This is a genomic window from Clostridium sp. AF27-2AA (assembly GCF_003478505.1).
GTDB lineage: Bacteria > Bacillota > Clostridia > Lachnospirales > Lachnospiraceae > Brotaphodocola.
Genome location: NZ_QUFI01000001.1, coordinates 152,407 through 210,077, shown reverse-complemented (window position 1 = coordinate 210,077; position 57,671 = coordinate 152,407). Strand labels below are relative to the sequence as shown.

46 protein-coding genes, 1 tRNA gene, 2 other RNA genes and 2 pseudogenes (1 of these 51 running past the window's edge) are annotated in these 57,671 nt (G+C 50.1%); 10 read left to right on the top strand and 41 right to left on the bottom strand.

Annotated features, from left to right (window positions below; translation table 11 throughout):
• The 6 genes and pseudogenes from DWY84_RS01060 to yqeC form a co-directional block, all read right to left on the bottom strand.
• Positions 1–245, bottom strand: partial view of a sulfide/dihydroorotate dehydrogenase-like FAD/NAD-binding protein gene (locus tag DWY84_RS01060; RefSeq protein WP_118530056.1) — the 5' end (the start) only. The gene continues 640 nt to the left of window position 1, outside the view; only the first 245 of its 885 coding nucleotides appear in the window; its start codon is at positions 243–245; its stop codon lies off the left edge, out of view.
• A gap of 138 nt (positions 246–383) precedes the next feature.
• Positions 384–872, bottom strand: a complete 489-nt coding sequence (locus DWY84_RS01055) for a dihydrofolate reductase (RefSeq protein ID WP_118530054.1) — start codon at positions 870–872, stop codon at positions 384–386.
• Complete coding sequence (locus tag DWY84_RS01050) at positions 873–1,502, bottom strand: hypothetical protein (protein ID WP_118530052.1); 630 nt, start codon at positions 1,500–1,502, stop codon at positions 873–875.
• Positions 1,503–1,575: 73 nt separating this feature from the next.
• Complete coding sequence (locus DWY84_RS18020) at positions 1,576–2,160, bottom strand: nucleotidyltransferase family protein (RefSeq protein ID WP_347560739.1); 585 nt, start codon at positions 2,158–2,160, stop codon at positions 1,576–1,578.
• A 27-nt stretch (positions 2,161–2,187) separates the two neighbouring features.
• Positions 2,188–2,958 (bottom strand): annotated as a pseudogene (yqeB, locus tag DWY84_RS18015) (selenium-dependent molybdenum cofactor biosynthesis protein YqeB); the annotation flags it as partial.
• Between the two features lie 160 nt (positions 2,959–3,118).
• Positions 3,119–4,009, bottom strand: a complete 891-nt coding sequence (gene yqeC, locus DWY84_RS01040; protein ID WP_118530050.1) for a selenium cofactor biosynthesis protein YqeC — start codon at positions 4,007–4,009, stop codon at positions 3,119–3,121.
• Between the two features lie 264 nt (positions 4,010–4,273).
• Between yqeC and DWY84_RS18010 the strand changes: the two genes are divergently transcribed.
• A complete protein-coding gene (locus tag DWY84_RS18010; RefSeq protein WP_347560735.1) occupies positions 4,274–4,759 on the top strand; it encodes a hypothetical protein in 486 nt (161 codons plus the stop codon).
• A 72-nt stretch (positions 4,760–4,831) separates the two neighbouring features.
• Here DWY84_RS18010 and DWY84_RS01030 read toward each other — a convergent pair whose 3' ends face one another.
• From DWY84_RS01030 to addB, 6 genes are all read right to left on the bottom strand, one after another.
• Positions 4,832–6,211, bottom strand: coding sequence for an MATE family efflux transporter (locus DWY84_RS01030; RefSeq protein ID WP_207665113.1), 1,380 nt, complete (start codon positions 6,209–6,211; stop codon positions 4,832–4,834).
• 33 nt (positions 6,212–6,244) lie between these two features.
• Positions 6,245–6,496 (bottom strand): DUF4321 domain-containing protein, encoded by a 252-nt coding sequence (locus DWY84_RS01025; RefSeq protein ID WP_118530046.1) that lies wholly within the window; start codon positions 6,494–6,496, stop codon positions 6,245–6,247.
• A gap of 23 nt (positions 6,497–6,519) precedes the next feature.
• Positions 6,520–6,711: a DUF6472 family protein gene (locus DWY84_RS01020; protein ID WP_118530044.1), complete on the bottom strand. Its 192-nt coding sequence runs from the start codon at positions 6,709–6,711 to the stop codon at positions 6,520–6,522.
• Positions 6,712–6,717: 6 nt separating this feature from the next.
• Positions 6,718–6,984, bottom strand: coding sequence for a hypothetical protein (locus DWY84_RS01015; RefSeq protein ID WP_118530042.1), 267 nt, complete (start codon positions 6,982–6,984; stop codon positions 6,718–6,720).
• Between the two features lie 112 nt (positions 6,985–7,096).
• Complete coding sequence (gene addA, locus DWY84_RS01010; protein ID WP_118530040.1) at positions 7,097–10,813, bottom strand: helicase-exonuclease AddAB subunit AddA; 3,717 nt, start codon at positions 10,811–10,813, stop codon at positions 7,097–7,099.
• Positions 10,795–14,283: a helicase-exonuclease AddAB subunit AddB gene (gene addB / locus DWY84_RS01005; protein WP_118530038.1), complete on the bottom strand. Its 3,489-nt coding sequence runs from the start codon at positions 14,281–14,283 to the stop codon at positions 10,795–10,797. The genes addA and addB overlap by 19 nt, the downstream gene beginning before the upstream one ends.
• Before the next feature lie 112 nt (positions 14,284–14,395).
• Here addB and DWY84_RS01000 point away from each other — a divergent pair, with 112 nt between their 5' ends.
• Positions 14,396–14,833, top strand: a complete 438-nt coding sequence (locus DWY84_RS01000) for a hypothetical protein (protein WP_118530036.1) — start codon at positions 14,396–14,398, stop codon at positions 14,831–14,833.
• 50 nt (positions 14,834–14,883) lie between these two features.
• Here the strand turns inward: DWY84_RS01000 and ftsH are convergent, their stop codons facing one another.
• A complete protein-coding gene (ftsH, locus tag DWY84_RS00995; RefSeq protein ID WP_118530034.1) occupies positions 14,884–16,857 on the bottom strand; it encodes an ATP-dependent zinc metalloprotease FtsH in 1,974 nt (657 codons plus the stop codon).
• 199 nt (positions 16,858–17,056) lie between these two features.
• On the opposite strand from ftsH, the gene DWY84_RS00990 reads away from it, so the two are divergent.
• The 3 genes from DWY84_RS00990 (at position 17,057) to DWY84_RS00980 (ending at position 20,044) form a co-directional block, all read left to right on the top strand.
• Positions 17,057–18,670 (top strand): CTP synthase, encoded by a 1,614-nt coding sequence (locus tag DWY84_RS00990; RefSeq protein ID WP_118530032.1) that lies wholly within the window; start codon positions 17,057–17,059, stop codon positions 18,668–18,670.
• A gap of 186 nt (positions 18,671–18,856) precedes the next feature.
• A complete protein-coding gene (locus DWY84_RS00985; protein WP_118530030.1) occupies positions 18,857–19,648 on the top strand; it encodes an N-acetylmuramoyl-L-alanine amidase family protein in 792 nt (263 codons plus the stop codon).
• 141 nt (positions 19,649–19,789) lie between these two features.
• Positions 19,790–20,044 carry a hypothetical protein gene (locus DWY84_RS00980; protein WP_118530028.1) on the top strand — a complete coding sequence of 85 codons (255 nt, stop codon included), beginning with the start codon at positions 19,790–19,792 and terminating at the stop codon, positions 20,042–20,044.
• A gap of 13 nt (positions 20,045–20,057) precedes the next feature.
• On the opposite strand, the gene DWY84_RS00975 is transcribed toward DWY84_RS00980, so the two are convergent.
• The 8 genes from DWY84_RS00975 to ssrS form a co-directional block, all read right to left on the bottom strand.
• Positions 20,058–20,603 carry a DUF5662 family protein gene (locus DWY84_RS00975; RefSeq protein WP_118530026.1) on the bottom strand — a complete coding sequence of 182 codons (546 nt, stop codon included), beginning with the start codon at positions 20,601–20,603 and terminating at the stop codon, positions 20,058–20,060.
• 42 nt (positions 20,604–20,645) lie between these two features.
• Positions 20,646–21,527 carry an Hsp33 family molecular chaperone HslO gene (hslO, locus tag DWY84_RS00970; RefSeq protein WP_118530024.1) on the bottom strand — a complete coding sequence of 294 codons (882 nt, stop codon included), beginning with the start codon at positions 21,525–21,527 and terminating at the stop codon, positions 20,646–20,648.
• A gap of 21 nt (positions 21,528–21,548) precedes the next feature.
• Positions 21,549–22,301 (bottom strand): class I SAM-dependent methyltransferase, encoded by a 753-nt coding sequence (locus DWY84_RS00965; protein ID WP_182434890.1) that lies wholly within the window; start codon positions 22,299–22,301, stop codon positions 21,549–21,551.
• 84 nt (positions 22,302–22,385) lie between these two features.
• Positions 22,386–22,898, bottom strand: a complete 513-nt coding sequence (locus tag DWY84_RS00960; RefSeq protein ID WP_118530022.1) for an SEC-C metal-binding domain-containing protein — start codon at positions 22,896–22,898, stop codon at positions 22,386–22,388.
• 114 nt (positions 22,899–23,012) lie between these two features.
• Positions 23,013–24,230 (bottom strand): 6-phosphofructokinase, encoded by a 1,218-nt coding sequence (locus DWY84_RS00955; protein ID WP_118530273.1) that lies wholly within the window; start codon positions 24,228–24,230, stop codon positions 23,013–23,015.
• A 463-nt stretch (positions 24,231–24,693) separates the two neighbouring features.
• On the bottom strand, positions 24,694–26,955 hold the full coding sequence (locus DWY84_RS00950; RefSeq protein WP_118530020.1) for a SpoIID/LytB domain-containing protein: 2,262 nt from the start codon (positions 26,953–26,955) through the stop codon (positions 24,694–24,696).
• Positions 26,956–26,963: 8 nt separating this feature from the next.
• Positions 26,964–28,199, bottom strand: coding sequence for an AI-2E family transporter (locus DWY84_RS00945; RefSeq protein WP_118530018.1), 1,236 nt, complete (start codon positions 28,197–28,199; stop codon positions 26,964–26,966).
• A 220-nt stretch (positions 28,200–28,419) separates the two neighbouring features.
• A non-coding RNA gene (ssrS, locus tag DWY84_RS00940) (6S RNA) lies at positions 28,420–28,597 on the bottom strand.
• Positions 28,598–28,770: 173 nt separating this feature from the next.
• On the opposite strand from ssrS, the gene DWY84_RS00935 reads away from it, so the two are divergent.
• Positions 28,771–29,706 carry a radical SAM protein gene (locus tag DWY84_RS00935; protein WP_118530016.1) on the top strand — a complete coding sequence of 312 codons (936 nt, stop codon included), beginning with the start codon at positions 28,771–28,773 and terminating at the stop codon, positions 29,704–29,706.
• A 673-nt stretch (positions 29,707–30,379) separates the two neighbouring features.
• On the opposite strand, the gene DWY84_RS00925 is transcribed toward DWY84_RS00935, so the two are convergent.
• The 4 genes from DWY84_RS00925 to DWY84_RS00910 form a co-directional block, all read right to left on the bottom strand.
• On the bottom strand, positions 30,380–31,162 hold the full coding sequence (locus DWY84_RS00925; RefSeq protein WP_118530012.1) for an N-acetylmuramoyl-L-alanine amidase: 783 nt from the start codon (positions 31,160–31,162) through the stop codon (positions 30,380–30,382).
• Between the two features lie 81 nt (positions 31,163–31,243).
• Positions 31,244–31,681, bottom strand: a complete 438-nt coding sequence (locus DWY84_RS00920; protein WP_118530010.1) for an Lrp/AsnC family transcriptional regulator — start codon at positions 31,679–31,681, stop codon at positions 31,244–31,246.
• Positions 31,682–31,859: 178 nt separating this feature from the next.
• Positions 31,860–32,777, bottom strand: a complete 918-nt coding sequence (locus DWY84_RS00915; protein WP_118530008.1) for a type II CAAX endopeptidase family protein — start codon at positions 32,775–32,777, stop codon at positions 31,860–31,862.
• A gap of 3 nt (positions 32,778–32,780) precedes the next feature.
• A complete protein-coding gene (locus DWY84_RS00910; protein ID WP_118530006.1) occupies positions 32,781–34,883 on the bottom strand; it encodes an elongation factor G in 2,103 nt (700 codons plus the stop codon).
• A gap of 258 nt (positions 34,884–35,141) precedes the next feature.
• On the opposite strand from DWY84_RS00910, the gene DWY84_RS00905 reads away from it, so the two are divergent.
• The 3 genes from DWY84_RS00905 to DWY84_RS00895 all read left to right on the top strand — a co-directional run bounded on the left by DWY84_RS00905 (position 35,142) and on the right by DWY84_RS00895 (position 39,400).
• Entirely contained in the window at positions 35,142–36,242 is a 1,101-nt protein-coding gene (locus DWY84_RS00905; protein WP_118530004.1) for a prephenate dehydrogenase, read from the top strand.
• 56 nt (positions 36,243–36,298) lie between these two features.
• Positions 36,299–37,573 carry a 3-phosphoshikimate 1-carboxyvinyltransferase gene (aroA, locus tag DWY84_RS00900; RefSeq protein ID WP_118530002.1) on the top strand — a complete coding sequence of 425 codons (1,275 nt, stop codon included), beginning with the start codon at positions 36,299–36,301 and terminating at the stop codon, positions 37,571–37,573.
• A 174-nt stretch (positions 37,574–37,747) separates the two neighbouring features.
• Positions 37,748–39,400: a GDSL-type esterase/lipase family protein gene (locus tag DWY84_RS00895; RefSeq protein WP_118530000.1), complete on the top strand. Its 1,653-nt coding sequence runs from the start codon at positions 37,748–37,750 to the stop codon at positions 39,398–39,400.
• A 109-nt stretch (positions 39,401–39,509) separates the two neighbouring features.
• On the opposite strand, the gene DWY84_RS00890 is transcribed toward DWY84_RS00895, so the two are convergent.
• From DWY84_RS00890 to DWY84_RS00865, 6 genes are all read right to left on the bottom strand, one after another.
• Positions 39,510–40,247, bottom strand: a complete 738-nt coding sequence (locus tag DWY84_RS00890; protein WP_118529998.1) for a YebC/PmpR family DNA-binding transcriptional regulator — start codon at positions 40,245–40,247, stop codon at positions 39,510–39,512.
• A gap of 65 nt (positions 40,248–40,312) precedes the next feature.
• Positions 40,313–41,257, bottom strand: a complete 945-nt coding sequence (locus DWY84_RS00885) for a hemolysin family protein (RefSeq protein WP_347560734.1) — start codon at positions 41,255–41,257, stop codon at positions 40,313–40,315.
• Positions 41,258–41,370: 113 nt separating this feature from the next.
• Positions 41,371–41,718 (bottom strand): type II toxin-antitoxin system PemK/MazF family toxin, encoded by a 348-nt coding sequence (locus DWY84_RS00880; RefSeq protein ID WP_118529994.1) that lies wholly within the window; start codon positions 41,716–41,718, stop codon positions 41,371–41,373.
• A gap of 88 nt (positions 41,719–41,806) precedes the next feature.
• Positions 41,807–42,976, bottom strand: a complete 1,170-nt coding sequence (alr, locus tag DWY84_RS00875) for an alanine racemase (RefSeq protein WP_118529992.1) — start codon at positions 42,974–42,976, stop codon at positions 41,807–41,809.
• A gap of 40 nt (positions 42,977–43,016) precedes the next feature.
• Complete coding sequence (locus DWY84_RS00870) at positions 43,017–44,537, bottom strand: NAD(P)H-hydrate dehydratase (RefSeq protein ID WP_118529990.1); 1,521 nt, start codon at positions 44,535–44,537, stop codon at positions 43,017–43,019.
• 125 nt (positions 44,538–44,662) lie between these two features.
• Positions 44,663–45,334: a redox-sensing transcriptional repressor Rex gene (locus tag DWY84_RS00865; protein WP_118529988.1), complete on the bottom strand. Its 672-nt coding sequence runs from the start codon at positions 45,332–45,334 to the stop codon at positions 44,663–44,665.
• A 177-nt stretch (positions 45,335–45,511) separates the two neighbouring features.
• Between DWY84_RS00865 and DWY84_RS00860 the strand changes: the two genes are divergently transcribed.
• Positions 45,512–47,488 carry an ABC-F family ATP-binding cassette domain-containing protein gene (locus DWY84_RS00860; RefSeq protein ID WP_118529986.1) on the top strand — a complete coding sequence of 659 codons (1,977 nt, stop codon included), beginning with the start codon at positions 45,512–45,514 and terminating at the stop codon, positions 47,486–47,488.
• Between the two features lie 25 nt (positions 47,489–47,513).
• On the opposite strand, the pseudogene DWY84_RS00855 reads toward DWY84_RS00860, so the two are convergent.
• The 10 genes and pseudogenes from DWY84_RS00855 to DWY84_RS00810 all read right to left on the bottom strand — a co-directional run bounded on the left by DWY84_RS00855 (position 47,514) and on the right by DWY84_RS00810 (position 57,493).
• A pseudogene (locus tag DWY84_RS00855) lies at positions 47,514–48,673 on the bottom strand (PLP-dependent aspartate aminotransferase family protein).
• Between the two features lie 71 nt (positions 48,674–48,744).
• Positions 48,745–49,587 carry a hypothetical protein gene (locus DWY84_RS00850; protein ID WP_118529985.1) on the bottom strand — a complete coding sequence of 281 codons (843 nt, stop codon included), beginning with the start codon at positions 49,585–49,587 and terminating at the stop codon, positions 48,745–48,747.
• An 81-nt stretch (positions 49,588–49,668) separates the two neighbouring features.
• An RNA gene (rnpB, locus tag DWY84_RS00845) (RNase P RNA component class A) lies at positions 49,669–50,015 on the bottom strand.
• Positions 50,016–50,055: 40 nt separating this feature from the next.
• Positions 50,056–51,711: a nucleoside kinase gene (locus DWY84_RS00840; RefSeq protein WP_118529983.1), complete on the bottom strand. Its 1,656-nt coding sequence runs from the start codon at positions 51,709–51,711 to the stop codon at positions 50,056–50,058.
• 46 nt (positions 51,712–51,757) lie between these two features.
• Positions 51,758–52,555, bottom strand: coding sequence for a Nif3-like dinuclear metal center hexameric protein (locus DWY84_RS00835; RefSeq protein ID WP_118529981.1), 798 nt, complete (start codon positions 52,553–52,555; stop codon positions 51,758–51,760).
• Positions 52,533–53,240, bottom strand: coding sequence for a class I SAM-dependent methyltransferase (locus DWY84_RS00830; protein ID WP_118529979.1), 708 nt, complete (start codon positions 53,238–53,240; stop codon positions 52,533–52,535). Before DWY84_RS00830 ends, DWY84_RS00835 begins: the two co-directional genes overlap by 23 nt.
• Before the next feature lie 38 nt (positions 53,241–53,278).
• On the bottom strand, positions 53,279–54,397 hold the full coding sequence (gene rpoD / locus DWY84_RS00825; protein ID WP_118529977.1) for an RNA polymerase sigma factor RpoD: 1,119 nt from the start codon (positions 54,395–54,397) through the stop codon (positions 53,279–53,281).
• 61 nt (positions 54,398–54,458) lie between these two features.
• Positions 54,459–56,234, bottom strand: a complete 1,776-nt coding sequence (dnaG, locus tag DWY84_RS00820; protein ID WP_118529975.1) for a DNA primase — start codon at positions 56,232–56,234, stop codon at positions 54,459–54,461.
• Between the two features lie 27 nt (positions 56,235–56,261).
• Positions 56,262–57,272 (bottom strand): deoxyguanosinetriphosphate triphosphohydrolase, encoded by a 1,011-nt coding sequence (locus DWY84_RS00815; RefSeq protein WP_118529973.1) that lies wholly within the window; start codon positions 57,270–57,272, stop codon positions 56,262–56,264.
• Positions 57,273–57,409: 137 nt separating this feature from the next.
• Positions 57,410–57,493, bottom strand: a tRNA-Leu gene (locus tag DWY84_RS00810).
• Between the last annotated feature and the right edge of the window lie 178 nt (positions 57,494–57,671).

Below are 57,671 nucleotides of genomic sequence, written 5' to 3'. Positions count from 1 at the left end.
AATGCGTCACCTGCCTGTAACTCAGACATCTTTAAGGTAGATGCGCCTACAATCTGGAACACGATGGTTACGGTGCCCTTCTCACGATCAAAATCACAGATAGTAAGCGGGATACGCTCTCCCTTCTCGTCCATCTTTACAATGACAAATTCACCTGGCTGGCAGGATCTTGCCACTCTCGGAGCTTCTACATCCATCAGGAAAATCTTCTCCGCAAGCTTTTCCGCTTTTAAAATCTTATACATTTCCTTCCTCCTGTTTTGCAATCTGCAAATTATGCATGCCATCAAAAAACTTTTTTAGATATGCTGAAAGTATTTTAGCACTTCTTTGTTTAAATGACAATACATTATTGTTAATAACATAACATATATTATACAGCTTTATTTCTTTTTGTACAGCCGATATTCGTAACAAAGATCAAAATATGTCTGTTCATCGCTCTCCTGGACCATTTCCCAGGCCACATCCTGGTCCAGATTCGGGAAATGGGTATCTGCCGCGTAGGCAAAATCAATCCAGGTGATCTGTGCCTCGTCACAGTAAGGCAGGAACTGCCGGTACACGCTTTCCCCTCCGATGATGTAAACATCGTCCGTATGATAAGCCTTCAGCAGCTCCATCACCTCTTCCACACTGCCGCATACAGTGGCTCCCTTAACTTTATAATCTGGGTCGGCGGAAAGCACAATGTTGGTCCGGCCATAAAGCGGCTGCGCGCCCGGCATGCCTTCCAGGGTTTTTCGTCCCATGACAATAACTTTTCCCATAGTCTCGTTCCGGAACATTTTCTGATCCTGAGGAATGGACACCAGAAGCTGCCCTTTGTTTCCGATGGCCCAGTTTTTATCTACTGCCGCAATCAGTTTCATTTAATTTTCCTCTTCCTCTGCCAGGATCAGTTCCTTTGCGTAAGGCAGACCCTTAATCCAGTCACAGAAGGTGTGCCACTCATCCAGCTTGTGGTTCTTTCTTGCGAAATAAATATTGATCAGAGTTTCATAATTTAAGGTGCAGGTGCGCATCTGGTTGTAGCTGGAAGGCAGAAGCTGGATCATATCGTACCAGTATGCCTTATCTTTGGTTTCCACATATTTTAAACGGATTTTCTCCAGCTGGTCTACGATGGTCTGCATATAGGCTTCACTCTCCGGCGTCAGATGATCATGACTGAAATCATCCAGTTCAAAGGGTTTGCTGTGAATTTTGTGCATGGTGCTGGTGGAGTTGGCTACCGTTGCCACTTTGTAAGTGTCATACTCCTTCCACCAGTACATCGGCGCGGTGATATCTGCAGACACAAATACCTGGCGGATATATTTGCGGTGGTCGCTTCCGGCCCGGCGCAGGCGTTTTGCCAGTCCAAGATCATTCGGACCAAGTACATAGTTTCCATCCTCATCGTAAAAGCTGTCCATCCGGTCCCAGCTGTTCATGGGGTTTCTGGCCCCGCGCATAGCATTTTCCAAATTCATGACACTGGTACGTTCTAATTTAATCATGTTCTATTCCTTCCTTATGGGTACATGTCAAAACAGTCGCTGTGACCTGCCCACTTCTCAGATTGGCCGCAGGTCAATCGTTCTGATTATAGCAAAGCTGGAATTTCTCGTCAACATCAGCCAGTTCCTGAGGATTTTTCGCCAAAAAGCGTGTCACTTCCTCCGGATGCGCCAGAAGAACCTTCTTTCCGCCCACGTCTCCGCTCAAAGCAAGCAGTTCATTCCGGTACTCCGGTGCAAAAACAACCGGATTTCCGTCCACACCGTCGCAGGTCACGCAGGCCATGCCTTTGTTGTTTTTCCGGAATGCCGTCACAAGCCCCTGGATGGTTTCGCGGGTCAGCCATGGCTGGTCACTGACGGAAAAGCAGACCGCGTAATGCTCCGGGATCTGGTCCAGAGCAAGATGGACGGAATGGGAAATGCCCAGAGCACTGTCGTTGTTTTTCACCGTCTCAAATCCGGCCTTTCCCAGATCTTTCAGAATCTCATCATACTGGCTCACTACGATTTTTTTCGCGAAGCAGGCCTCCGGCATGGCATTTACCTCATCTGCCACATGGCGGTACATGAGGCGGCCATCCACCTCTGTGAGGAGCTTGTTTTCTCCAAAACGGCGACTGTCCCCCGCTGCCAGAAGCACGATGGCCACCGGCATATGGGCATGAGGCAGAACGCGGTGGTTCAGGATTGCCTCCAGCACGCCTCCACCGATGGAGGATGCCTTATCGGACACGGTAAAGCAATGAGCCACATCGCAGCGCGGATCCACATCACCGGATTTCATACCGGCAGTCACCTCCACGCCATCCTGCAAAAGACCGCGCACAACACCGTCAATCTGTGCCAGAACCGGAACACCGTTCACATGGCCCACTACATCGCCTTTTTTTACCTCAGCGCCGATCTTCACGTCTCCTTTGAAAATACCGTCCACCGGAGCCTTGATCAGACGTTCCAGTCCGTATCCGCCAATCAGGCCCGGAATCCCGGTATTTGGGATAGCACTGCCCTTCCAGATACAACGTCCCAGATAATGACCGCGCTTGGTCTCTACGACGCAGTGGCAGTCTTCCCCAGCCGTAAAGCCTGGTCCAACGCCTACAACAAACGGTGCATCGGTAATCTTCGTTCCAAGATTACGTTTTGCCAGAATGGCATCCACCACCACATCCGGCTGAAATTCGTGAATACATTCTGCTTTTTCATCCACCATGATGGCAATATTGCCTTTCTGGATCTCTGTCTCCGCCACTTTTACAGAATCGCACAGAACCCCAGTCACATCTTCCACCTGCATGCGGCCCTGGTAAACCGCCGGGGAAAATGCTACTGTGCGGCGCACGGTGGTGGGCACTGCGATGTCCGTCATCAGGATCCGGAATCCCGCCCGGTGCAGGCGCAGCGCAATGCCGCTGGCCAGGTCTCCTGAGCCTTTGATCAGTACACGGCCCATGCCATCTGCTGCTTCCGTCTGCTTTATTTCAACATTTGTTTCGATATGATTCATGGTAATCCCTCTCCTTTTTCTGTCTGTATTTTTCGTTTCTGCCCTCTCAATATTCCAATTTCTGTTCTTTGTCACTGCCCAGGCATTCTTCCTGTGTCAAACTCCGTCAGCGCGTTCTTGTCGTCCGCACACATCCCGTCTGCAAATTAAGCGGCAGCATACCAGCAATTTTTTCTGCCAGTCTCTTTTCTTTTTCCGTATCTGCCTGATTTAACAGCACCCGGTAATACCGGCCATTCACACCTTTCCGGCTTCCCCGCTCATCCATCAGGATTAGTGCCATATCTTCCGCGCCAATCGCATCATCCACATTCCGGTGCAGCCAGCTTCCATGGGAAGAAAACCGGAAACAGGTATCTCTAAACTGATTTCCGGCCGCTGTCAGTCCCGCGCAGGCAATAATCAGCCCGGTCTGCGGGACCAGTACCGGTTCCGTTTCCGACGGGACCTTTAGCGGCAGACGTTTGGAACCATCCGCCTCAATGAGAATCACATCAAACTGTTTGAGCAGTTTCTGCATCACACTTTGCTCACCCAGATCCTCCGGCATGGTAAGCTTCCACGTACTGTTCGGCCCCTCTGCCTGTTTTCCGGCTGCCAGAATCCGGCCGCCATTCTTTCGGATCTCACCTGAATTTCCATCTGCATAGTCCCCGGCTTCTGCCACATTCCTGTCCGGCGAGGTATTATTCCCACTGCGCATCCATACATCTAAATCTGCCAGCTTTGGCATCACTGCCAGATCATACTGTTTCGGCTTCGCAATGTGTGTACTGGTCGTGATCAGTACCCGTGCGCCCTTTTTCGCAAGTTCTTCTGCCAGATCGTACATGGTACTGGTCTTTCCGCCTGCTCCTACAATGGAAATAATCCGCGGCAGAGCGGTCCAGTCCGCAAACCCAAGCGACTCCAGAAGGCCTTCTGTATGTTCAAAGGATTGTGTTTCCCGTTTCCAGCGCTCCGCTTTCACCGGACCCGTAATTTGTTTCTGCTCCATCCTTGTTCTTTCCCCCTCATCGTGCTATACTGTTTTCCGCAACCGGAAAACCATTTTTATATCTGCATCGTGTTTGTCACAATCATCATGAAATTATTATACCATTTTCGTTCTCTTACGGATAGGACATATGACCGGATCCTCTTTTTCTGCGGTTTCTTCCTGCTCCTGACGGAGAGCTATAAACAATGCTTTTTATATTTTATCATTGACCAGAAACATTACGACTGGTGGTATTTTCCCTTTCAGCTATGCAGCCTTCCCATGTATCTGTGCCTTCTGCTTCCGTTCTTAAAACGCGGACACAGTAAAACCGCCATCTACACCTTTTTGCAGGATTTCAATCTGCTTGGCGGGGTGGCCGCCCTCATCGTATCTGAGGGTTTTCGCGGTATCCACTGGAGCCTGACCCTGCATGGTTATCTCTGGCATCTGCTCCTGGTGCTCATTGGACTGTTTGTCTTTGCCGGAGGGCGTTCCGACTTAAGCCGGATGGGATATCTCAGGACACTCCCCGTATTCTTCTGCAGCTGCATGATTGCTTTTCTCATCAATATTCTGGCTCCGGGGCACGGGCAGGCCGATATGTTCTACATATCTCCCTACTACCCCAGCACTCAGCCGGTCTTTCATGAGATTGCGCTGGTCATTGGCATTCTTCCGGCCAATTTACTGTACCTGTTCACCATCTGCCTGGGTGCCGCCCTGCTGCATTTGCTGTTTTCTGTACTGAAAAAACATGATACCTGAACGACAAATAAGCTATAATGCAAAGAGACTGTCACAAAAGCCCCTTCTTTTGTGACAGTCTCTTTTTGCAATTTAATCCCGCGGCTTTCTGCGCGCCGCAATCCGTTTCCGGATCACGATATAGCAAATGATGTGCGCTGTAAATGTAATGATCCAGCTCACCGGGTAAGAAATATAAAGCGTTGTCAGTGTCCGGTGCATCGCGAATACAGAAAAAATCCATACCACCCGGAACAGGCAGGCGCCCGTCAGGGATACCAGCATGGGAACAACCGAATATCCCAGGCCGCGCAGACCACCTACCATGGTATCCATGATACCGCACAGGAAATAGCTTCCGTTGATAATGCGCATACGCATCATACCATAGGAAATGACCTCCGGGTCAGAGGAATAAATCTGCAGTAATTTCGGACCGATCAGCACCGCACCGCCGCCCATCACAGCACCCACCATGACCACCAGACCAAGACAGTACAAAAGAATTTTTGTCACACGGTTCATCTTTCCCGCGCCATAATTCTGGCTGGTAAAGCTGAGGGCAGTCTGGTAAACCGCGTTCATGGCATTGTATACAAAACCCTCCACATTGGCTGAAGCTGTGCTTCCTGCCATGGCAATGGAACCAAAAGAATTGATAGAAGACTGGATCAGCACGTTGGACACAGAAAAGATGGCACCCTGAAATCCCGCCGGCAGTCCGATCTTCATGATCAGCTTCACCTTGGACTCTGTCAAATGCATCTTCTCCCTGTAAAGCCGGTACGCAGAATTGGAACAAGCCAGGCAACGCACGATCAGCACCGCGGAAATGCACTCTGACACCACAGTTGCCGTTGCAACACCTGCTACACCCATGGAAAAACCGATGACAAAAACAAGGTTTAACACCACATTGACCGCACCTGCAAAGAGCAGGAAATACAGCGGTCTTCTGGTATCACCAACGGCCCGCAGAATCGCGGCACCAAAGTTGTACGTCAAAGTTGCCGGCATGCCGACAAAATAAATCTTCAGGTACAGTGCCGCCAACGGCAGCACATCATCCGGCGTTCCCATCAGGCTCAACATCGGACCGGAAAAGAACACACCCACAAAGATCAGAAGAATGCCCCCGGCCAGCGCGATCATCATGGCCGTATGGACTGTTTCTTCCAGATCCTTCCACTTCTGCGCTCCGGAATACTGGGCAACCAGGACATTCGCGCCAATGGAAAGTCCCACAAACACATTGATCATCAGATTGATGAGCGCTGTGGTAGAACCCACTGCCGCAAGGGATTCCCTGCCGGCAAAATGCCCCACCACAATGATATCTGCCGCGTTAAACAACAGCTGCAGAATACCGGAAAGAATCAGCGGAACCGCAAAAGCTACAATTTTTGGAAAAAGCGGTCCGTTGCACATATCTATTTCATAGGTTTTCCCCGTTTTTTTTGCTGTCTGCTCCATGATTCTTCTCCTATTCCCCTCCATATAAGCCGGTTACAGATAACGATAAATCAAAAGCGCAATTGCCACGCCAATAATACTGGCCATGGTAATGCGAATGGTCAGTCCAAAGGTGATGACCAGTACCCCGAGATTCAGTACGAGCGGAGTGTCTAAGCCGAAGGACTGTCCGAAATTCAGCCAGGACAGCAGGCTGATGCTTTTGGTCGCCTCCCCCAGAAAACCGCCAAACACAATTCCTGCCAGAAGCAGTAAAAGCAGAATCCAGAAATTTTTGTTTTTCATCGTTTGTTGCCCTCCATGACATCTTACATCTGTTTGCGTACGATCATGTATTCATCGCCCAGCCGGTAATAGGGACAGTCATAGAAACGGTCCTCCATAAAACGCGCCATCTCATCCTCATCAAGATTGACTTCGCAGACATAGCACTCATAATCCTCATCATACTCATAGTACATACAGCTTTCACAGCTTCCCTGCTGCTTTTTCTTTTTCATGAATCTTTATTCCTTTCGCGCAAAGGTCTTCTCCAAACGCTTTGTTACATTGCGATTACACCATAATGACAGGACGCTTCCCACACTCCATCCAAACGGCCAGGACAGCCAGACTCCGATCACACCCAGGAAAGAGGCAAACACGAAGGAAAGGACTACACGCAGAATCAGGTCGGAAAAGGTTGCCAGCATTATATAAGAACAGAAATACATGGGAATCGTAAAGCGCCACAGAAGGATTTGCGGATTTCCCTCGGTCAGGTCTTTCATCATAATAGATTATCCTCACATTCCTTAAAATCTGAGGCGACGCTTCCTGTCAGGTGTGCCGCGCCTTTAGAATGCTACCACTTTTTTAAGAATTATGCAATGCAGATTTTTCTTTTCAGCACGGAATGGCCCGCTGCATCGTCAGGGAATAGATCCATTTTTCCCGGACTTTTTTTCCGGTCAGCTGATTCAGCGCCCGTTCGTAATAATCCAGCTGGCGTTTGTAATGGTCCAGGAGAACCTGGCTGCTCCAGGTCCGGTCTGTCTTATAGTCTACCAGAATCAGTTCGCCGTCTTCCTCAAAATACGCGTCAATGATACCCTGGATCACGACCAGTTCATCACTGTCCACCGGACCAACCGCCCTCGCCGGAATCCCCATGACAAACTGCTGTTCCTTGTGAAGCCTTCCTTCTGCCTGAGCTGCTGCCATCCGGTACCCGGTTTCTGAGCAAAGGAAGTTCCAGATTACAGTACTGTCCACCATCTTAAGACTTTCCGCTGTGTACTGCTTTTCCTCCACAAACCGCTCCAGCCAGGCTTCCACATCGGACCGGCTCCGAATCTGGTCAAATGGAAGGAGTTCCAGCGCGCGGTGATATGCTGTGCCGCGGTCGGCTCCGGCACCGGAATCTGCAGGCATACCTGACATTTCCTGCGCAGATTCTGTCGCATGCCCGCCACACATCTCACAGATGCTTTCTGCTGCGTCTATTCCTAAAGCATCCGGACTTGCGTCCACCGTTTCTTCCGGCCACAAAAGCACTGACTCAAACGGCATTTCCGCCTCCCCATCATCGGTAAGCTGTCCCATTTTTTTCAGTTCTGATACCGACATCTTGCTATGCAGTGTAACGTCTGCCGCATAAGGGTACACAAAATCCAGATGTTCTTTCAGACGTTTTCCAAAGCTGCTGTCGTATTCCTGATCCAGATCCAGTTCCGTCAGAGTATCCTTCGCACTCTTCTTCTGAAGCTGACGTCCCAGTTCTTCCCCGATAAATTCCATAACCGGAATTTCTTTTACCTGAATTCGCAGGCCATTTCCGGTCTGTCCGGTACACATAAGAACCCAGTCCAGATAGGAAGCTGCTCCGGAAAGAATGGTGTAGGGAATCTGCCCGCCCGCAAGCGGGATCTGACTGTACTTTTCCAGGGTTTTCCCAAGATTACGATCCGTTCCGGTCATGATCAGCTTTTCTTTTGCACGGGTCATGGCAACATAAAGCACACGCAGCTCCTCACCAAGACTGTCCAGCTCCATCTTTCGGCGCAGTACGTTTTTCTTGATGGTAGAAGCCTTTACCCGGTGTTCTGCATCCAGATAATCTGTGGCAATGCCCAGTTCCGGGTCAATCAGCACCTTTCCGTACACATCCTGTTTGTTGAATTTCTTTCCCATTCCGGCCAGAAAAACAATGGGGAATTCCAGGCCCTTACTTTTATGGATACTCATGATCCGCACAGTGTTATCTTCCTCTCCCACTGTGGAAGCCTCGCCAAAATCGGAGTTGTACTTTTTCAGGTTCTCAATGTAACGAATGAAGTGAAACAGCCCCTTATAACTCGTCTTTTCATATTCTGCTGCCTTCTCAACCAGCATATCCAGATTGGCCCGCCTGGTCTCCCCTGCCGGCATGGCCGAGACATAATCGTAGTAACCGGTTTCCTCGTAAAGCCGATAGATCAGTTCATGAATGGGAAGATAGGAAGCCAGCAGCCGGAACCGGTCCAGCTTCTCAAAAAAGTGGTTCAGATGTTCCCAGCGCACAGCAGCCGCATAAATTCCCCGGTCCTGCCCTTTGTCAGCGCAGTTCCGGTAATCTGCCATCATTTCAGCCAGCTCCCGGTCACTCATGCCCACCACCGGAGATTTTAACACCGCCGCCAGCGGAATATCCTGCATGGGATTGTCGATCACCGCCAGCAGGCTTAAGACCGTTTCCACCTCCAGTGTATTGAAGTATCCCATGCGGGACTCCGCGTAGGCCGGAATCCCTTCATTTAACAGAATCTGCAGCAGCGTCTCCGTCCATCCGGTAGTGCTGCGCAGCAGGATGACCATATCGCGGTACTGGGCCGTGCGGTAACCGCCGCTCTCTCCCAGTTTTTTATCCCAGACAAGAAAGCCGTATTCCGGGTCGGTCATCTCCCGGATCTTCGCCGCAATCAGTTTTGCCTCCAGTTCTTTTGCCGTGTAATCCGCAGCATCCTCATCCAGTCCGGACAGCGCCTCATCTCCGGTATTTACCATAAGAAGCTCCGGCAGTCCGCCCACCCGATCCGGCTCCTTTGCTTCCGCAAAGACTGCGCCGGGATGCAGGGCCGCATCCTCCGTGTAGCGGATGTTCCCAAGATTTTCCGTCATAATCCGGTAAAAGATATCGTTAATGCCAGTCAGAACCGTATCTCTGCTTCGGAAGTTCTGATGAAGCTCGATTTTCAGATTCGGTCCGTCTTCCCCAGGTTCAGACGGGTAGGCATGATATTTCTCCAGAAACAGCTCCGGTCTGGCCAGGCGGAACCGATAAATGCTCTGTTTTACATCACCCACCATAAACACATTGTGCTGGCCAAAGCGCTCTCGGGATACCGCTTTTAACAGTTCCTCCTGCACCAGATTGCTGTCCTGGTACTCGTCCACCAGCACCTCCCGGTACTGCATGCTCAGCTCATCCGCCGCATCTGTATAGGCACGTGCTCCATCCTCTTCCACACGGATCAGCACCTTTAAGGCCTCATGCTCCAGATCATTAAAGTCCACAAGATTCTTGTCACGCTTTTTCGCCTGAAACCGCTCTGCAAAGCCCTCTGCCAGATCCAGCAGCACCCCCGCTGCCTCCCGGGTCCCCTCCAGATCAGCAAACATGTGCTCCAGCGTGTCAAAGGCGTACAGTTCCTTCATTTTTTTGATAGCTGTCTTGACCCGGTCACGACAGCCGGTCACATAGGCCTTCTTTTCCGGGTCCACCTCTTTGCTGCGCACCGTGGCCAGACGGCCAAATCCGGCACCAGCAAGAATCTTATAAAAGGCCGGAAAATCTTCCGCCTCCGAAAGCCGTTTTAACAGAAATACATCCTCCGAAAAAGCCGGCTCATAGGCACAGAGGAACTCGTCGTTCCGGCAGGTATCACAGGCATCCTCCATCTGAACACGCAGTTCTGCGGCCTGGCGTTTCAAATCCTGCAAAAGAAACTCCATCCACGGGCCAGACTGTTCATCAGCCAGTTCCCTGCGGCAGTCTGCAAGCCACTGGTTCGGATATGGATTACTCTGGGAAAAGTGATAGACCTGCATGATGTAATCTTCGATTCCCGCATCAGTCTTTCCCTGGGCAAAGGTTTCCACAAACTTTTCAAAGCGGCTGTCTCCGGACGCATAGGAATCCTCTAAAAGCTCCGCCATAACATCCGCCCGCATGAGAAGCAGCTCGCCCTCATCTCCGATCCGGAATGCCGGATCCAGGTCCAGCTGGTTAAAATGTTCCCGGATCACATTCAGACAGAAGCTGTCGATGGTGGTGATCTGGGCATGGTGAACCAGCGTTGCCTGCATCTGAAGATGCTCGTTTTGCGGATCTCCCTTTAATTTCTGTTCAATTGCGGAGGCAATCCGTTCCCGCATTTCTGCCGCGGCCGCATTGGTGAAGGTCATCACCAGAAGTTCATCGATTCCGGGCGGATTTTCTCCCTCCGTCACCATACGGATGATGCGCTCTACCAGAACTGCTGTTTTTCCGCTTCCTGCCGCCGCGCTGACAAGCAGGTTCTTTCCGCGGCTCTCAATGACCTGGCTCTGCTCCCTGGTCCAGTTTACTGCTGCTCTTTGCATATTTCCTCCCAGATTTCCTCTGTTTTCCGGTTCTTCCACCTGCTGAATTCATATCCGGATGTTTTCCGGTCAAACCCGCACACCGCATGGTACGGACAGTAATCGCAGGCGGTGCGCTGTCCGTTTTTGTATGGCTCCACACCAATCTCACCATCCAGAATTTCCTGTCCGGCTTCCTTTAATTTCCGGTGCACAAACTGGCTTAACCGCGCAAACCGCTCCCGGTTGGCCACGGAAGACCTTCCCGCCTGCACCTCTCCGTCCTTTAAGACGACCGGAATCACGTCAGATTCCTTCTCGATGGTCCGGTCCAGATGCCGTACCGCCTCCAGTTCGCTGTTCACAAGGCCATTCATGCGAAGCTTCTTTAAGATTTCCGCATCAATCTGGTCCGGATCCGGATCACCTTTTTTCTCTGCCAGCGGGTCTGCGATGTTGTAATACAGAATGCCTGCCGGAACGATTTCTTTTCCCGGATAATGGTTCTGTGCCATCTCTGACACCGCGTCCATGTAGACCACCAGCTGAAGCTGCAGGCCATAGTACAGAGCCAGCAGGTCAAAGGAGGTACTGCCGGATTTATAATCTATAATCTTGACATAGACCCTTCCCCCATCCTCACAGACATCCATGCGGTCAATCCGCCCCCGCAAATGGAGCGCTTCTTTTTCTGACAGCGCGATCTTCATGGCACTTAAGTTATCGGCCGCAGAGAAAGATATCTCAAAGCCTGCCGGGACAAAGTCTCCTTTTTTGATCTGCTGCTGCAGGGCCCATATCGTCCGTTTGGTAATCTGCCCAACACGCTGGGCCAGATAGCGGTTTCGTGCCGAACTTCCAAGGATCGTATTTCCATAACTTTCTGCCACCGCAGCCACGCATTCCTCCACCAGCGCATCCCGCGTCTCATCAGTCATGGTGTGCCAGTCATACTGCTTCTCCTTCGCCTGCCGGAAGCACAGATCGATGGACTCATGAAACAGCGTTCCTATGTCAGAGGAAGCCAGCTCGTAGCGTTTCCGCTCCAGAAGCTCCAGACCGTATTTGAGAAAATGCCCGTAGGCACAGGCGGCATACTGCTCCAGACGGGTCACACTGCCGCTTAAGATTTCTCCATATAATGCGTTTGCCACCGCATGGGAAATGCCCTGCTTCTCATAGACAAAAAAGGCAGCGTCCGTCAGATGACGCAGGGTCTCCTGATAGTCGTTCGAGGACGCAAACCAGCGGTACAGTTCCAGAAACTGCGCAACACCCGCATCCAGTCCAATCTGTGTTTTAGAAGCAGAAGTGTCCGAATTCCCACCTGAAATGTCTGCTTCCACAGATACGCCAAGCTGTCCGTCCCGGTATCTTCCCAGCTCCGCAGACAGTTTCCGCTTCGCTTCTACCACCGAGTAAATTTCCGAATCGTCCTGTGTCTCCTGATCCGCCAGAAGCGCGTTCGGGAACATGGCCCGCAGTTCTCCAATCAGGAAAGACGGGCGGCGGCTCTTTCCATCCGCGCCAGTACGGCACCAGGACAAAACCAGCTGCTTTGATGGTTTCGTCATCATCAGATACAGATAGAACCGCTGCTGGAAGCTTTCTTCCTTTGCGGTAGGCGCCAGCTCCATGTGATGCTCTCCTAAAAATTCCCGGTCACGGTCCGAAAGCAGGCTTCCCTTTTCTTTTCTGGCCGGAACAATTCCATCATTGACCCCGGCAAAAAAAAGCACCTTAATATGAGCCAGACGGGTTCGGGTAATATCTCCCACCACAACGCGGTCTGCCACCGCCGGGATCACACCCACCTTCAGCTCCGCAAAACCTGCATCCAGAATCTCCAGATACTCTTTCCGGCTCACGCACTCTTCGCCCAGAAGATCGGACAGCCGTTTTAACAGTTCTGTCACAAGACCGTATACCTGTCCATATTCCTTTGCCAGACGGTGCTCCCCGATCCTTGCAAAATACTCCTGATAGCTGCCAAGCTTCTCCTCGGTCCGGCAGTCTGTGAGCAGTGCCAGCACGGCATCTGTCATGCCTGCAATGGTCAGATGTTCCTGTCGGAAGGTCTCCTGCATGGCAAAAAGCGGTGCCAGAGCCCGCTCCTTAAAAGCATTCAGTTCTGTTATATTCAAATCCCCGGCTCCCCGGTAGGTCTGCTCCCAGGTCGCCCGAAAACGCTTTCCGCCGCGGATTCCCATGGCAAGAATATAGTTTTCCAGACGGTCCATCATGGTGCGGTCCTGGCTCACCAGACCGGTACGCAGAAAACGCATGACACTCTCGTAAGAAAAGTCCTGCCGAACCGCTTCCAGGGAAGCCCGGATCAGCTCCACAAGACAGTTGTCCAACACATTTTTCTTATCATCCAGGAAGTGAGGAATCTGATTCTGGGTAAACTGATGGGTGATTTCTTTTCCATAACCCGGAAGATCTCCCGTGATCACGGCAATCTCGCGGTAGCGAACCCTTCCTTCCTGCACCAGTCTCTGGATCTCACGGACAATGTGGCTGATCTCTCCAGAAGGATTCGATGCCTGAAAAAAGGAGATACTTTCTGTCTGTTCCCCATTGTACGTGTTTTTCGTTCCATAGCGGAACAGATTCTGTTCCAGCCAGGCAAGTTCCGGATGCTGTGCGAAACGGCGGTTTTTCTGATCGTTCAGCACAATGTCCGGCAGTTTTTTTATCTGGTTTTTCTCCGCGATTTCAGACAGGCGCACTGCCATCTGGCGACTCATATAAAAGAGATTCTGCATCCCCATTCTTCCGTACACACCCGCCGCCTCGTCTGCCGTCACAGTCACAAACACCTGTTTTGCGTAAACAAGAAACAATTCAGCCAGACGGTACTGAACCGGCGTAAAGCCCGTATAGCCATCCAGGGCAATGACGCTGTTCCGGATCAGCTTTGACTCCGGTATTAAGCGGCAGAGCACATCCAGTACCTGCTCAGTCGTAATATAGTGCCCCTCAATGTATTCCTGAAAGCTCTGCTCCACCAGTGCCAGATCGTTTAGTTTCTGCTGCAGCAGCGGAGATTTGGCGGAAGGTGCCATCTCCCGAAGATTCTCCGGCGTAATGCCGTACTGGTAAAATTCGGAAAGCATGGATTTTAACTGCCCCACAAACCCCGGCTTGTTCAACTGCCCGCCAAATAACACCATCTGCCGTTTCTGAGCCGCTGCCACCTTGCGCAGCACCATGGATTTTCCCATATCATCCAGTACGGAGAGATTCTCCACCGCCAGTTCTTCAAAAATACGGTAAGCCAAACGGGCAAAGCTTACAATGTCAATGTTCATGGTGCCGTGGTTTGGATGTCTTGTCACAATGTCTTTCTGGGTCTGCATGGTAAACTGCTCCGGCACGATCAGAAAGTACTGCTCCTGTGGGTGTTCCATGGAAAGGCGGATCACCTCATCGTGCAGATACGTGGTTTTTCCCGCACCGGAACCGCCCAAAATCAGCTGCAATGCCATATTGTAATTCCTTTCCTGTATCTCATGTTCTGCTCTGAATACGTTCCCTTAAGTATAGCATAAAAGAGAATCCCTGAGAATAGATTATAACAAACATCCCCGGAGGTCTCCCATGAGTTCCAAAACCAAGATCGTCGTCCTGCGAATGAAAGAGATCATCTACACCGCAATCTTTATCGGCTTCGGGATCCTTCTGATCCTGCTTCTGCTGGTTATGTTCCGCCCAGGAAAAGGCGATACGCCTGCCTCCGCAAACACGCAGTACATACCGGGTATCTACACCTCCTCCATCAGCCTGGGATCCCAGGAGGTCAATGTAGAGGTGACAGTAGACGCGGACCGGATCACTTCCATTACCATGACCCCTTTAAGTGATGCCGTGGAGACCATGTACCCCCTCATGCAGCCATCCTTAAGCAATCTCACCGATCAGATCTTAAGCAGCCAGTCTCTGGAAAACTTAAACTACCCGGAAGAAACCCGCTATACTTCCCAGGTACTTCTAAATGCTGTGAAAAAAGCACTGAAAAAAGCTGCGCCCACAGCCTGACCACTCATCTGGTCAGACTGCAGGCGCAGCTTTCTGATTTTTTCAAAGCCTTATGCTTCATTCTGATTCTTTTTTTCCTCTGTATCATATTCTATGTCAGTCTCTGGTTCTCCAGCCTTCTCCACATCCTGGACAGTTTCTGCATCTGCCTCCTCCGGCTCCGGAATTCCTTTGCAGCGGCGGAAGATCTTCATGAACTCTTTTCCGGTGATGGTCTCCTTCTCAATCAGGAAAGCCGCAATCTGATCCAGCACATCTCGGTTTTCTGAGAGCAGGCGCTTTGCCTCCTCATAAGAATCCTTTAAGATCCGCATAACCTCTTCATCTACCGCGGCAGCTGTTGCCTCACCGCAGTCCATTACTGTGCGGCCGGATAAGTACTGATCCTGGCGCGTTGCCAGTCCCATAAGCCCAAATTTATCAGACATGCCATACTGGGTTACCATGGCACGGGCGATGCTGGTTGCCTTCTCAATATCATTTGCGGCTCCGGTTGTCACAGACTGGAATACAATTTCTTCTGCCGCACGTCCGGCCAGAAATACAATAATCTGGGTTTCCAGTTCTTTCTTACTATTTAAGTACTTTTCCTCTTCCGGCACATTCAGTACATAGCCAAGGGCACCCATGGTTCTTGGCACAATGGTAATCTTCTGAACCGGCTCTGCGTCCTTTTGCAGGGCACTGACCAGGGCATGGCCCACCTCATGGTAAGAAACAATACTGCGCTCCTCTTTGCTGAGAACCCGGTCCTTCTTCTCTTTGCCCACCAGAACCACTTCCACTGCCTCAAACAGATCCTTCTGGCTCACGGCGTTCCGGCCGTTCTTAACAGCCAAAATGGCAGCCTCGTTGATCATATTCGCAAGGTCGGAGCCAACGGCACCAGCGGTTGCCAGCGCAATAGCCTGTAAATCTACCGTCTCATCCAGAGCAACATTCTTCGCGTGTACCTTCAAAATTTCCACGCGTCCCTTCAGATCCGGACGGTCTACAATGACACGGCGGTCAAAACGGCCCGGACGTAAAAGCGCCGGATCCAGTACCTCCGGGCGGTTGGTGGCCGCCAGAATCAGAAGGCCCTTGGAGGTATCCATACCATCCATCTCGGAAAGCAGCTGGTTTAAGGTCTGCTGCTGTTCGGATTCTCCGCCTCCGCTGACACCACTTCTGCTGCGGCCGATGGAGTCGATCTCATCGATAAAGATGATGCATGGAGAATTCTGCTGTGCCTGCTTGAACAGACTGCGGACACGGGACGCGCCCACACCCACATACATTTCCATAAAATCGGAACCGGACAGGAAGAAGAATGGTACCTCCGCTTCTCCGGCTACGGCCTTGGCAAGCAATGTCTTACCAGTTCCAGGAGGGCCAACAAGCAGGGCTCCCTTCGGAAGCTTTGCTCCGATGTGGGTATATTTTCCCGGATTGTGCAGGAAATCCACCAGTTCTACCAGGGACTCCTTTGCCTCATCCTCACCGGCTACATCCGCGAAAGTCACACCGGTCTCTTTCTGCATATACATCTTGGCGGTGCTTTTTCCCACACCACCCACGCGTTTCATCATGAAGTTCATCATGATCACGATCAGGATAAACGGCAGCACAAAGCTGACCAGAGACTCGATCATGGCCATGCTGTCCTGGCGCTCCCTGCGGATTTCCACACCGCCCGCAAGCAGGCGGTCTGCCAGTTTGTAGTCCCGTTCCACCGGGACCGTATAAGTTTTTAAGATCGGGTTAAACTTCTCAGAGTCTTCCTTATACTCAATGTCAATCTGGGAATTTTTGATGGTGACGGCTTTTACATCCCCATGTTCTACCTCAGATACGAATTCATCGTAGGTAATTTCCTTCTGGCTCTTGTCCGTCATATAGCCCCGCATGAATCCCGCGATGGCAAAGGTAATAAAGGCCGCGATCAGCACGATGAAAAGCTGGTTTTTTGGGAATTTGCCGTTATTTCCCTGATTTCCGTTCTCACCGCCCTGCGGCTGATTGTTATTCTGCTGGTTATCCATAAAAGGTCTTTTCTCCTGTTTTTTGCATTTATGAACCATTATAATGGTAGTTTTCCCATAAATCAAGAATAGTCCACTTAAAAAAATAAAGTTTTGAAAAAACATCTGGATTTTAGAATAGCTGCGCTGTATAATAATTCCGTTATTTTTTCGAGAGTTATTATGTTACACACCCCACATTATATAAGGAGGTTTTACCATGCCTGTTAAGTATGTCTTCGTTACCGGCGGCGTTGTTTCCGGCCTCGGTAAAGGTATCACCGCAGCATCCCTCGGTCGTCTGCTGAAAGCACGCGGTTACAAAGTAACCATGCAGAAATTCGACCCCTACATCAATATTGACCCGGGTACCATGAACCCTGTTCAACACGGCGAGGTATTTGTCACCGATGACGGCGCAGAGACCGATCTGGACCTTGGCCACTATGAGCGTTTCATCGATGAGAGCCTGACCAAGAATTCCAACGTCACCACCGGTAAGGTATACTGGAGCGTGCTCCAGAAAGAGCGCCGCGGCGACTTTGGCGGAGGCACAGTTCAGGTGATCCCCCACATCACCAACGAGATCAAGAGCCGCTTCCACCGCAACTACTCCACCACCGATACCGAGATTGCCATCATTGAGGTAGGCGGAACCGTCGGCGATATCGAGAGCCAGCCATTTTTAGAGGCTATCCGTCAGTTCCAGCATGAAGTAGGACATGAGAATGCCATTCTCATCCATGTCACCCTCATTCCTTATTTAAAAGCTTCCGGTGAATTGAAAACCAAGCCGACCCAGGCCAGCGTAAAAGACCTGCAGGCTATGGGAATCTGGCCGGATATCCTGGTATGCCGCAGCGAGCATCCGTTAGATGACGGCCTGCGCAGCAAGATTGCCCTCTTCTGCAACGTTCCGAAGACTCATGTACTCCAGAACCTGGATGTAGAGGTTCTCTACGAAGCACCCCTTGCCATGGAGGACGAGCACCTGGCTGAGGTTGCCTGCCAATGCTTAAACCTTCCTTGTCCGGAACCAGATCTGGCTGAGTGGCGTGCCATGATCGATGCCTGGAAACATCCTGAAAGAGAGGTCACCGTGGCTCTGGTCGGCAAATATATTCAGCTGCACGATGCCTACATCTCCGTGGTGGAATCCTTAAAACACGGCGGCGTGGCAAGCCGTGCCAGCGTCAATATCAAATGGATCGACTCTGAGACTGTAACTGCTGAGAATGTCGGTGAGCTTCTCGGTGATGTCAGCGGCATCCTGGTACCGGGCGGCTTTGGCTCTCGCGGTATTGAGGGTAAGATTCAGGCTATCAAATACGCGCGTGAGCATCAGGTTCCGTTCCTGGGCCTGTGTCTTGGCATGCAGCTTTCCATCGTGGAATTTGCCCGCGATGTAGTTGGATACTCTGACGCTCACAGTGCCGAGCTGGATCCGTCCACCGCGCATCCGGTTATCCATTTAATGCCGGATCAGGATGGCATTGAGGACATCGGCGGAACCTTACGGCTTGGTTCCTATCCGTGTGTTCTGAACAAAGAATCCAAGGCTTACGCGCTCTATGGTGAAGAAACCATCCATGAACGCCACCGCCACCGTTATGAGGTCAACAACGATTACCGCACCGTACTGCAGGAACATGGCATGATGCTCTCCGGCATTTCCCCGGACGGCCGTATCGTCGAAATGATTGAGCTCCCGGATCACCCATGGTTCGTGGCTACCCAGGCTCACCCGGAGTTAAAATCCAGACCGAACCGTCCGCATCCGCTGTTCAAGGGCTTTATTGAAGCATCCCTGAAGTATCAGGAAAAACATAACTAACAGCTTAAGCACCTCAGGAAGTTTTTAACATCCTGTGGTGCTTTTTTCATACCGATGCAGTTTCCGCCGGTATCTTACATTTTTCTGAATAATAATCAAAAACACTTGAATCCCCGTTTTTACAAGGTTATACTGAATGAAGAAAAATAGTATGCTCATTACGAACCAAAGAAAGGATGTTTTACTATGAGAATAAAACGCTACGCTGTTGCAGCTGTGACTGCAGCTGTATTAGGAACTGTTACCCTGGCTACCGGAATTTCTTCCCTGGCAGCTACCGGCTGGGTGCAGAACGGAAATAACTATATGTACTACGATAACGACGGTTCTTTATACAAGGGCTGGATCCAGACGGATGACGGCTACTACTACATGGATCTTTCCACTGGCATCATGTGCACCGGCATCAAAAAGATCAACAACGCATTATACTTTTTTGATACCGACGGACTTATGCTGACCGGACTGATCCACGATGTATCAACCGACAAATACTACTACGCACAGTCTGACGGTACTCTGGTTATCGGCTGGCTGAACCTGGACGGCAGCTACTACCACATGGAGAACGACGGCTCCCTTGGCACCGGCTGGAAGACCATTGATGGTTCCAAATATTATTTTGATCCGACTTCCGGCATTTGTGCCCTGAACGTAGCTATGCCGGTTGATGGCAACTGGTACCTTTTCGGTGAGGACGGCAAGATGCAGACCGGTTTCCACAACGTCAACGGCGCAACTTACTACTTTGATCCGTCCAACGGTGTTATGGTAGCAGGCACCACCAAGACCATCAGCGGTGTAAGCTATACCTTCAACGCAGATGGAACCTGCACCACCACCCTTTCCGGCATTCCGTCCCACACTACCGGTTCTGAGAGCAGCAGCCAGCAGAACCAGCAGTCTTCCCAGGCAAGCGCTGCAGATGATGAAAACGGCAGACAGAATGTCGTTGTAGCCGGTTCTTCCAGAAGCTGACATTTATACTAACCCACATACATAAAAATACCAGATCCCGAGTTTTTTCCGGAATCTGGTATTTTTGTTTTCTGTTTCCTTGTCAGTCACTGTATGAATCCACCATTCCTGCGCATACTGCTGACAAAGGAGATGAATTTCATGAAAAACAACATGCTGCAAAATCTTGAAATCGTACGAAAAAAGGAGCTGCCTCCGGTCAGACCGGCAGACAGCCCCGTAAAAATTCCCGTGCAGGACCCGTATGGAACCGATGATCCAGATACGCTGGATGTCCGGGCCGCATCCGTTACCGACTGTACGGGTCTGATTCCCTCCGGCACCGATTCCGACGAAGTTCTGGAATCTTATGCTGAGATTTATCATTATCCTGCAGATATCTTTCACGGATCATGATAAACCATACGGACTAATAATTTCCTTTTTTCAAAAGTTTCCGCAAATAAGAAAACGTTGTCTTTTCTCCGCGCTGCTTCAACATGATGAGGATCTTTTCCAGTTCTGCCCTTGTCTCAGTATGCATGGCACTGTTCAGATAAGGGCGTTCACGCTGATAATACTCCCACGCTGACGCATCGGTGTAATCTTTTCCCCGATACACCTTACAGGCCGCAATGCGGTCCATAACCATCTCCACCAGGTAATTGACCGGCATCTTTGCTCCGGCAATGCCCTGACTGGTTCTGGAAAAATCAATCCAGTATTCGAAATGATGCTTGTTCCGGCCCTTGTGGTGGAGCCATGCGGAAGAATATCCTTTTTCTTCCCGCTCTGCCGCATTTGGGCTGCGGTCCCCCTGATAATAATGGACTCCTGTCATAAATTCTGCCGGACTGTACTTGGAAAGATCATGCAGCAGTCCCTGTTTAAACAGCCCTACTCTGAAACAATTCTGCATAACCAGAAGCTTATGCTGTGTAATCGTAAGAAAATGGTGCCATGCCTTATGCTCCATCCTTCCAAACCTCCTGATATCTCGTATAAACGTTTCCTCTGTTTATCGTACCGCTTTCTCCAGCAGCCCTTTCAGTTCTTCCACTGTCACCGGATAATGCTTATTACAGAAATGGCAGTTCATCTCGATGGTCTTACCTTCATTGATCATCTCCTGCAGTTCTTTCTTTCCGATGCTGATCAGAGCCTTCTCGATGCGCTCTCTGGAGCAGTTACAGGCGAACTGAGTCGGGATCTTATCAAGAATTTCCAGATCGAAATCACCCAGAATGTGCTCTAAGATCATCTCCGGAGTATTGCCCGCATCCAGCAGGGATGTGATGGATGTAATCTCTTTTAGGCGGTTCTCCAAAGTGGAAATAACCTCCTCAGAAGCGCCCGGAAGCAGCTGTAAAATAAATCCGCCTGCCTGGCGTACGGTATTGTCCTTATTCATCAGCACGCCCAGGGCCACGCTAGAAGGAGTCTGCTCAGAGGTTGCAAAATAGTAGGTTAAATCCTCCGCGATTTCACTGGTCACGAGAATCGTCTGGCCTACATACGGCTCCTTTAAACCAATATCCTTGATGACACTTAACACGCCAATACCAAGGGCACCACCGACATCCAGTTTTCCTTTCTCATTCGGAGGAAGCATAACCTCCGGATTGTAGGCATAGCCCTTGACATCACCTTTAGAATCAGCGGTTACGGTTAAACCTCCGATCGGGCCGTCACCTTCGATCTTGATGGTGAGGATGTCATCTGCGCCCTTCATCATGACGCCCATCATAGTGCCTGCCGTCAGAAGACGTCCCAGGGCTGCCGTTGCCACCGGACTGGTGTTGTGCGCCTGACGCGCAAACTCAGTCAACTCTCTTGTTATCGCGGCAAATGCACGAATCTGTCCCTCTGCCGCAGTTGCTCTGATAATATAGTCTGACATACTGTCGTTCCTCCTTTTGTTTTACTTGCCGCACTCCCGCACAATAAAATAAACCCGGTCGCTGGTTTCCTTCACCGGCTCTCTGGTGAACGCATCGTAAACCGCCACCAGTTCCATGCCGGCCTCTTTAACAGCCTCCAGCACTTCACGGATTTCAAATGCCTTCTGGTAATGGGTCTCTTCATATTTAGAATAGCGGCCGTCCTCTTCCCGGATGAACAGGGTGAGATCGTATTCGTTTACCATTTCATTTTCATCAAAATAATTCTCCCAGATGAAGCTGCTCTCTTCCCGGTTCTCCGCAATGGTCTGCTCCCCCAGCTGTTCCCGGTACTTATACACGGTGTTCATGTCAAAAACAAAAACACCCTTTGGATCCAGATAGTTGTTTGCCAGCTTTAAGACCTGCACCAGATCCTCATAGTCTTCCAGATAATTCATGGAATCGCAGATGCTGACAATAGCACGGACCGTGCCATACAGTTCAAATTCGCGCATGTCCTGCTGTAAATAAAGGATCTGCTTTGGATCTTCCATTTCATGCTCCAGAGCTACCTCCAGCATTTCTTCAGAAAGATCCACACCGATCATGTCATAGCCTTCCCCGGCCAGCAGCCGTGTGAGTTTTCCGGTACCGCAGCCAAGATCCAGTACCAGACCGTCCTCCACACCATACTCTTTCAAAAGACTTGTCACATAATCACACCAGGCCCTGTAGGGGATGTTATCCATGAACAGATCGTACACGGACGCAAAACCTGTATATGCCTCCACGTTTGAAACCTCCTTCCGAACTTTCCTGTGTAAGAAACAAAAGCAGGAACGTCCCAAAGACACTCCTGCTTACCGTTCATTTCCTTATGCGTTCTTACCACAGCACTTTTTGTACTTCTTGCCGCTTCCGCACGGACACGGATCGTTCGGGAAAATTTTCTTCTCCTTGCGGATGGTTCCGGAAGCCTTCTGCTGCTTGTACAGCTCTTTTCTCTTCTCCTCATTTAAGATGGAATCCCACTGTGGGAGGGTGTACAGCCACTCTGCCTTTGCCTCTACCATATTGTAGTAAAGCTTCTGCGGGTCAATCTCGATCTTCACCTGAGTGTTCTCATCCATGGTCTCGATCGGGTTCTCGTAGCCCTTTAAGCTCTCATTGATGCCATCCAGGAAACCGGTCATGATCAGGACCTCTGTCTGGTACTTGTCTGCCAGCTCTTTTACAGTGCCGGAAACAACCTCTGCCGGGTTGGTTAAGATCTGCTCGTAGATTCCTTTCTCGATGGTGAAATAGCCAGTCCACAGCTGTTCTCTCTGTTTATCATCCAGACCGTTGCCATAGGCAAGGTTTCTCCAGTTTTCTAATAAGGTTGCCATATTGTATATCCTTCCTTTTTCTATAATCCTGTGCGCACATTAAGTCTTTCACGTGCATATTCCTGATAAGTATATAACATTTCTCTGCTTTTTGCAAATCTTTTATGCCATAAATCAGGCTTTCCGGTACAAATATTTCGGAATTCCGTCCTCCATGGGGCGTTTCGGCTCTCCTTTGATCAGCGGGCGTGCGTAATCGAGGAAGTCCTGACCTACATCACTGCCATGTCTGGTAATCCACTCCAGAGGTACTTTTTTCTCCTGGTTGCAGACTTCATTTACATCCACCAGGCGGCATTCCATGTGATACGGTTCTGCCTGTACGCGTTCAAAGGCCACCATCTTTCCAGTCCCCCCCGCAAGGGCAGCATTTACACCTTCGTTTCCGGCCATCGCCGCCTCCAGAATATCCGTCTCCGATGCCAGCATTCCGCTGCAGCGCTGGTTTACATTCAGTTCCACGGAACGCACCTTCACACCAAAGCGGTGACGGATAAAGTTCTCCAGCACCTTGCCGCAGCCGGTAAGCATCTTATGGCCAAAGTTATCCACCATGGCCTCATCACCATACTCGCAGATGAAAGTCCCGGAAGCGTCAGAAATTCCCTCTGACACACAGACCACCACGCTGTTTCGCTTCTCCAGAGCCGCCTTTAAATCTTTTGCGAACTGCTCCAGTTCAAAATCTGCCTCCGGCAGATAGATGAGTACCGGATTATCCCCCTCAAACTTGCGGGCCAGGGCGCTGGCTGCCGTAAGCCATCCGGCATGGCGTCCCATGAGTTCCACAATGGTAACCGCCTTTTGCTGGTACACAGACGCATCCAGCGCAATCTCCCGTACGGAAGCTGCCACATACTTCGCCGCACTGCCGTAGCCCGGCGTGTGATCGGTCTGAATCAGGTCATTATCAATGGTCTTCGGAATACCGATAAACCGAATGTCGCTTCCGTGATGGGCCGCATAGCGGGAAAGCTTGCTGACCGTATCCATGGAATCATTGCCGCCGATGTACAGGAAATAGCCAATCTCCATCCGGCGGAATTTTTCAAAGATCGTCTCATAGAAAGCATCCGTCAGACTCTCCGGAAGCTTGTAACGGCAGGACCCCAGGTATGCCGCCGGGGTCAGCTTTAAAAGTTCCAGTTCTTCTTCGGAAAGGCTCTCGCCCAGATCGATCGTATGATCCTGCAGCATGCCTTCGATGCCGTTCACCATGCCGTATACATGGTCAATCTCAGATGACGCGAGTGCCGCCTTCACGACACCGTAAAGACTTGCATTGATCACAGCGGTAGGTCCGCCAGACTGTCCAACTAATAGATTTTTCATATCTGTCCTCATTTCTGTCTCAATCTGTAACTGGTTGCTGGTATTTCGTTTCATATGTTTCCCTATTATACGGACATTTGAAGATGATTGCAACCTTATTTCTTTTCGTCAAAAAAATAATTCGCTGACAGAAGTTCCTGAAAATGACAGGATTATCGCCACGAACGAGGGAATGATCATGGAAAATGTGTATGTTTTGGCAATTACAAGTAATATGCTACTCACAGATTCTTGTACACTCCACAGTCGTTAATTCCCGAAATAGCCTTCGGTACAGACTTACGATTCCTCTTCCATCAATTTTCCCCATCCCCCACACCCCCTTATTTTAAGCCAAAAAATAAGCCCCAGCGCGTTCTCGCGCCGGAGCTTACTAAAAAGGGGAGGATAAGTATTTCTCTTTTCTTTGGTACTACTCTTATTATGTCCTCCAGTCCTGCTCTTATACATTGCCGAAAAAATTTTATTCTTTTTCTTCGATCGTTACACCATCGTAAAAGTATTTCAAAATTCCTTCGTATCCCATACCGGCCTTTGCCATGGCCTGGGCGCCATTCTGGCTCATGCCGACACCGTGACCATAGCCGCCGCCGTAAACGCGAAACTGAGCCACACCGTTTTCATCGGTTCCTGTCTCTTCTATGGTAAGGAACCCGCTTGGCAGCAAAGACCAGCCCTCAGAGGTTTTTCCATCCATGCGGTTCAGCGTCAGGGAGGAATCCCCCAGAGCACTGCGAATGGCATTCTGCCCGGATATGATGGTTTCGCCATCGCTTCCCTTTACCAGAAGCTTCATGGCAACGCCACCAGGCCCACGTTCTGTTACGGACACTCCAGTTACTGTTCCCACACCGCTCACATGGGAGGCGATAATGGTTCCATTGGTTTTAAAATTCCACCGGTATAACGGATAGGAGGCATCATATGCCGGAAAATCCTTATTTTTAATAAAGGAAGCAAATTCTTCCTCATCCGCAAAGCTCAGACGGCTTCTGGCCGTCTGCAGGCTTAAGCAGCGCAGATAGGGCGTATCTTCCGGGTCACTGTCCCAGATTGCCGCATTCGTCGTGGTTCCGCAGGAAGTGGAAAAGTAGTAAGCCGTGATCGGATTTCCGTCATAATACAGCATTTTTCCATAGGTTTCCTGTACTGCCTGTGCCGTTTTCTCATCCGGTTCTACGTTGTTGTATACCTGAAACTGGGTGCTGTCATCAATCTGGGCACCGTAAGCACTGTAAGTGTTGCTCTTTCTCTGCATAAACGCGTAGGTTCTGGCACAGACTGCCTGCGCCTTCAAAGCCTCTTTTTCATAGCTGGATGGCATCTCGCTGGGAATGACCTTCTTTAAGTAATCCTCCAGTTCCAGTTCATTCACCAGTACCAGGCCATCATCCGTATCCAGGATTTCCAGACGGCCGGCATAAGACGGCTGTCCCTGGGCACGGTTTAAACTGGTCACGGTAAGCTCACTTCCGTCCTGTGGTTCCAGGATCAGACGCTGTGCGCTGCAGGTTCCGTCTCCACTGGTCACAGAAACCACAGACCCTGGATCTAGCATGGTTTCCGAATCTCCCTGTACTTTCCTGACACTGCCCGGGCAGGTGATCTCAATACGCTCATGATACCGGCTCTGAAAGCCATCTCCCAGGATCAGAACACGAATCTGATCAGCCGCATCCTCCCGTTCTTTGATCACCGCACAGATTTTCCCCTTTGCTACCACGAATTCCTGGCTGTCACTTCCCACCAGAATATCCGAAAGCTGCTGCCGTTTAATATCACCGTAGGTTTTTAATACCTTGTATTCCTCATCTAACGGCACGCTTCCGTAACCTTCCAGTTCAATCGCCGTATCCTGTACAGAAAGGACCTTTCCGCTGATCCGTTCTTTCTTCACAGACACCTTTGCGATTTTTCCGTGTTCCATAGTCAGATCTGCCAGGTTACCAATCAGCTCTTCTGTTTTTTTATAGCTCTTGCGAAACGGGATTTTTCGCTGAATATCTCCGATATATACCATAAGGCCCTGATTGTCTCCATCCAGAATCCATACATTCCGGTACAGCGTATTCTGCCCTTCATCCTTTTGTACATGGATCAGTTCTGTATCCCGCACCCAGACAGTCAGCTCATGGTCCACATAGGAGTCCAGAGACAGGCCATAAAAGGTAAGCGTTCCAAGACTGGTATACGCCGTCCAGGCCGGACAGCCCTGAATGTTTTCCGGAGTTCCGTATATGCGGATGCTTTCTGTATGTACCGTTTTCTCCGGATCCAGCTCTTTTAGCAGGGAGTCGTAAAGAAGCCACCAGTCTTCCTCCGGATATGCCTTTGTTCCATTGCGACGATTTTCGGACACAAGCCGTTTCAGACTGCCAGACGCCTGCTCTGCGATCCGGGCCGCCTCGCGGTATGTCAGGAGGCCCTCTGCACGTTCCCGGTCCGCCGGAGTCTCCGCTTCATCCAGATACCCGTTTTCATACAGGTAATCCAGATAGGGAACATACCACTCTCCTACCTCATCTGCTGCAAAATGCGACGCTCCATATTCTTTTTCCCAGTTTTTTAGTTCTTCCGGTGACAAAAGAGCAAGGGCGACTGACTTTGCAGCCGCCGCCCTGGTAATTCCTGATTTTTCTGGTTCACAGATTAAGATCACCAGGATTAATGTCAGGACGATCACCGGAATTCCAAGAATCCACCGGATCATATTCCATTTTTTCATAAAATCCTCTATTTTTTAATATAAGTCTGTTCTGTTTCGTCAATATAATTCAGCCTGTCGTATTCGTTAAGATTGCCCGACAATGCCTTTTTTCCAAGCCGCCAGGTGGTGAACTCCGTCACCAGACGGTACATGACCGCAAAAGTCGGAACACCAATGATCATGCCCACAAATCCCATCAGGCCGCCAAACAGCAGGATAGAAAACAATACCCAGAAGCTGGAAAGCCCGGTGGAATCTCCAAGGATCTTCGGTCCGAGGATATTGCCGTCAAACTGCTGCAGCAAAAGAACGAAGATCAGGAAATACAGACATTTCATCGGATCAGATAACAGGATCAGGAATGCGCTTGGAATGGCACCGATAAACGGTCCGAAAAATGGAATCACATTGGTCACACCGACAATCACGCTGACCAAAAGGACATATGGCATATTGGCAAAGCCAAGAAGCACAAAGCAGATCAGGCCGATGATCAGGGAATCCAGCAGCTTGCCAATGATGAATCCGCCAAATACCTGATGCACATACCGTCCTTCCTCTATCACTTTATTCGCGATTTTTAACGGAAATACCCCATAGATGATCATTTTGGCCTGAGCAAGCAGCTTTTCTTTCATATTCAGCAGATAAACCATGACAATGAGGCCAATGAGGATATCAAACACCGCCCGCACCACCAGTACCACGCCGCTCGACACACTGCCGATGATCCGGTAAATATTCGGCACTACCACATTCGTCAGCCAGTTCTGCAGATAATCTGCCGCCGCGCCGTAATGCTGCATCACCTGCTGCTCCAGGTCCGGATTGTCTGCCAGAATCTTTTCCAGCCAGATTTCCAGATTGTTAATACTGGATGGCAGGGTCTCCATGACACCACGGATGCTGCTGATGAGCTGCGGAATCAGCATGGAAATAAGGCCAACCACCACGGCAACCAGCAAGCACATGCTTGCCAGTGTGCCAAGAAAGCCTCCCAGCCTCTTCCGGCCCTTCTCATCCGGAATGATGTCCTTCGTCAGCTTCATAACCGCAGCCTGTACCCGGTTGTAAACCGGATTCAGCAAATAGGCAAACACTGCTCCGTAGATAACCGGCGCAAGGATGTGCGCGATTTTTGCGCCCAGTGCCGCAACCAGTGACCAGCGTATAACCACAAACACCGCCGCAACCAGAAGCAGCAGAACCGCCAGTGCGGTCACCCCCCAGTATATGTATGTGCGGTACTTATCATTCTTCATATTTGTGTTTCCTTTCATGGAATCAGTATTGCCTGAAAAAACAGACGCTAATCATATTTTCCTTTTATCTGCCACAAAACGGCAACACCGCATTGGTATTTATAGTTTAACACACAACGGCATAAAGATAAAGTTAAGATAAAATAAACTGTACCGAATGATACAGAAACAAGCATAATAATAATAAAAGCAGCGGGTTCTCCGCTGCTCTTTTCTCTTTTGTAATCCCGAATGTGCCGTTCTTACTTATTGACGCCTAGCAAAGCTAGGTGGGCAACCGCACGCTGGTTTCTGCCTTCCACTCAATGGAGGCCTGACATCTGCCGGCAGATATAGGAATCCCTTAGTCAGTAATGTAGGTTCAAAATGGGTAAGGTTGTCGAACACTTCAGGAATTACTTACTGTCTCGTTTGTTCTGAACTGATTATACAACATGTAGTGTCCTTTTTCAAGTTCCTTTTCAAAACATCCTTGAGTTTCCAGTTCATCTGTGTTTTCTTGCTTTTTCGCGCAGGTTCTTGTATACTGAAAACCACATTCATATATCATTTCCAAGATTGGAGCACCATCATGTCAGACCAGACTTTATCCTATTTTCAGAAACAGATTCACCATTGCCAGCTCTGTCCCCGTATGTGCGGCATTGACCGCGGCATCCAGAGCGGTTTCTGCCAGGCTCCGTCCGGTGCGGTAGCTGCCAGAGCCGCACTGCACTACTGGGAAGAACCCTGCATCAGCGGCACCCGGGGAAGCGGCACTGTATTTTTCAGCGGATGTACTCTGCGCTGCTGCTTCTGCCAGAATCACAAGATCAGCCGCGACCTATACGGCAAAGCACTGACTGCACGCGAGCTGGCCGATGTCTTTTTGCGCCTTCAGGATCAGGGTGCCAACAATATAAGTCTGGTAACCGCCACCCATTTTCTGCCCTGGATCATCCCGGCACTGGATCTTGTCAAAGACCGGCTGAGCATTCCTGTTGTCTACAACTGCGGCGGTTATGAACGGACAGAAACGATCGAGGCGCTGAAGGATTATGTGGATATCTGGCTTCCGGATCTTAAATACGAAAGCTCTGAACTGTCTGCGCGCTACTCACAGGCACCTTTCTATTTCCAGGCTGCTGCGAAGGCAATTGCGCAGATGATACGCCAGACCGGGAAACCGCACCTCAAAGAGGTACCAGGAGAAGTAGCTCCGGTCATGGACCGCGGAGTCATCATCCGGCATCTGGTGCTTCCCGGCAACAAAGAGGACTCCATCCGGCTGATGCACTGGATGGCAGAGCAGCTGCCAAAGGACAGCTTTTACATCAGCCTTATGAGCCAGTATACCCCCTATGAACAGAATCCGCAGTTTCCGGAACTGAACCGCCGCATCACCAGCTACGAATACCAGAAGGTTGTGGATGCCGCCCTGGATCTCGGACTCACACAGGGATTTATGCAGAAAAAAAGCAGCGCCAAAGAAGAATATACACCGGCCTTTGATCTGGAAGGTCTGTAATATCCTGCGCAGCTGCGCTGCTAGACACGCTGTTTCACACATAATTTAAGCGGATACCAAAGGTCTACATCTTTGATATCCGCTTTTAATTCACTTCGTCCACTGGACTGTACCTCACTTTTCAATTTATAGGTTTTCTTATTCAGTTTTTGTTTTCTTTGACCCTCTGACTGTTTCTTATCTGATGTTTGTTTCTTATTTTCTTCCTGTCCGATTCTGAAATCTATCACCCTAACTGCACTTTCTCGTCATACAGCTAAAACAATTCTTTTCAGTTTTTAACAGGTTTCTCAAATGAAGTTTGTCAGGTTTCGTTCTGGTCTGTCAGAAAACTTTTTAAATACTGTTAAGCTATTTCGGTGGTCCGTACCTCCTTTTCTTAGATTTTTTGAAATCCGTTTCGTTCCCGGATTTCTGATCTGGAGTTTTCTGCTCCTTTTTGTTTCTCTTTCTTTGTTGTCTTTATAATATCAGATTAATCCGGATATGTCAATACAATTTTTCAATCTTTTTTACATTATCTTTAAGTTATCAACCATCATTCAAAGTGATGGCTGATAACTCAGCAAATATAGATCATTTATGAAAAATGTCATTCTATATTTTTTTCATTACCTCATATTTCATCATCGGATTTTTCTTTCGCATCAGCGATAACGCTGTCCAAAAACCATCAGTACACCGCCGGCTCCTGCACCAGCAGCGTGGGATAACCTGCAGCCCGCAAGGTCTTTTCCATCCAGGCCGCATTATCCAGATTTAAGTAGGCACCTACCCGTACCTTATAAAGGCCATCCTGGTAAACAAGAAATGCCGGATAGCCGGCGGCCTGCAGCTGGCTGAGCAGTCCCTGGGCCAGATCTTTCTCTGCATATGCACCTACCTGGATCTGATAATACTCCTGCTGCCCTTCCGGACTTTGCAGCGTCATCAGGATCCCTCCCGCAATGGCTTGTGCTGTGTGTTCAAAGCACTCATCAAACCGCTGATTATCTGCCTCATTGTCCAGAAATCCCACCTCCACCAGAACTGCCGGCATCTCCGTTTCACGAAGAACAATCAGCCCCGGACGCTCTATGCTGCCAAGATCAGTCCAGCCGGCCTGCCCAAGCTCTGTATTGATATTGGCAGCCAGACGCTCTGCTTCCCCGCCTTTTGAAAAAATCAGGCTTTCTGTTCCAGAAGCGGTTCCGGGAACTGGCATGGCATTTCTGTGAAATGATACAAAGTAATCCGCGTCCCAGTTATTTGCCATCTGGGCCTTCTGGAGCGGACTCTGATACACATCCTGCACTCTGGTATACCCCACATCAACTCCATGATCATTCAGGATCTGTCCTACGGCCAATGCCATCCGCAAATTATCATTCTTCTCCTGGCGCCCCTGATAAACAGCGCCCGGATCTGTGGTTCCACCATGACCGGCATCTAAAATCACTTTCTTTGTCTCCGCCAAAACAAAAACTTCCCTTCCATATTGCTCTCTTACTACAATATGAGAGGGAAGTGTTGTCTGTGTCTGGCAGAATCCATCCACCTACTCTTCTACATCCACCCCACGCGGACCCACATGGGTGGAAAATACGATCTGGGTGCTGGTCTTTCCGAATTTCTGCAGCTGCCCAATGAAAATATCCAGTTCCATGGTACTCTGGAACGCAACCTTAAGCAGCATGGAATACTCTCCCGTCACACAGTTGCACTCCAGCACATTCGGAATGCTCTCCGCGTAAGCATAAAACTTTGGCTTATCCTCCGGTGTTACATCCAGATTGATAAAGGCAATGATATGATAACCAAGCTTCATTGGGTCAACCTGCGCGTGGTACCCGGCAATGACGCCGTCTTTCTCCAGCTTCTCAATGCGGGCTGATACAGCCGGAGAAGAAAGGAAGGTATTTTCCGCTATGGTCTTTAATGAAACCCGGGCATTATCCTGTAAAAGTTTTAAAATTTTTCTGTCGATATCATCCATAACCATATGTCTCCTCTCAAAATCAGTGGATGCGCCACTGGCGCTGCTCCAATATACACAGCAATGAAAAAGGCGCCCGAACCTGTTGTTCGAACGCCTTTGCTCTCATCACTTAATCTTATTCTGTATCATACCCTCTTATCGCCCGCTTGTCAATAAATAAATTTAAGATTTTAAACTATCCTATGAGAAACAGCAGAACGCTTCCCGCAAGAAAGAACCAAAAACCAGGCGCCTTCAGGCAGGTCAGCACCATGTTTTCTTCCCGGCGGACCCATCCGGAAAACCAGTGAATCTGGCGATAATGGGATGCAAGAATGATCACCGCGATCACCATGCTGACATAGGCAAAAATGTTCAGGCATCCATATCCAAGAAATGCGAACAGATTTCCCGCATCTGAGCTTCTGGATAATACCACAGGCAAAACTCCGCCCAGAAGATTGATCAGCATATGCATGGCAATATTGTAGCGGATGCGTCCGGTCGTGCTGTACATCCAGGCAAAGACCGCGCCAAGGATTGCCGCATAAAAAAACTGATAAAAATTTCCATGGAAAAGTCCGAAAAACAGACCGGAAAGCACAACTGCAGTTTTCTGTCCGTACGGTACCAGGCGATCCACCAGATACTTTCGGAATACCAGTTCTTCCATGACTGGGGCAATGATCACCGAGGTAAGAATGATCATGCCCACATCCATCTGTCCAATAACATCCGATACCGGATTGCTGTAGTCCGCCCCCTTAAGTTGGCCGGCCGCTTCCATCAGAAGGCCGCCAATCACATTCCCAAGATAGGTGAGTCCATAGCATAAAACCAGCATTCCAAAAAACTGTCCCACACGGATTTTCTTTTTTTCTTTCATTTCACAGGACGGAATTCGTCCCATCAGCCAGGCAAACAACGGAAATCCGATTCCGTACATAGCAAATTCTGACACCAGAAGAGCCGCACGCGTAAACGCACGGCTCTCCCCAAAGATCAGAACAAACAGCTCAAGCAGCGCTCCAAAAAGGAGCTGCGCTGCTGTGGAAGCCGCCAGGAATGCGGTATAGGCCCAGCATATCCTGGAAATCTGTCTTCTGGTATCCATAAATTATACATCCAGTTTGTCAACCTTGGCTGCTCTGGCCTCGACTTCCTTCTTCTGGATGTCGCCAGGAGCCTGCTCGTAACGGCTGAACTCATACTCGTATAAGCCGATGCCGCCGGTCATGGAGCGCAGGTCAGTATTATAGCCAAACAGCTCAGACATTGGGATATCAGCCTCGATCACCTGTTTGCCGTGATGATCGGAATTCATACCCAGAACACGTCCTCTTCTGCGGTTTAAGTCACCCATAACATCACCGGTAAATTTATCCGGGACTGTTACTTTTAAGGAAGCGATTGGCTCTAAGAGAACCGGGTTCGCATCCATAAAGCCCTTCTTAAATGCCATCATGGCAGCGGTCTTGAATGCCATCTCGGAGGAATCTACCGGATGATAAGAACCATCTACCAGAGTTGCCTTTACGCCAACTACCGGATATGCGGCCAGAGGACCTTTTACGCAGCTTTCTGCCACGCCCTTTTCAACTGCCGGGAAGTAGTTCTTCGGAACTGCGCCGCCGAATACTTTCTCCTCGAATACATACGGTTTTTCCAGGTCACCGGACGGTTCAAAGATCATCTTAACATCACCGTACTGGCCATGTCCGCCGGACTGCTTCTTATATTTGCCCTGAACCTCAACTTTCTTTCTTAAGGTCTCACGGAACGCAAATTTCGGTTTGCTGAGTTCAATCTCAACTTTGTAGCGGCCAAGAAGCTTGCTGACTACCACCTCTAACTGCTGGTCACCGATGCCGTATAACAGGAGCTGGCGATTCTCTTTATCATTGACAGACTTTAAGGTTAAATCCTCTTCCATGAGTTTTGCCAGCGCGCTGGAAACCTTATCCTCATCGCCCTTGGTTACGGTCTTGTAACGCATGTATGTATACGGAGTGGAGGTCTGCGGTTTGTGGTATACGATCGGCGCGGAACGCAGGGCAATGGTATCACCAGTCTGGGTCACACCAAGTTTTGCAACTGCGCCGATATCACCCGCGCGCAGCTCCGGAACCTCAATGGTGTCCTTGCCGCGAAGCAGATACAGCTTGCCGACTTTTTCTTCGGTGTCCTTATTGACGTTGTAGATAGTGCTGTCCGGCTTTAAGATACCGGTGCAGACCTTCATCAGGGAATATTTGCCGATGAACGGATCTGCGATGGTTTTGAATACTCTTGCGGATAAGGAAACCTGATCGTTGTATTTTGCGGTGAAGCGCTCTCCGGTGGAGACATCAACACCGATACACTCGAATTTGTCCGGAGTCGGAAGGTAACGGTCAATGACCTGTAAGAGGGTCTTAAAGCCCTGGCAGTTCACGCCGGAACCCATCAGGACCGGAACGATGGAACCATCTATTACATGTTCCCGCAGAGCGCCCTGGATTTCTTCCAGTGTAAACTCCTCACCAGAGAAGTAACGCTCCATATACTCCTCGCTGGTCTCTGCCACTGCCTCTAAGAGAGCGTCTCTGGCAATACCCAGGTTTTTCTGGGAGTAATCAGGAATCTCGCATTCTTCGTAATCACTCAGATTGGTGAAACGTCTGCCGGCCATCTTGACTACGTTTACATATCCGACAAACTTTTCATTTTCACGGATCGGGAGCTGGAACGGAGCAATACTTCTTCCGAACCGTCTTTCTAATTTCAGTACAAGTTCTCGGAAGCTTGCATGGTCATCGTCCATGTTGGTGACGAAAATAACGCGTGGCAGTTTGAGCTTATCACACAGCTCCCATGCCTTTTCCGTGCCGACCTCGATGCCTGCCTTACAGTTTACAACGATGATCGCTGCGTCCGCCACACTGACTGCTTCTTCTACTTCGCCGACAAAGTCAAAGTAACCCGGAGTGTCCAGGATATTGATCTTCATCATGCCTTCATCGCCCTGATACTCTAACGGGATCAGAGACGTGGAGATGGAAAACTGACGTTTGATTTCTTCCTTGTCATAGTCACTGATGGTGTTACCGTCAGCAACCTTGCCCATGCGCTTGGTGACTCCGGTTACCAGGGCAAGCGCTTCTGCAACCGTCGTCTTGCCGGCCCCGCCGTGACCAAGTAAAACGACGTTTCGGATCTGTTTTGTACCATAAACGTTCATATAATTCCCTCCTGTACATCAAATTTAGTCTATGAAGATATTCTACTAAAAAAGTTTGAAAATTTCAAGTAGAATATACGATTTGCACAAATTATTTTTCTGTATTTTTTCGTATCGTCTGATACGTCCATGTTTTCGGTAATGCTTTTTTGCATTTATACTATCGCAGTTTAAAGCAATAAAGCATTGACAACATTTTCAGATTAGCATAGAATAGCAGATAGCATTGAAAGTAACCTATGACAGGAGAATTCTGATATGAAAGACACCACATTTGGTTTTATCGGTCTGGGGCTGATCGGCGGTTCCATTGCCAAAGGCATTAAGCGCGCCTGCCCGGATGCCCGGATCATGGCATATATGCGCACCCGCGCAAAACTGGAGCAGGCACAGGCGGACGGCATTGTCGACGTAATCCTGGACGGCATTGGAGAACCTTTACGGGAATGCGACATCATCTTTCTTTGCACCCCGGTAGAATACAATGCCCAGTATCTGACACAGATCCGTCCGTTCTTAAGGCCAGGCGCCCTGATCTCAGATGTCGGTTCCACCAAGGAGGATATCCACCGCGTTGTTACCAGTCTTGGTATGGAGGATGTGTTTGTGGGCGGACATCCTATGGCCGGTTCTGAAAAGACCGGATATGAGAACGCTACCGACCATCTTTTAGAAAATGCCTATTATATTGTAACACCCACTGCCCTCTCGTCTGAAACAGACGCAGACCGGATTGTGGCCGTGGCAAAGCTCATCGGTTCCATTCCCATCGTTCTGGACTATCACGAGCATGACCGGATCGTGGCTGCCATCAGCCATCTGCCGCATCTGATCGCTTCCAGTCTGGTAAACCTGGTGAAGGATTCCGACACTCATGACGAGCTCATGAAGCGTCTAGCTGCCGGCGGTTTTAAAGACATCACGCGCATTGCGTCCTCTTCCCCGGAAATGTGGGAGCAGATCTGCATGACCAATACCGGCAATATCATTGACATGATGGAAGATTACATTGCTTCCCTAAAGCAGATCCTGCATTCCTTAAAGGAGCGCCAGGGGCATGATATCTATGAGCTGTTCGAGACCTCCCGCACCTACCGCAATTCCATCTCGGAAAGCCGCCGCGGTTCCGTTACACCGGAGTATGCGTTCACGGTCGATATCGTGGACGAACCTGGCGCGATTTCCACTCTGTCCTGCATCTTAAGCGCCCGCGGCATCAGCATCTGCAATATCGGTATCAACCACAACCGGGAGCAGGGTGAAGGAGCCTTAAAGATCGTCTTTTATGATGAAGCTTCCATGCAGCAGGCATGGGCGCAGCTGAAAAAATACAATTACGAACTGATTCCGAAGCACTAGGGAGGTCCGACATTCCGGTACTCCCGGCTTCTGTCAGGGAAATGGAGTATATTCTTATGAAATTTAACAAAATCAATGGTCTGCGCGGAGAAGTCTCCATTCCTGGTGACAAATCCATCTCTCACCGCAGTGTCATGTTCGGTTCCCTGGCCAAGGGCACCACAAGGATCACAGGCTTTCTGCAGGGTGCCGACTGTCTCTCCACCATCTCCTGCTTCCAGAAAATGGGTGTTTCCATTGAAAATCTCGGGGATACGGTTCTGGTACACGGAAACGGCCTGCACGCTTTAAAAAAACCGGATCGGGTTCTAGACTGCGGCAACAGCGGCACTACTACCCGCCTGATTTCCGGCATTCTCTCCGCCCAGGATTTTTCTGTAACCCTCACCGGTGATGCCTCTATCCAGAAACGTCCAATGAAGCGGATCATGGAGCCTTTAAGCCAGATGGGCGCTGACATTACAAGCGTAAACGGCAACGGCTGCGCGCCGCTTCTCATTCACGGGCAGAAACTTCACGGCATCCATTACCAGTCTCCGGTGGCATCCGCCCAGGTCAAATCCTCCATTCTTCTGGCTGGTCTTTACGCAGAAGGGGAAACAAAGGTGACAGAACCGTCCCTCTCCCGCAACCACACAGAACTGATGTTAAAGGAATTCGGCGCGGATGTCTGCACGGAAGGCACCACCGCCATCATCAAACCGGCTGGCGAACTCTTTGCCAAAGACATTGCAGTTCCGGGCGATATCTCTTCTGCTGCTTTCTTCCTGGCCGCAGGGCTGATCATCCCGAACTCGGAAATTCTGATCAAAAACGTGGGGATCAATCCGACCCGTGACGGCATGATCCGTGTCTGCCAGGCCATGGGCGGTGACCTGACCCTCTTAAATATCCGCGAGACCGGTGAATCGGTAGCCGACATTCTGGTTCGCGCCAGCAGCCTGCATGGCACCGACATCCACGGTGATATCATCCCGACCCTGATCGATGAGCTCCCCATGATCGCGGCCATGGCCTGCTTTGCAGAGGGTGACACCATCATCCGCGATGCTGCCGAATTAAAGGTCAAGGAATCCAACCGCATTGCCGTCATGGTCGAAAATCTAAGTGCCATGGGCGCTGACGTGGAGGAAACCAAAGATGGCATGATCATCCACGGCGGCAGACCTCTCCACGGTGCCGTCATCGACAGCCACTTAGACCACCGGATTGCCATGACCTTCGCCATCACTGCCGCCCTGGCCGACGGCGAAACCGAGATTCTCGGTGCCGAATGCGTCAACATCTCCTATCCGGATTTTTACCAGGACTTGGAAAAACTCGCTCATTAATTATACGGGACCGGGACGCCTGTGAACAGGCGTCCCTTTCTTTTTTAAGATTCTCTTACAACCTTTTTAAAGTCCTTGGCATCTTTTTCCCAATGGTCTATAATGAACAGCATCGGGCATTTTCTGCCCTGCAGAAGGCCCTTTCAAATTTCTAACTTAGGAGATATCTGACTCATGAAGAAAACACGCATGAAAGCCCTGCTTCTCGGCTGCATCTGTGCGGTGACGACAGCCCTGTCTGCCGTGCCAGCCTCTGCTGCTACCGTTGTTGCAGGTGGTTCCTCATCCACAAACGATCCGGCCCGCACCGCAGCGCCCGGAACCTATAACGAACAGCAGTCCGGCGAAATTTCCGTAGACAAGCCGTCCGCACCGCCCACCGTCTGGGTTGTAGGTGACTCCACCGCAGCCGCATTCAGCGACACCACCTATTACTCCCCACGTTACGGCTGGGGTACCCAGCTTGGCCTTTACCTGCAGGGCGTTAACATCCGAAATCTTGCCATCTCCGGCACCAGTTCCAAATCCTACTCCGACACTGACCAGTACCAGACTCTGCTTCAGAGTGTGCAGGCTGGTGACTATGTGCTGATCGGATTTGGCCATAACGATGAACGTACGGAGCAGGGCCGCTACTCAAACCCAACCGGTTCCGTTTCCACCAGCGGTTCTTTCCAGTACAATCTTTATGAGAAGTACATCAAACCGGTAAAGAGCAAACAGGCAAACCCAATCCTGGTAACTCCGATCGTACGCCGCAACGTAGCCAGCAACTACACCGGTGAGGACGGACACATCACCAACACCAAAAAGAACGAGGAGGGCACCTTCCAGGGCGGTGATTACGCCAAAGCCATCCGCCAGCTTGGTGTCGGCAAGAGCGTTCCGGTTCTGGACTTAACCGCCCGCACCAAAGATGTTTACGAGCGTCTGGGTGCTGATGGCGTAAAGAACCGCCATGCGCAGACCTCCAACCGGGATGTGAGCATCGACAACACCCACACCAATCTCTACGGTGCCCAGTGTAATGCCTGGTTCATCGCGGACGAGCTGTTAAAATCAAACTCCGGCCTGAAAAATTATGTAATTCCCAATCCACAGGTTCCGCAGTATGACAATAACTCATTAAACGCAAATTACCATGCTCAGAGCTTTACTCCTCCGGCAGGCACAAGCAGCATTTTCTCTCCCGCCGGGGACTGGAAGCCAACCGTATTCGGAAACATTGACGGATACGAGTACTTAAACAATATGTACTTCTGCCTCCAGGGCGGCGGTGACAATTCCTTCCATATGGCAGTCGGCACCAACTCCGGTGCCACCAGAGCACAGCAGGCGGGCGGCATCGAACAGGGCAGCGACGGTATCGCAATGTTCTACCGCGAGGTACCGGCTTCCGCGAACTTTACCTTATCCGCAGATATTACCATCAATGCCTACAACGCATCCGTCTTAAATTCCTTCGGACTGATGGTTCGTGATGACATCTACTTAGATACCGTAGTCAACGATACACTGGGCGACTACGTGGCAGCCGGACAGCTTCAGCTCTCCTCTGCTTCCCCTTGGAACTGCTTCGCCAGAAAGAATGGTCAGCTTACTTCCGGCGGTACCGCTTCCCGCGTCTACAAAGCCGGTGAGACCGTTCATGTAGAAATCCGCAAGGGACCGGACGGCTACACCTGTGTATTCGGTGACAACGCGCCGGTATCCGCAGGCTTTGACTTCCCGCTTACTGCAGTCGATTCTGACCGTGTCTATGTTGGCATGTTCGTGGCACGCAGCGCGGATGTAACCTTCAGGAATGTAAATTTAATCTATCAGTAATTTTAAGGGGCATGCCTTCACCGGCGCGCCCCTTTTGTTTTCCATCCGGACAGAAAAAAGGCCGGAGCGTTTTATTTGCTCCAGCCCTTTTGACCGTTTCAGTATTCGATTATCTCTCGTCCGTATCCCAGTTGTGGTATACAGCCTGTACATCATCGTCATCATCCAGAAGATCTAACAGACGGTTCATGTACTTGATATCGTTCTCGTCAGTCAGTTCAACCCAGGTCTGCGGGATCATGGTAACATCAGCCTCCATCATCGGGATGCCCTCTTTCTCCAGGGTCTCACGAACGGCACTGAAGTCGTCCGGATCGGTGATGATCTCGAAGCTGTCCTCCTCCTCGGAGAAGTCCTCTGCGCCTGCGTCTAAAGCCATCATCATTAACTCGTCCGCATCAAGGTCGCACTCTTCCTTGTCAATGATGATCTGACCCTTCTTGTCGAACATGAAGGATACGCTGCCCTGAGTTCCGATGTTGCCGTTGCCCTTGGTAAATGCGCTTCTTACGTTTGCTGCGGTACGGTTCTTGTTGTCAGTTAAGGTATCAACAATAACTGCAACGCCGCTCGGGCCGTAACCCTCGTAGGTCAGTACTTCGTAGTTTACGGAGTTTGCATCACCTGCTGCCTTCTTAATACCACGGTCGATGGTGTCGTTCGGCATGTTGTTTGCTTTTGCCTTCGCGATCACATCACGAAGCTTACTGTTGTTTGCCGGATCCGGACCGCCCTCTTTTACTGCTACGGCCAGCTCACGGCCGATAACGGTAAAGATTTTTCCCTTTGCTGCATCATTTTTTTCTTTTTTGTGTTTGATATTGGCAAATTTAGAATGTCCTGACATAAAATAACGCTCCTTACTTTATACTTTCTCTTTTCGTCCTGAAAAACATCTTTTCTATTTTAACACTATTTTTCTTCGCTTGCAAGAGCCTGCGGCAATTTCGTTACCCGAACTGAATGAATCATCTTGTTCTCCACCTTCAGTACGCAGAAACGGTAACCAAGATACTGGATTTCCGGCTGTTCATCATCTCCCGGAATTCGGTCAAGGCGTGAAATCAGAAGGCCATTGATGGTATCGTAATTCTCCAGGTCTTCCTCCGGAAAGCTGATGCCAAGCTCTTCCTGTGCTTCCTCAAGAGGTGTCATGCCGCTCATGATCAGGGCATCTCCCTCTCCCCGGACAATATACTGCTCATCCACATCATATTCATCCAGAATATTGCCCACAATTTCCTCCAGAATGTCCTCCATGGTAACGATTCCGGCGGTCTGGCCGTACTCATCAATGACAATCTCCATATGGATCTTCTGTGACTGCATCTCCTTGAATAAAGAGTTGATGTTTCGAGTCTCCGGAATGAAATGCGCCGGCCGCAGAACTCCCGGTACATTGGCGATCTCCATCCTGGATTCCTGCAGATTTTCCGCATGGAACAACACGTCCCGCATATGTACAGTACCGATGATGTCATCCAGATCTTTTCCGTAGACCGGATATCTGGAATTTTTTGCCTCTTTCAAAACAAAATGGGCTGCTTCTCTTAAGGACATGGAACCGTCCAGAGCCACAATGTTCTTGCGGTGGGTCATGATATCACCGGCTTCTTTGTCATCAAATTCGAAGATATTGGTGATCATCTCGGCCTCGCTGGACTCCAGCACACCCTGCTCATGCCCCTCATTCACCATATCCATAATATCTTCTTCGGTTACATTTTCCTGCCTGGATTTTATAAACCTCCAGATTGCAACGCCTGCTGCCAGGAAAAACAAAACCACGCCTGCCAAAAGGATCAGGCGCGAATAGCCATCGTCCATACTGATCTTGTTATCTCCTTCTTTTCTCATTCTGTATACACCATACATTTTTGATTGTACGAAACTTCTGCGGCTTCGTCAAGAGAAAACAACGCATTTGCGCCATTTTCCTCGTGCAAGGGATGTTCTGTCATCGCATCGAACTATGTAGTCAGCTCCAGACTCACCCGAAGGGCCTGGTTCACCTGTTCTAACAGTTCATCGTCAATATGGCAGATCCGCTCTTTGAGACGCTGCTTGTCAATGGTACGCAGCTGCTCCAACAGGATCACAGAATCCTTGATCATGTCACTTTTTCGCGCGGACAGCTCCACATGGGTCGGCAATTTTGCCTTGTTCATGCGGGAAGTGATGGCAGCACAGATCACAGTGGGGCTGTGCCGGTTTCCCACATCATTCTGAATGATGAGCACCGGCCGCACGCCTCCCTGCTCCGAGCCTACCACCGGCCGCAGATCCGCGTAATAAATGTCTCCTCGTCTGATAATCACAGTCTCACACTCCGTCACTGGTTTTCAAAGGTATTATTCCCCTCTGCCAGGCGGCGTATACACGGCTGCCCGTTTTTCTATGATTATCTTATTCAGCGAAACAGTCCATGGTTCCCACGACCTTGCCGCCGCGGTAATAAACACGCGGTACGCGTTTGCCGATGTCACAGACCATCTCATAATGGAAACCGCCGCAAAGCTCTGCCAGGCGCTCCATGGTAATTTCTTCATCCCCGTCTTTTCCGATGAGGGTCACCGGTGTATCCACACAGACATCCGAAATATCAGTTACGTCTACCATAAACTGATCCATGCAGACACGGCCGAGGATCGGCGCGCGCTTTCCGCAGATCAGCACATAACCACGGTTGGATAAGCTTCTCGGATAACCGTCTCCATAGCCTACCGGAACGGTAGCAATGCGCATGGTACGCTCCGTCACATAAGTTCCGCCGTAGCTGATTTCCTCTCCCGCTCCGATTTCTTTTACATAAGTAACAAAGGATTTCAACCCCAGTGCCGGCTTTAACGGCACACGCTCTTTCTCTACCTCATCTGACGGATACATACCGTAAATGGTGATGCCTGCCCGGACGTAATTTAAATTAGCCTCAGGCAGATCAATGATACCCGCGCTGTTAGAGCAGTGCTTCATGGGAATCTCGATCCCGCGTTCTTTCAAAAGTTCCACAAAATGCAGGTAACGGCCAAGCTGGCTCATAGCGGAAGTTTTTTCTTTCTCATCGGCCCTTGAAAAATGAGTAAACAGCCCCTCGATTTCAATGCCCGGGAGACTGTTAATTGCCGCCGCAAGGTCCGCTCCAGCTTCATCGGCCTCCATGCCAATGCGGCGCATTCCGGTATCCAGCGCCAGATGGATCTTCGCGGTTTTCTTCAGTCTTACTGCCATGTCAGACAGTGGCTTTGCCTGCTCCATGGTGAAGATGGTCGGGCGGATTTCTTCCTCAATGAGTTCCTGATAACGGGATGGATGGGTCACGCCCAGAATTAAAATCATCTTTTTGATGTCATTGCGGCGCAGCAGCACAGCCTCATCAGCCGTTGCTACTGCATAGCCGTCCACGTAATCCTCAATGGCCTCTGCCACCGGAACGGATCCATGTCCATAAGCATCCGTCTTGATCACGCCGATCATTCCTGTTTTCTGATCAATATTTTTGCGCATGGACTCCATGTTAAATGCGATGGCGTCCAGATCCACCGGTGCGTAAACCCGCGTATACTGCATGTGATTCATAATTTTACTCTGTTCCTCGTTTCTATCTTTTTTACCATTTTCATAGTTCTTTTAAAATGCTGTCTGCCACATCTGTGGCCAGCACACTGTTCTCTCCATACGCTGCTGCCGCATACTGTCCGGCACGCCCATGCACATACACACCGAAGGCTGCTGCCTCTGTGCATTCCATGCCGCGGGCCAGAAGCCCTGCGATCACGCCGGTGAGCACATCTCCGGAACCTCCCTTTGCCATGGCACTGCAGCCACTCTGGTTGATCCAGGCAGCTCCGTCCTTATCGGTCACTACCGTGACTGCATCCTTCAGCACACAGACCGTCCCATAGCGGGCACTGTAGGCTCTTGCCTCTCCCAGCGGATCCTTCTTCAGATCCACAATAGGAATAGAAGTCAGGCGGCTCATCTCGCCCATATGCGGTGTAATGATGATATTCTCTGTAAAATACCGGGTCAGATACGGGTGGGCTGCCACACAGTTTAAGCCGTCCGCGTCCAGCACAACCGGAACGTAGGCATCTGACAACACCGTCTCCAGCAGATATTCCGTGTAGGATTCCTGTCCCAGTCCCGGTCCAATCACGATCACATCAGCCCAGGCACATTCCTGCTCCAGAATATTCTGCATAGCTTCCTCGTCTTCCGGGTCATAGCAGCTCACAATGGCCTCCGGAAGCTGAGTCTGCAGAACCTGCCGGTTCTCCGGTACCGTCAGGATTTTTACCAGACCGGCTCCGGTGCGGTAAGCCCCAAGGGCAGAAAAATACGCTGCCCCGCTCATACCACGGCTGCCCGCAATGACCAGAACTTTGCCGAAGGTGCCTTTATTGCCCTCCGGACGGCGCCTTGGAAGCCAGGTCAGATCCTTTGGCGTGATTAGCTTTGCGTCCCAGCCGCTCTTAAGCAGACTGGCTTCCGGGAATCCGATATCAGCCACCACAAGCTTCCCCGCATACTGTTTGCCCGGGTAAAGAAGCAGTCCGGTCTTTGCGTAACCAAACGTCACCGTAACATCGGCCTCCAGGGCAATCCCCATGATTTCGCCGGTAGTGCCGTGAATGCCGGATGGTGTGTCCACCGCAATGATTCCGGCTCCATACTGCTCCCGCATGGACTCAAGCATTTCCAGTACCTTCCGGTATTCTCCGCCGATTTCCCGGCCAAGGCCAATTCCAAACACCGCATCCAGTATGATGTCACACGGCGCTTCCCTGTATTCTGACACCTTACTCTGCGCAAGATTCAGATTTGCCGCAATCCGTTTCTGCGCCTTCATCTCTTCTGAATCATGTTCCGGATTTCCGGCAAATAAAAGGACTGTCTCATATCCGCGTCCCTGCAGGATACGTCCCGCGGCCACACCGTCCGCCCCGTTATTTCCGGTACCGCACACAGCCAGAATCCGGGCTTTCTTTCCCAGCTTCCGTTCTGCCGCCATACGCTCTGCGGCCTCTGCCACAGCCAGGGCTGCCCGCTCCATAAGTACCATGGATGGAATGCCGACCCCGTTTATGGTGTTCTGATCGATCGCCTTCATCTGCTGTGCCGTTACAGCGTAATCCATGTTCTGTCTCCTCTCCGAATCCGTCCGCTCTCCTGTAAAGGATGGATGGAAACTCAAAAAACCGGCAGGCAGGAGAACTGATCGTATCCCCGCCTGTCGGCTTTTACCTCTGTTACGCTCTGTCTCTAGGACTCTCTCTGAGCTTTCTTTTCCTCTTCCTCTTTCCGGTCCTGCATGCTGCATACCCGATAAGACAGGCGCATAAGACTCTCGGAAAGATGAACATTCTCTACCACAACATCCTCCGGAACATTCAGATCCAGATGGGCAAAGTTCCAGATTCCTTTAATTCCCGCATTGACCAGTCGGTCAGCCAGCTCCGGAGCTTTTGTTTTCGGAATGGTCAGTGCTGCCATCTGAACATCATTATCTTTGATAAACTGCTCCAGATCATCCACTCCGCGGATCTCAATTCCGCGTACCACAAGCCCGATCAGTCTCGGGTTAATGTCAAACATGCCTTTGATCATAAAACCGCGCTTTTCAAAATTTGCATAATTTGCAATGGCCTGTCCCAGGTTTCCGGCACCAATGATGATCAGGTTATGCTGACGGTCAATTCCAAGGATCTTGCCAATTTCTGTGTACAGGTATTTTACGTTATAGCCATAGCCCTGCTGACCGAATCCTCCGAAATTATTTAAATCCTGACGAATCTGGGAAGCAGTCACCTTCATCCGGGTACTCAGTTCATTGGATGAGATACGCTCTACACCTGATTCCAAAAGCTCCCCGAGATAACGGTAATACCGCGGAAGCCTTGTAATAACTGCTTTGGATATCTCTCTGTTTTCCATGCTGCACATCTCCTATACGTAAACTATTGTAGTCTATTATAACCGCTTGCGAAATCTATGTCAATGTTCAAACCATTCCTGAACAAAAAACACGCAGAAAGCTCTTTACAAGTGCCAAATTCCTATATTATACTTGATAAGTCTTATAGTAGAAAACGTAACGAAATGGAGTTATCTATGATTTTATCATGCAATCACATAAACAAAGCCTTCGGCACAGATGAGATCCTGTCCGAAGTATCCTTTCATATAGAAGATCAGGAAAAGGCCGCCATTGTCGGCATCAACGGAGCCGGAAAGTCCACCCTGTTAAAGATCATTGTAGGAGAGCTTGCCGCTGATTCCGGAGAAGTCGTTCTGGCAAAAGGCAAGACACTAGGCTACCTGGCGCAGCACCAGGACTTAGACAGCAGCCGCACCATCTACGAAGAATTAAAAGAAGTCAAGCAGCCCATCATCGATATGGAACAGCAGATCCGCGAGCTGGAAGTCAATATGCAGAACGCCTCCGGGGAAGAACTGGAGCAGATGCTTTCTGCCTACAGCCGTTTAAGCCACACCTTTGAGCTGGAGAACGGCTATGCGTGGAAAAGTGAGCTGACCGGCGTATTAAAAGGCCTTGGTTTTACCGAAGAGGAATTTGACAAAACTGTTTCTACCCTCTCCGGCGGCCAGAAGACCCGCGTGTCCTTAGGTAAGCTTCTGCTCTCCCGCCCGGACATCATCCTTTTAGATGAGCCGACCAACCATCTGGACATGGAATCCATTGCCTGGCTGGAAACCTATCTGTTAAATTACAACGGAGCCGTGATCATCGTGGCCCATGACCGGTATTTCCTAAACCGCGTGGTTACCAAAGTAGTAGAACTGGAACAGGGGCATGCATCTGTTTACCTTGGCAATTATACTGCCTACAGTGAAAAGAAGGCCATGATCCGCGCTGCCCAGATGAAAGCCTGGTTAAGCCAGCAGCAGGAAATCAAACATCAGGAAGAGGTCATCACCAAGTTAAAATCCTTCAACCGCGAGAAGTCCATCAAGCGGGCGGAAAGCCGTGAGAAAATGCTCTCCAAGATCCAGGTGTTAGACAAGCCGGCTGAGATTCAGGATGAAATGCGCATCCGTCTCGAGCCCAACATCGTCAGCGGCAATGATGTGCTTACCATCCGGGACTTAAGCAAATCCTTTGGTACCACGCATCTGTTCTCCCATGTGGACATGGAAGTCAAGCGCGGCGAGCGGGTAGCCATCATCGGCAATAATGGAACCGGAAAGACCACCATCTTAAAAATCATCAACAGCATGCTTCCGGCAGATTCCGGCACCATCACCCTGGGTTCCAAAGTCCATATTGGTTATTACGATCAGGAGCACCATGTCCTCCACATGGAAAAGACCGTGTTTGAGGAAGTCCAGGATGCCTATCCGAATCTGACTAACACCCAGGTCCGCAACATTCTGGCCGCCTTCCTCTTCACCGGAGATGATGTATTCAAGCGCATTTCCGACTTAAGCGGAGGCGAGCGGGGACGTGTCTCCCTGGCCAAGCTCATGCTCTCCGAGGCCAATTTCCTGATCCTTGATGAGCCGACCAACCATCTGGATATCACCTCCAAGGAAATTCTGGAGAATGCGTTAAAGAACTACACAGGAACCGTGCTCTATGTCTCCCACGACCGTTACTTCATCAACCAGACAGCCACCCGCATACTGGAGCTGACCGGACAGACCTTCTTAAATTACATCGGAAACTACGACTACTATCTGGAGAAGAAAGATCTCATGAAAGAGCTCTATGTAGATTCCCAACACACCGAGCGTGACCGCGCCATCGGAACCGCGGCAGCCAATGGCAGCTTAAAGGCCACCGGCGTGCCTGTCATGGCAAAATCTGCCGCTGAAACCGAGGTCAAGCTGGACTGGAAGGCCCAGAAAGAAGAACAGGCCCGCATCCGCAAACGCCAGAATGACTTAAAAAAGGTTGAAGACGAAATCCATAAATTGGAAACCCGAGACGGTGAAATTGATGAGCTTCTTTCACAGGAAGAAATATATACAGATGTAGCCCGTCTCGTAGAACTCAATAACGAAAAAGAGTCCCTCCAGAAAAAACTGGAAGAACTCTATGAAACCTGGGAGGAGCTGGCAGAATAACCTGCCGGCTCTTTTTTCTGTGCTGCTACTGCTCATTCTCAATCTCACGGAACACACGATCCAGCTCCGCGATCAGATCCTTCACATTCTCAATACCTACAGACATGCGCAGGGTTGCGTCGGTCAGGCCGTTTTTCTCCTGAATCTCCTTCGGAACATCTGCATGGGTCTGGGTCGTCGGATAGGTCAGAAGGGTCTCCACGCCGCCAAGGCTCTCGGCAAAGCGGATCATGCGCACTTTGCCGAGAATGCCCAGGGCAAAGTTTTTATTTTCCACCTGGAAGGTCAGCATTGCGCCGTATCCGCGGCTCTGGCGTTTCATGATCTCATGACCCGGATGGTCTTCAAAGCCCGGATAGATGACCTTTGTCACATGCTTCTGTGCTCTCGCCATTTCGCGATCTCCATGGCATTCTCCTGGGAACGGTCCATACGAATGCCCAGAGTCTTGATTCCCCGCAGCACTAGCCAGCAGTCAAACGGCGCAAGCCCTGCTCCGGTGGTTTTGATCAGGAACCGGAGCTTCTCGCTGATATCGGTGCGTCCGGTCACCAGAAAACCTGCCAGTGTATCGTTGTGACCGCCGAGATATTTGGTACCGCTGTGTACTACAATGTCGGCGCCCAGATCCAGCGGATTCTGTAAGTATGGAGATAAGAACGTATTATCCACTATGAGAAGAAGGCCATGGCGCTTCGCGATGGCAGAAAGGGCGGCAATGTCCACCACATTCATCATCGGATTCGTCGGGGTCTCCACATAAATAGCCTTTGTATTTTCCTGAACAAACGCTTCCACATCTTCTTTCGCGCAGTCAATTCTGGAAAAGCAGATGCCATTTTTGGTGGATACATGATCAAAAAGACGAATGCTGCCTCCGTAGAGATCGGAATCAATAATGAGATGGTCCCCCGGCGCAAACAGCTCCATCAGCATGGTAATAGCCGCCATACCGCTGGAAAATGCCAGCGCGTCCACGCCATTCTCAAGGGATGCAACCACCTTCTCCAGATGCTCTCTGGTCGGGTTCTGCAGCCTGCTGTAATCAAAACCGGTGCTCTGTCCCACTGCGGGATGCGCGTAGGTCGCAGTCTGGTAGATCGGATAGCTGATAGATCCGAAATGCTGAATGGAAGCCTCATCTTCTTCCAGATGAATACACTTTGTCTCAATCTCTCTTTCCATATGCTCTTTTGTATCTCCTATCTGTTTGATGGGTTTATTATCACTGACTCCGCCAGATTTGTCAATACCTGTTAATTTCCATCTTTCTGATGTAGAATCTTCTCCAGTTCCTCACATACTTCCGGAAATTTCCGGGCAAGCTCTTCTGTTTTCTCACCACTTACGTAATCTGAAAACAGCTTTCCAAAACAGAACGCCGTGTTTTCTGCGTAATAATCCGGAATTTCCAGAATATCCTGCAAAACCGATCCGGCTTTCCAGTACTCCAGCATCATGGTACTGTTTTCCCGGTAACACCCGGCTCGGTAGCCCACATACTCCCCAAAAGCCTGCAAAACAGAATCCGCGTCGCAGAACTTTACTTTCTTATAGCGCCGGTCCGTACTGTAGCGCACATAGTAAATGCCAGAGGACGTAGAAGGCGCGGAAAAATACTGTTTCTTCTTATAAAAAAGAAACTCCCATCCATCTTCCACAAACTGTTTCTGCCACCCACGCGGAACCTCGTACAGATAATCGGTAATAAGATCTTTATCCATCGAATCCGGCCGCTCTGTGCCGATCACACGGATCGCGTGTTCCTTCTCTTCCTGACCGTTTTCCCCCAGAAATTTCAGATCCACATACTGGTTGTATGCCATATGACCGTTGCTGAAAAAGAAATAGCGGACTCCGTCTATGTCACGCTGGCCGCCGGTCTGAAGCCAGCCGCGCTCATCAAACCAGTACCACTCCCCTTTATCATACAGCCAGCCCGTATGAAGACTGCCATCTGCCTCCTGATAAGTCCAGTGGTGATCTTTTCCGTAATTCCAGTTTTTGCCTCCGTTTCCCGGAGCATCCATTCCAAAAGCAGGACAGGAAAAAAGAAGCAGAAAACCAGACAATAAAAAGGCTGTCTGAAATCGCGTCATGATGTTCCCCCTTCCGTTTGTTCTATGGAAAGAAATATAGAAAAAGAGGGGCGCCCGAAAGCGTCCCCCTTCTGAAGTCTTTTTATGAGCAAGACGATAAGCCGGGTTATGTCGTTGAATGGTCATCTATCTAGACCAGATGTCACCACCTGGTTCAAGCGACCTACCCGAAAGCAGACGGGCCGCCTTATGCTTTCTGTTCGGTCTTGCTTCGAATGGGGTTTACATGTGCCCCGTCTGTTACCAGACGGGCGGTAGTCTCTTACACTGCCCTTCCACCCTTACCGGCAAAGCCGGCGGTATATTTCTGTTGCACTGTCCCTGGAGTCACCTCCGCCAGACGTTATCTGGCACTCTGCCCTGTGAAGCCCGGACTTTCCTCTCCCGCAGCCTTTCGTTTCTGCGGCAGCGACCATTTGTCTTACTCAATGTTCCTTATTCTATCATTATTCCCCTGCACTGTCAAGTTCAGACCTTAAAACAGCTTCCGCCAATAAACTCCCGGATCAGGGAATTATGGGGAATTTCCTCACTGCTGACACCCAGGAAATAATCCAGGAATTTCAGCAGGCGTTTTGCCTCAACATACTCAGCACTGTCCCGCGGCACAGAAAACAGCACCGGCTCCGCATACTGTTTCAATACAGAAAGCTCATATACCAGAGCTGAGTTGAACATGACATCTGCATCCTCCTGGTATGGGAAAATGTTCTCTTCCTCCCCACGGCGCACCGATGGCCACATGCGAATGGTATCCTGGGCAGAAGCGCCTCTGGTTCTTGCATCCCGCACGATCCGGCGCAGCAGGCGCCCATCTGTGGTGGGAATGCGGTTGTGCTCATCAATGTTTAACTGAGTCAGGGCGCTGATGTAAATCTTGAATTTATTCTTTCTCGGAAGCGCATAGGAAAGCTTTTCATTCAGGCAGTGAATTCCCTCGATCACTAACACATCATCCGCACCCAGCGTCAGATAATCTCCGTGATACTCCCGTTCACCTTTAATGAAGTTATATTCCGGCATTTCTACTGTTTTTCCCGCCAGAAGGTCCGTCATATTCTGATTGAACAGCTCCACATCCAGGCATTCCAGCACCTCATAATTGTAGTTGCCATTTTCATCCCGCGGACTGTCTACCCGGTTCACAAAATAATTGTCCACCGCGATTGGATGCGGTTTTAAACCCTTCGCCTTCAACTGAATGGAAAGACGATGGGAAAAGGTAGTCTTTCCAGAGGAAGACGGACCGGCAATCATCACGATTTTCTTGTCTGGACGGCTGGCAATCTGCTCCGCGATATCACCGATTTTTTTCTCCATCAGCGCCTCCTGCATCAGGATCAGCTCACTGATCTTTCCGTGACAGATCACATCATCCAGAGCGCCTACCGTTGGTACCTCCAGCTGTCTCCCCCAGCATTCCGTCTCATCCAGCACCACGGCCAATTTCTCCCGGTCGCGGAACTCTGCCACATGCTCCGGATCTTTCTGATCCGGCAGAAGCAGCATCATGCCATCCCGGTACAAAATCAGATCAAAATATTTCAGATAGCCAGTGTTCTGCACCATATAGCCATAGTAATAATCTTCAAAACCACCGATGCTGTAGAGGTTTACTCTGGATACTCTGCGGTAATGGAACAAACGCTCTTTCTCATACATGCGGTGGCGCCGGAATATCTCAATGGCTTCGTCGGTCGTCACATTCCGCTTCATGATAGGAATCTGTGCTGCCACATACTCCTGCATTTTTGCTTTGATCCGGTCCACCAGCTCCTGCGTTTTCTCAAAATCTCCGTCCGACTCAATAAACAGGCCATTGGCAATCGCATACTCCACAGATACCTTGCGGATATGCTCTGCCCCCACGACCTCATAGAAGGCCTTTAAGAGGATCAGAATCACACTGCGCCGGTAAGTCTGGATTCCCGGTTTGTCAGCCGCCGTCAAAAACTCCACTCTGGTACCTTCTTTCACCTTCTTGTGAAGCTCCTGCAGTTTTCCGTCCACCGTGGCCAGCAGAATCTCATGAGAGAAACTGGCCTGCACTTCCTTTGCCACATCCTTTAACAAAGTATCCTCACTGTACTGTCTGTTTTCTCCCAATACACATACATGAACCATACGCGTTCTCCTTTCCTTCGATTCCGGCATGCTCCGCCGGTTTCACTTAAAGCACCCGGGCCGGAAAATCCGGTTCTGCCTGAATCACCTCAATAGCACCTTCGGAAACTCGTGCCACATACTCCGCCATAAACGGGATAAAGATATGTTCCAGTCCATAATGTCCCGCGTCGATGATCACCATGCCCTGAGCAGCCGCATCAATGGCATCATGGTGACCGATATCTCCGGTAATCAGTACCTGCGCTTTCTGTTCCAGTGCATAACGGATCATGCTGCCACCGGCTCCGGGTGATACTGCTATGCGGCTGACCGGTTCTCTTACCGCATTGCTTCCATAAGCAAGCACAAACGGAAGGCCAAAGGCCTGCTTCACCAGTTCTGCCAGCGCATCCAGCGTGACCGGCTCTGTCAGAGCACCGGTCTTTCCGATTCCCACCGGTACCCCGCTTACTTCTCCAGTCACCTCCAGCGGATATCCGTCCCGGATTCCCAGACGTTTTGCTGCCAGGTCTGCCATACAGCCTGGTGCCGCGTCAAAATTGGTATGCATGGCGAAATAAGAAATATCTGCCTGTAATAACGTTACGATACGGCGGCTGATAAAATTCGTGTCATTGACCTGTTTCAAGGCCCGGAAGATCAGCGGATGATGGGTCAGCAGAAGATCTGCCTGTTCCCGTACCGCCTGTTCCACCACCCGGTCGGTGGCGTCCAGGGCAACCAGCACCTTTTTGATTTCCTTGTCTCCCCGTCCGGCCAGAAAACCAGGATTATCCCAGTCGCAGGCCAGACTCTTCGGAGCCAGTTCTTCCAATTTTTCAATCAATTCCCTGCAAAGCATGGTATGCCTCCTTAGTCTCTTCCAGTTCATTTATCAGACTCTCCGCGCGTTTTCTCGCGCCGTCTGTTCCACTCCTGCCCAGATGCGCCAGAAGTTCTTCTCCCTGTGCCAGCTCCCGCTCCAGAAACTCCTTTAACACCGGATCCTGTTTCCGGATCAGATCCGCACCGTACCGGTACTCGTATTCGCGTTCGTAGTGCATGGTTCCCGGGCTTACGTGTAAGATCACGTAATATTTTCCTTCATCCAGAAGCATCTCTTCTTCTACAATGGAAAATCCCAGCTCTTCCAGTCCGTGCCGGAACACAGAAAGCTCCGACTGAGGGGAAAGAATATAATGCTTTACACTGTTTCTCACATGGGCTCCATCCCGAAGAATACGCAGCATCAGCTCACCGCCCATTCCGGCAATGATCACCGTGTCAGCCTCCCCAGGCTTTAGCTCCTTCAGACCGTCACTTAAACGCGTTTCGATCTGATCTTCCATATGATATTCCCCTACATGCTCACAGGCTCTCTCAAGCGGACCCTTCCGCACATCCATGGCGACTACATGCTTAACTTTTCCGCTTTCTATAAGACGGATCGGGACGAATCCATGATCCGTCCCCACGTCTGCCGCATATCCTTCTGTTACTCCGGCCGCTTTTGCGGCAATCCGTTCCAGTCTGTCTGATAACTTCATCTGATTTTGTTCCTTTTTCTTTTCTATCCTTTCCGGCGCTAGTCCAGATAATCCTTTAACTTTCTGCTGCGGCTCGGATGGCGCAATTTACGCAGAGCCTTTGCCTCAATCTGGCGGATGCGTTCCCTGGTCACATGAAACTGCCTTCCTACCTCCTCCAGCGTTTTCGGCTTGCCGTCATCCAGGCCAAACCTCTGGCGCAGCACCTCCTGTTCCCGCTCTGTCAGCGTAGAGAGCGCCTCCATGAGCTGCTCATGCAGCAGTGTAAACGTGGCCTGGTCTGCCGGAACTGCCACATGCTCATCCTGGATGAAATCCCCAAGATGGCTGTCCTCTTCCTCTCCGATCGGGGTCTCCAGCGATACCGGATCCTGGGAAATCTTGCGGATTTCCCGCACCCGCTCCACAGGAATATCCATTTTCTCCGCAATTTCTTCCGCCGTTGGTTCTCGTCCAAGCTCCTGCACAAGCTGTCTGGAGGTACGAATCAGACGATTGATGGTCTCTACCATGTGCACCGGAATGCGAATGGTACGTGCCTGATCTGCGATGGCCCGGGTAATAGCCTGACGAATCCACCAGGTAGCATAAGTGGAAAACTTATAACCCTTGCGATAATCAAACTTCTCCACAGCCTTGATCAGTCCCAGATTGCCTTCCTGGATCAGATCGAGAAACTGCATGCCACGGCCCACATATTTTTTCGCAATGCTGACCACCAGACGGAGATTTGCCTCCGCCAGGCGCTTTTTTGCCTGCTGGTCGCCCAGCTCCATGCGCTTTGCCAGCTCAATTTCCTGGTCCGTGGTAAGCAGCGGAATCTTGCCGATTTCCTTCAGGTACATACGGACCGGATCTTCCACACCCACACCTTCCGGTACGGAAAGATCCAGCTGCTCCAGCTCTGCTTCTTCCTCTTCCTCGGAATCTTCATCCAGAAACAATTCTGGGTCGATGTCATCTTCCTCTTCCGTGCGAAGCACATCCACATGATGATTGTCCAGAAAGTCATAAATGCGGTCCAGCTTTTCCGGATCCAGAATCTCTCCTTTGAAGAAATTCAGAATTTCCCGATTTTCCAGCACATTCTTTTTCTTTTTAGCCTCTTCCAAAAGCAATTCCAGTTTCTCATCAAAAGTCTGTGTACGTTCTTCCATATTAATCCGCCCTTTCTCAATTGCAGACTACCGGAAGGCTTGGATTCTCCCGGTTCTATTTCTAGTCAATGGATATCTGAAGCGTTTTCAGTGCTGCCTGCTGCTTTATAATTTCCTGAAGCGCCGCAATGTCCACCGCGCTCCGGCTGGCCTCATCCAGGCTGTTTTTCTTTACCTTCAGCACAGTCTCGGAAAATGCTTTTCTCTGCTCTTCATTATTTAAAGAATCATTCAGGCTTGCGTTGAACAGCGCCGCCACCTGCTTGTATTGTTCTTCATCGTTGATAAAGTGATTCAGAATGCCCGCCGGATTGACGCCGCCTTCCCGGTGGCTGTCAAATACCATCTGCGCCACCTCATGATAGAGCGGTTCTTTAAAATCATCCGGGCCGATGATCCCCTCAATCTTTTCAAATAACTGCGGTCGCTCAATAAGCCAGGTCAGAAGCAGACGCTGGGACCGACGGATGCCGTCATCCTTCTCTGTTTTCTTTTTGCGCTCCCGCGGTTCTGCCCGGTCTTCGTCCCGGCGTCTCACCGGTACCGTACCCAGCTGACTTCCAAGCCGGTTCACCAGCCGCCTTAAGTCCTCGTAAGGAATAAACTGTGCCTGGGCTACTGCTCTGGTATAATTGTCCCGTTCCAGTGCCTCACTGAATTCCAGCAGCTTTCTGGCTGCCGCATTGTAAAATTTCGTCTTCTGTTCCGGATCGTCCAGGTCATATTCGCGTTTCAACACATCAATCTCATACAGAAAACTATTCTGCGCATTTGCGATACGCTCCCGGAACGCATCTGCTCCCATATTTTTAATGAATTCATCCGGATCTTTGTAAGGTTTTAAGTTCAGCACCTTCGTGGAAATGCCTACTTCTTTCAAAATCGGGATGGCGCGGAGCGCGGCCTTTACACCGGCTCCATCACTGTCGTAGGTCAGAATGACCGTATCGGTGTAGCGTTTCAGCAGCACCGCGTGCTGGGTGGTAAATGCAGTTCCCAGAGATGCCACCGCATTGGTAAAGCCGGCCTGATGCATGGCAATCACATCCATATATCCCTCACAGGCCAGCATATATTTTTCCCGGCTGGTACGGGCATAATTCAGGCCGTACAGATTACGGCTCTTATCAAAGATCATGGTTTCCGGGGAATTCAGGTATTTGGGAGTTCCATCTCCCATCACGCGTCCGCCAAAGCCAATGACACGGTTATTCACATCCATAATCGGAAACATAACGCGGTTCCAGAATTTGTCGTAGGTTCCGCGCTCTTCCATGGTTACCAGTCCACTGTCCCTTAAGATTTCATCAGTATAGCCTTTGGAGCGCAGATACTGATACAGGTCATTGCTGGTTTTATTGGCAAACCCAAGACCAAACCGCCGGATTGTCTCGTCGGACAATTCCCGCTTGCGAAAATAATCGTAACCGAGCTTTCCCTGGGGCTGATGCAGCTGATAGTAAAAATAGTTGGCTGCCAGCTTGTTGATTTCCAGGAGTGTAGACCGCTTATCTGCCTTCGCCCGTTCTTCTCTGGAGTATTCTATCTCCGGCAGATGCACCCCGGCCCGGTCTGCCAGCACCTTCAATGCTTCTGGAAACGTATAATTTTCATACTCCATAATAAAAGTGATCGCATTGCCTCCTGCACCGCAGCCAAAACAGTAATACATCTGCTTCTGAGGCGACACGGAAAACGAAGGGGATTTTTCATTATGGAACGGACAAAGTCCGAAATAGTTTGCCCCTTTCTTCTGAAGCTTTACATATCCAGAGATCACATCTACAATGTCATTCCTTGTCCGTACTTCTTCTACGACATCTTCCGGATAATACATGAAATACTCCTTTCCATTTGTCTGGCTCTAATGCACTTTCCATGACTTTGGGATGAACAGTTCCTCGAATTTATCAATGGAATAGCTGTCACTCATGCCTGCAATATAATCGCAGACTACCCGCTCTTTTGGTTCTCCCCTTTTTTCAATCATAAGCAGATACTCCTCCGGGAGTTCTGTCGTGTGCTCCAGATAATACTGATATAAAAAGACCAGAAGCTGCTGGGCTCTTCCCTCTTCTGCCTTCGGCACCTTATTCTCGTAAACATTTTCAAACATCCAGCTGCGAAGCCCCTGCATAGCCTCCTCAACATGGGAAGACATGATAATTTCCGGCCGGTCCATGCTCTGCAGGATAATGTCATGGATCAGCAGGTTCAGCCGTTCCCGTACGCTGTGCCCAAGTACATCCGTGTACTTTGCCGGAAGCTGCTCCTCGGTAAAAATTCTGGCCCGAATGGCATCATCAATATCATGGTTGATGTAGGCAATCTTATCTGACAGGCGTACCACACAGCCCTCCAGTGTGGATGGATGCCCGCTGGTACGGTGGTTCAGAATGCCGTCGCGGACTTCCCTGGTAAGGTTTAAGCCTTTTCCGTCTTTCTCCAGTACTTCCACAACCCGCACACTCTGCTTGTAATGCGCAAAGCCATAAGGACAGAGTTCATCCAGGATCCGCTCTCCCGAATGGCCAAAAGGAGTGTGCCCCAGGTCATGCCCCAGCGCAATGGCTTCCGTCAGGTCCTCATTCAACTGCAACGCCCGGGAAATCGTGCGGGCAATCTGCGCCACCTCCAGCGTATGGGTCAGGCGGGTCCGGTAATGGTCTCCCTCCGGGGCCAGAAATACCTGAGTCTTGTGTTTCAGCCGGCGAAACGATTTGCAGTGTAAAATGCGGTCACGGTCACGCTGGTATACCGTTCGGATATCACACGGTGCTTCCTCACGGTCACGGCCCTTTGTGTTCCTGCTCAAAGAAGCATACGGGCTCAGATAGTCTGCCTCCCAGGCCTCTCTCATCTCCCTGATATTCATAAAATGCGTGCCCCTTCCCGTCTTATTACTTCGCATAAATTATAATAAGTATAGCATAATTTCTGAAATTTTCATACTATTTTCCGGCTCTGGGTATACGAAAAAAGCGGAGAATTTACATTCTCCGCTTTCGCCAGTGCAGAAGATGGGAGTCGAACCCACAAGGTATTGCTACCACACGGACCTGAACCGTGCGCGTCTGCCAATTCCGCCACTTCTGCGAACCGTCAACTCAGTGACTCACTCACTGAACCAACACGTATATTATATCCAACACAATCTGATTTGTCAACCACTTTTTTATTTTTTTTAAAAATTTATGTTTCCGCGAAAACATATAAAACAATGACAATTTTAACATAGTAAAAAGGCGAAGAACTTTCGTTCTCCGCCCTGCTG

Bases quoted from the DNA above. Each gene is read 5' to 3' on its own strand.
- DWY84_RS01055 (WP_118530054.1), bottom strand. From the start codon at position 872: ATGAAACTGATTGCGGCAGTAGATAAAAACTGGGCCATCGGAAACAAA.
- DWY84_RS01050 (WP_118530052.1), bottom strand. From the start codon at position 1,502: ATGATTAAATTAGAACGTACCAGTGTCATGAATTTGGAAAATGCTATG.
- DWY84_RS18020 (WP_347560739.1), bottom strand. From the start codon at position 2,160: ATGCCGGTGGCCATCGTGCTTCTGGCAGCGGGGGACAGTCGCCGTTTT.
- yqeC (WP_118530050.1), bottom strand. From the start codon at position 4,009: ATGGAGCAGAAACAAATTACGGGTCCGGTGAAAGCGGAGCGCTGGAAA.
- DWY84_RS18010 (WP_347560735.1), top strand. From the start codon at position 4,274: ATGTATCTGTGCCTTCTGCTTCCGTTCTTAAAACGCGGACACAGTAAA.
- DWY84_RS01030 (WP_207665113.1), bottom strand. From the start codon at position 6,211: ATGGAGCAGACAGCAAAAAAAACGGGGAAAACCTATGAAATAGATATG.
- DWY84_RS01025 (WP_118530046.1), bottom strand. From the start codon at position 6,496: ATGAAAAACAAAAATTTCTGGATTCTGCTTTTACTGCTTCTGGCAGGA.
- DWY84_RS01020 (WP_118530044.1), bottom strand. From the start codon at position 6,711: ATGAAAAAGAAAAAGCAGCAGGGAAGCTGTGAAAGCTGTATGTACTAT.
- DWY84_RS01015 (WP_118530042.1), bottom strand. From the start codon at position 6,984: ATGATGAAAGACCTGACCGAGGGAAATCCGCAAATCCTTCTGTGGCGC.
- addA (WP_118530040.1), bottom strand. From the start codon at position 10,813: ATGCAAAGAGCAGCAGTAAACTGGACCAGGGAGCAGAGCCAGGTCATT.
- addB (WP_118530038.1), bottom strand. From the start codon at position 14,283: ATGGCATTGCAGCTGATTTTGGGCGGTTCCGGTGCGGGAAAAACCACG.
- DWY84_RS01000 (WP_118530036.1), top strand. From the start codon at position 14,396: ATGAGTTCCAAAACCAAGATCGTCGTCCTGCGAATGAAAGAGATCATC.
- ftsH (WP_118530034.1), bottom strand. From the start codon at position 16,857: ATGGATAACCAGCAGAATAACAATCAGCCGCAGGGCGGTGAGAACGGA.
- DWY84_RS00990 (WP_118530032.1), top strand. From the start codon at position 17,057: ATGCCTGTTAAGTATGTCTTCGTTACCGGCGGCGTTGTTTCCGGCCTC.
- DWY84_RS00985 (WP_118530030.1), top strand. From the start codon at position 18,857: ATGAGAATAAAACGCTACGCTGTTGCAGCTGTGACTGCAGCTGTATTA.
- DWY84_RS00980 (WP_118530028.1), top strand. From the start codon at position 19,790: ATGAAAAACAACATGCTGCAAAATCTTGAAATCGTACGAAAAAAGGAG.
- DWY84_RS00975 (WP_118530026.1), bottom strand. From the start codon at position 20,603: ATGGAGCATAAGGCATGGCACCATTTTCTTACGATTACACAGCATAAG.
- hslO (WP_118530024.1), bottom strand. From the start codon at position 21,527: ATGTCAGACTATATTATCAGAGCAACTGCGGCAGAGGGACAGATTCGT.
- DWY84_RS00960 (WP_118530022.1), bottom strand. From the start codon at position 22,898: ATGGCAACCTTATTAGAAAACTGGAGAAACCTTGCCTATGGCAACGGT.
- DWY84_RS00955 (WP_118530273.1), bottom strand. From the start codon at position 24,230: ATGAAAAATCTATTAGTTGGACAGTCTGGCGGACCTACCGCTGTGATC.
- DWY84_RS00950 (WP_118530020.1), bottom strand. From the start codon at position 26,955: ATGAAAAAATGGAATATGATCCGGTGGATTCTTGGAATTCCGGTGATC.
- DWY84_RS00945 (WP_118530018.1), bottom strand. From the start codon at position 28,199: ATGAAGAATGATAAGTACCGCACATACATATACTGGGGGGTGACCGCA.
- DWY84_RS00935 (WP_118530016.1), top strand. From the start codon at position 28,771: ATGTCAGACCAGACTTTATCCTATTTTCAGAAACAGATTCACCATTGC.
- DWY84_RS00920 (WP_118530010.1), bottom strand. From the start codon at position 31,681: ATGGATGATATCGACAGAAAAATTTTAAAACTTTTACAGGATAATGCC.
- DWY84_RS00915 (WP_118530008.1), bottom strand. From the start codon at position 32,777: ATGGATACCAGAAGACAGATTTCCAGGATATGCTGGGCCTATACCGCA.
- DWY84_RS00910 (WP_118530006.1), bottom strand. From the start codon at position 34,883: ATGAACGTTTATGGTACAAAACAGATCCGAAACGTCGTTTTACTTGGT.
- DWY84_RS00905 (WP_118530004.1), top strand. From the start codon at position 35,142: ATGAAAGACACCACATTTGGTTTTATCGGTCTGGGGCTGATCGGCGGT.
- aroA (WP_118530002.1), top strand. From the start codon at position 36,299: ATGAAATTTAACAAAATCAATGGTCTGCGCGGAGAAGTCTCCATTCCT.
- DWY84_RS00895 (WP_118530000.1), top strand. From the start codon at position 37,748: ATGAAGAAAACACGCATGAAAGCCCTGCTTCTCGGCTGCATCTGTGCG.
- DWY84_RS00890 (WP_118529998.1), bottom strand. From the start codon at position 40,247: ATGTCAGGACATTCTAAATTTGCCAATATCAAACACAAAAAAGAAAAA.
- DWY84_RS00885 (WP_347560734.1), bottom strand. From the start codon at position 41,257: ATGAGAAAAGAAGGAGATAACAAGATCAGTATGGACGATGGCTATTCG.
- alr (WP_118529992.1), bottom strand. From the start codon at position 42,976: ATGAATCACATGCAGTATACGCGGGTTTACGCACCGGTGGATCTGGAC.
- DWY84_RS00870 (WP_118529990.1), bottom strand. From the start codon at position 44,537: ATGGATTACGCTGTAACGGCACAGCAGATGAAGGCGATCGATCAGAAC.
- DWY84_RS00865 (WP_118529988.1), bottom strand. From the start codon at position 45,334: ATGGAAAACAGAGAGATATCCAAAGCAGTTATTACAAGGCTTCCGCGG.
- DWY84_RS00860 (WP_118529986.1), top strand. From the start codon at position 45,512: ATGATTTTATCATGCAATCACATAAACAAAGCCTTCGGCACAGATGAG.
- DWY84_RS00850 (WP_118529985.1), bottom strand. From the start codon at position 49,587: ATGACGCGATTTCAGACAGCCTTTTTATTGTCTGGTTTTCTGCTTCTT.
- DWY84_RS00840 (WP_118529983.1), bottom strand. From the start codon at position 51,711: ATGGTTCATGTATGTGTATTGGGAGAAAACAGACAGTACAGTGAGGAT.
- DWY84_RS00835 (WP_118529981.1), bottom strand. From the start codon at position 52,555: ATGCTTTGCAGGGAATTGATTGAAAAATTGGAAGAACTGGCTCCGAAG.
- DWY84_RS00830 (WP_118529979.1), bottom strand. From the start codon at position 53,240: ATGAAGTTATCAGACAGACTGGAACGGATTGCCGCAAAAGCGGCCGGA.
- rpoD (WP_118529977.1), bottom strand. From the start codon at position 54,397: ATGGAAGAACGTACACAGACTTTTGATGAGAAACTGGAATTGCTTTTG.
- dnaG (WP_118529975.1), bottom strand. From the start codon at position 56,234: ATGTATTATCCGGAAGATGTCGTAGAAGAAGTACGGACAAGGAATGAC.
- DWY84_RS00815 (WP_118529973.1), bottom strand. From the start codon at position 57,272: ATGAATATCAGGGAGATGAGAGAGGCCTGGGAGGCAGACTATCTGAGC.